At 70.3% G+C, this 57,052-nt stretch carries 52 protein-coding genes and 1 riboswitch (2 of these 53 running past the window's edge); of the genes, 28 read left to right on the top strand and 24 right to left on the bottom strand.

Translation table 11 applies throughout. The features are described 5' to 3' along the window. The 6 genes from M2283_RS40585 to M2283_RS40560 form a co-directional block, all read right to left on the bottom strand. Positions 1–105, bottom strand: partial view of a CbtB domain-containing protein gene (locus M2283_RS40585; protein ID WP_016432160.1) — the 5' portion only. It extends 117 nt beyond the left edge of the window; only the first 105 of its 222 coding nucleotides appear in the window; it begins with the start codon at positions 103–105; its stop codon lies beyond the left edge, outside the window. A 35-nt stretch (positions 106–140) separates the two neighbouring features. Further along, positions 141–285, bottom strand: a riboswitch (cobalamin riboswitch). 134 nt (positions 286–419) lie between these two features. Continuing rightward, the gene (locus tag M2283_RS40580; protein ID WP_280881564.1) at positions 420–1,346 is read right to left on the bottom strand and encodes a LacI family DNA-binding transcriptional regulator; all 927 of its coding nucleotides are present in this window, start codon (positions 1,344–1,346) and stop codon (positions 420–422) included. Between the two features lie 102 nt (positions 1,347–1,448). Further along, positions 1,449–2,033, bottom strand: coding sequence for a formyltetrahydrofolate deformylase (gene purU / locus M2283_RS40575; protein ID WP_280881563.1), 585 nt, complete (start codon positions 2,031–2,033; stop codon positions 1,449–1,451). A gap of 35 nt (positions 2,034–2,068) precedes the next feature. Beyond that, a complete protein-coding gene (locus tag M2283_RS52030) occupies positions 2,069–2,251 on the bottom strand; it encodes an ACT domain-containing protein (RefSeq protein ID WP_280881562.1) in 183 nt (60 codons plus the stop codon). Continuing rightward, positions 2,248–3,120, bottom strand: coding sequence for a methylenetetrahydrofolate reductase (locus tag M2283_RS40565; RefSeq protein WP_280881561.1), 873 nt, complete (start codon positions 3,118–3,120; stop codon positions 2,248–2,250). Before M2283_RS40565 ends, M2283_RS52030 begins: the two co-directional genes overlap by 4 nt. A gap of 29 nt (positions 3,121–3,149) precedes the next feature. Next, complete coding sequence (locus M2283_RS40560) at positions 3,150–4,493, bottom strand: aminomethyl transferase family protein (protein WP_280881560.1); 1,344 nt, start codon at positions 4,491–4,493, stop codon at positions 3,150–3,152. Between the two features lie 364 nt (positions 4,494–4,857). Here M2283_RS40560 and M2283_RS40555 point away from each other — a divergent pair, with 364 nt between their 5' ends. Beyond that, positions 4,858–5,118 carry an extracellular solute-binding protein gene (locus tag M2283_RS40555; RefSeq protein ID WP_280881559.1) on the top strand — a complete coding sequence of 87 codons (261 nt, stop codon included), beginning with the start codon at positions 4,858–4,860 and terminating at the stop codon, positions 5,116–5,118. Positions 5,119–5,323: 205 nt separating this feature from the next. Here the strand turns inward: M2283_RS40555 and M2283_RS40550 are convergent, their stop codons facing one another. Beyond that, complete coding sequence (locus M2283_RS40550; RefSeq protein ID WP_280881558.1) at positions 5,324–6,379, bottom strand: medium chain dehydrogenase/reductase family protein; 1,056 nt, start codon at positions 6,377–6,379, stop codon at positions 5,324–5,326. 121 nt (positions 6,380–6,500) lie between these two features. Between M2283_RS40550 and M2283_RS40545 the strand changes: the two genes are divergently transcribed. Beyond that, a complete protein-coding gene (locus M2283_RS40545; RefSeq protein WP_280881557.1) occupies positions 6,501–7,160 on the top strand; it encodes a TetR/AcrR family transcriptional regulator in 660 nt (219 codons plus the stop codon). 250 nt (positions 7,161–7,410) lie between these two features. On the opposite strand, the gene M2283_RS40540 is transcribed toward M2283_RS40545, so the two are convergent. The 7 genes from M2283_RS40540 to M2283_RS40510 form a co-directional block, all read right to left on the bottom strand. After that, entirely contained in the window at positions 7,411–7,863 is a 453-nt protein-coding gene (locus tag M2283_RS40540) for a MarR family winged helix-turn-helix transcriptional regulator (protein ID WP_280881556.1), read from the bottom strand. A 159-nt stretch (positions 7,864–8,022) separates the two neighbouring features. Continuing rightward, positions 8,023–10,182 (bottom strand): ThuA domain-containing protein, encoded by a 2,160-nt coding sequence (locus tag M2283_RS40535; RefSeq protein WP_280881555.1) that lies wholly within the window; start codon positions 10,180–10,182, stop codon positions 8,023–8,025. 2 nt (positions 10,183–10,184) lie between these two features. Continuing rightward, entirely contained in the window at positions 10,185–13,022 is a 2,838-nt protein-coding gene (locus M2283_RS40530; protein ID WP_280881554.1) for a carbohydrate-binding protein, read from the bottom strand. A 360-nt stretch (positions 13,023–13,382) separates the two neighbouring features. Next, positions 13,383–14,843, bottom strand: a complete 1,461-nt coding sequence (locus M2283_RS40525; protein WP_280881553.1) for a glycoside hydrolase family 76 protein — start codon at positions 14,841–14,843, stop codon at positions 13,383–13,385. Positions 14,844–14,884: 41 nt separating this feature from the next. Next, positions 14,885–16,498: a glycoside hydrolase family 27 protein gene (locus M2283_RS40520; protein WP_280881552.1), complete on the bottom strand. Its 1,614-nt coding sequence runs from the start codon at positions 16,496–16,498 to the stop codon at positions 14,885–14,887. A gap of 127 nt (positions 16,499–16,625) precedes the next feature. Continuing rightward, positions 16,626–17,657: a LacI family DNA-binding transcriptional regulator gene (locus M2283_RS40515; protein WP_280881551.1), complete on the bottom strand. Its 1,032-nt coding sequence runs from the start codon at positions 17,655–17,657 to the stop codon at positions 16,626–16,628. A 161-nt stretch (positions 17,658–17,818) separates the two neighbouring features. After that, the gene (locus M2283_RS40510; RefSeq protein WP_280881550.1) at positions 17,819–19,549 is read right to left on the bottom strand and encodes an IlvD/Edd family dehydratase; all 1,731 of its coding nucleotides are present in this window, start codon (positions 19,547–19,549) and stop codon (positions 17,819–17,821) included. A gap of 50 nt (positions 19,550–19,599) precedes the next feature. Here M2283_RS40510 and M2283_RS40505 point away from each other — a divergent pair, with 50 nt between their 5' ends. The 14 genes from M2283_RS40505 to M2283_RS40440 all read left to right on the top strand — a co-directional run bounded on the left by M2283_RS40505 (position 19,600) and on the right by M2283_RS40440 (position 31,961). Beyond that, entirely contained in the window at positions 19,600–20,424 is an 825-nt protein-coding gene (locus M2283_RS40505; RefSeq protein WP_280881549.1) for an IclR family transcriptional regulator, read from the top strand. Positions 20,425–20,456: 32 nt separating this feature from the next. Further along, positions 20,457–21,317: a fumarylacetoacetate hydrolase family protein gene (locus tag M2283_RS40500; protein ID WP_280881583.1), complete on the top strand. Its 861-nt coding sequence runs from the start codon at positions 20,457–20,459 to the stop codon at positions 21,315–21,317. Positions 21,318–21,328: 11 nt separating this feature from the next. Then, on the top strand, positions 21,329–22,345 hold the full coding sequence (locus M2283_RS40495; protein ID WP_280881582.1) for a zinc-dependent alcohol dehydrogenase: 1,017 nt from the start codon (positions 21,329–21,331) through the stop codon (positions 22,343–22,345). An 80-nt stretch (positions 22,346–22,425) separates the two neighbouring features. Next, a complete protein-coding gene (locus M2283_RS40490) occupies positions 22,426–23,409 on the top strand; it encodes an aldo/keto reductase (RefSeq protein ID WP_280881548.1) in 984 nt (327 codons plus the stop codon). 196 nt (positions 23,410–23,605) lie between these two features. After that, the gene (locus M2283_RS40485) at positions 23,606–24,733 is read left to right on the top strand and encodes a PP2C family protein-serine/threonine phosphatase (protein WP_280881547.1); all 1,128 of its coding nucleotides are present in this window, start codon (positions 23,606–23,608) and stop codon (positions 24,731–24,733) included. A gap of 159 nt (positions 24,734–24,892) precedes the next feature. Further along, the gene (locus M2283_RS40480) at positions 24,893–25,849 is read left to right on the top strand and encodes an LLM class F420-dependent oxidoreductase (RefSeq protein ID WP_280881546.1); all 957 of its coding nucleotides are present in this window, start codon (positions 24,893–24,895) and stop codon (positions 25,847–25,849) included. A gap of 72 nt (positions 25,850–25,921) precedes the next feature. Then, positions 25,922–26,458, top strand: a complete 537-nt coding sequence (locus tag M2283_RS40475; RefSeq protein ID WP_280881545.1) for an isochorismatase family cysteine hydrolase — start codon at positions 25,922–25,924, stop codon at positions 26,456–26,458. Between the two features lie 92 nt (positions 26,459–26,550). Then, positions 26,551–26,919, top strand: coding sequence for a VOC family protein (locus M2283_RS40470; protein ID WP_280881544.1), 369 nt, complete (start codon positions 26,551–26,553; stop codon positions 26,917–26,919). Between the two features lie 122 nt (positions 26,920–27,041). Continuing rightward, positions 27,042–27,515, top strand: coding sequence for a hemerythrin domain-containing protein (locus M2283_RS40465; protein WP_280881543.1), 474 nt, complete (start codon positions 27,042–27,044; stop codon positions 27,513–27,515). A 155-nt stretch (positions 27,516–27,670) separates the two neighbouring features. Further along, the gene (locus tag M2283_RS40460) at positions 27,671–28,312 is read left to right on the top strand and encodes a hypothetical protein (protein WP_280881542.1); all 642 of its coding nucleotides are present in this window, start codon (positions 27,671–27,673) and stop codon (positions 28,310–28,312) included. A gap of 66 nt (positions 28,313–28,378) precedes the next feature. Beyond that, the gene (locus M2283_RS40455) at positions 28,379–29,455 is read left to right on the top strand and encodes an AI-2E family transporter (RefSeq protein WP_432423194.1); all 1,077 of its coding nucleotides are present in this window, start codon (positions 28,379–28,381) and stop codon (positions 29,453–29,455) included. A gap of 75 nt (positions 29,456–29,530) precedes the next feature. Continuing rightward, positions 29,531–30,340 (top strand): alpha/beta fold hydrolase, encoded by an 810-nt coding sequence (locus tag M2283_RS40450; RefSeq protein WP_280881540.1) that lies wholly within the window; start codon positions 29,531–29,533, stop codon positions 30,338–30,340. Then, positions 30,340–31,605, top strand: a complete 1,266-nt coding sequence (locus M2283_RS40445; protein ID WP_280881581.1) for a PP2C family protein-serine/threonine phosphatase — start codon at positions 30,340–30,342, stop codon at positions 31,603–31,605. The genes M2283_RS40450 and M2283_RS40445 overlap by 1 nt, the downstream gene beginning before the upstream one ends. Then, complete coding sequence (locus tag M2283_RS40440) at positions 31,602–31,961, top strand: STAS domain-containing protein (RefSeq protein ID WP_280881539.1); 360 nt, start codon at positions 31,602–31,604, stop codon at positions 31,959–31,961. Before M2283_RS40445 ends, M2283_RS40440 begins: the two co-directional genes overlap by 4 nt. A gap of 42 nt (positions 31,962–32,003) precedes the next feature. On the opposite strand, the gene M2283_RS40435 is transcribed toward M2283_RS40440, so the two are convergent. From M2283_RS40435 to M2283_RS40425, 3 genes are read right to left on the bottom strand one after another with little or no spacing between them, the layout of a single operon-like run. Continuing rightward, positions 32,004–33,038: an iron-containing redox enzyme family protein gene (locus M2283_RS40435; RefSeq protein WP_280881538.1), complete on the bottom strand. Its 1,035-nt coding sequence runs from the start codon at positions 33,036–33,038 to the stop codon at positions 32,004–32,006. Continuing rightward, complete coding sequence (locus tag M2283_RS40430; protein ID WP_280881537.1) at positions 33,035–33,247, bottom strand: CDGSH iron-sulfur domain-containing protein; 213 nt, start codon at positions 33,245–33,247, stop codon at positions 33,035–33,037. Before M2283_RS40430 ends, M2283_RS40435 begins: the two co-directional genes overlap by 4 nt. Continuing rightward, the gene (locus M2283_RS40425) at positions 33,228–33,875 is read right to left on the bottom strand and encodes a HemK2/MTQ2 family protein methyltransferase (RefSeq protein ID WP_280881580.1); all 648 of its coding nucleotides are present in this window, start codon (positions 33,873–33,875) and stop codon (positions 33,228–33,230) included. The genes M2283_RS40430 and M2283_RS40425 overlap by 20 nt, the downstream gene beginning before the upstream one ends. A 203-nt stretch (positions 33,876–34,078) precedes the next feature. Here M2283_RS40425 and M2283_RS40420 point away from each other — a divergent pair, with 203 nt between their 5' ends. Then, positions 34,079–35,608, top strand: a complete 1,530-nt coding sequence (locus M2283_RS40420) for an FAD-dependent oxidoreductase (protein ID WP_280881536.1) — start codon at positions 34,079–34,081, stop codon at positions 35,606–35,608. Positions 35,609–35,807: 199 nt separating this feature from the next. On the opposite strand, the gene M2283_RS40415 is transcribed toward M2283_RS40420, so the two are convergent. Further along, a complete protein-coding gene (locus M2283_RS40415; RefSeq protein WP_280881535.1) occupies positions 35,808–36,746 on the bottom strand; it encodes a serine protein kinase RIO in 939 nt (312 codons plus the stop codon). 331 nt (positions 36,747–37,077) lie between these two features. Between M2283_RS40415 and M2283_RS40410 the strand changes: the two genes are divergently transcribed. Continuing rightward, positions 37,078–38,298: a metallophosphoesterase gene (locus tag M2283_RS40410; RefSeq protein WP_280881534.1), complete on the top strand. Its 1,221-nt coding sequence runs from the start codon at positions 37,078–37,080 to the stop codon at positions 38,296–38,298. A 615-nt stretch (positions 38,299–38,913) separates the two neighbouring features. Then, entirely contained in the window at positions 38,914–39,978 is a 1,065-nt protein-coding gene (locus tag M2283_RS40405; protein WP_280881533.1) for a LacI family DNA-binding transcriptional regulator, read from the top strand. Here the strand turns inward: M2283_RS40405 and M2283_RS40400 are convergent. The 4 genes from M2283_RS40400 to M2283_RS40385 are packed head-to-tail and all read right to left on the bottom strand — an operon-like array spanning position 39,941 to position 44,553. Continuing rightward, a complete protein-coding gene (locus M2283_RS40400; protein WP_280881532.1) occupies positions 39,941–41,332 on the bottom strand; it encodes a glycoside hydrolase family 32 protein in 1,392 nt (463 codons plus the stop codon). The genes M2283_RS40405 and M2283_RS40400 overlap by 38 nt on opposite strands. Beyond that, positions 41,329–42,183 carry a carbohydrate ABC transporter permease gene (locus M2283_RS40395; RefSeq protein WP_280881531.1) on the bottom strand — a complete coding sequence of 285 codons (855 nt, stop codon included), beginning with the start codon at positions 42,181–42,183 and terminating at the stop codon, positions 41,329–41,331. The genes M2283_RS40400 and M2283_RS40395 overlap by 4 nt, the downstream gene beginning before the upstream one ends. 13 nt (positions 42,184–42,196) lie before the next feature. Then, on the bottom strand, positions 42,197–43,147 hold the full coding sequence (locus tag M2283_RS40390) for a carbohydrate ABC transporter permease (protein WP_280881530.1): 951 nt from the start codon (positions 43,145–43,147) through the stop codon (positions 42,197–42,199). Next, complete coding sequence (locus M2283_RS40385; RefSeq protein WP_280881529.1) at positions 43,144–44,553, bottom strand: extracellular solute-binding protein; 1,410 nt, start codon at positions 44,551–44,553, stop codon at positions 43,144–43,146. Before M2283_RS40385 ends, M2283_RS40390 begins: the two co-directional genes overlap by 4 nt. Positions 44,554–44,776: 223 nt before the next feature. Here M2283_RS40385 and M2283_RS40380 point away from each other — a divergent pair, with 223 nt between their 5' ends. After that, positions 44,777–46,366, top strand: a complete 1,590-nt coding sequence (locus tag M2283_RS40380; protein ID WP_280881528.1) for a glycoside hydrolase family 32 protein — start codon at positions 44,777–44,779, stop codon at positions 46,364–46,366. Between the two features lie 142 nt (positions 46,367–46,508). Here the strand turns inward: M2283_RS40380 and M2283_RS40375 are convergent, their stop codons facing one another. Next, positions 46,509–47,849 carry an AbfB domain-containing protein gene (locus M2283_RS40375; protein ID WP_280881579.1) on the bottom strand — a complete coding sequence of 447 codons (1,341 nt, stop codon included), beginning with the start codon at positions 47,847–47,849 and terminating at the stop codon, positions 46,509–46,511. Positions 47,850–48,167: 318 nt separating this feature from the next. Here M2283_RS40375 and M2283_RS40370 point away from each other — a divergent pair, with 318 nt between their 5' ends. The 4 genes from M2283_RS40370 (at position 48,168) to M2283_RS40355 (ending at position 51,962) form a co-directional block, all read left to right on the top strand. Then, positions 48,168–49,592, top strand: coding sequence for an amidase (locus M2283_RS40370; protein WP_280881527.1), 1,425 nt, complete (start codon positions 48,168–48,170; stop codon positions 49,590–49,592). A gap of 26 nt (positions 49,593–49,618) precedes the next feature. Further along, entirely contained in the window at positions 49,619–49,837 is a 219-nt protein-coding gene (locus tag M2283_RS40365; RefSeq protein WP_280881526.1) for a hypothetical protein, read from the top strand. Positions 49,838–49,975: 138 nt separating this feature from the next. Further along, a complete protein-coding gene (locus M2283_RS40360) occupies positions 49,976–51,406 on the top strand; it encodes a flotillin family protein (RefSeq protein ID WP_432423193.1) in 1,431 nt (476 codons plus the stop codon). 109 nt (positions 51,407–51,515) lie between these two features. Continuing rightward, complete coding sequence (locus M2283_RS40355; protein WP_280881524.1) at positions 51,516–51,962, top strand: type II toxin-antitoxin system PemK/MazF family toxin; 447 nt, start codon at positions 51,516–51,518, stop codon at positions 51,960–51,962. 10 nt (positions 51,963–51,972) lie between these two features. Here the strand turns inward: M2283_RS40355 and M2283_RS40350 are convergent, their stop codons facing one another. Further along, complete coding sequence (locus tag M2283_RS40350; RefSeq protein ID WP_280881523.1) at positions 51,973–52,797, bottom strand: TIGR02452 family protein; 825 nt, start codon at positions 52,795–52,797, stop codon at positions 51,973–51,975. A gap of 292 nt (positions 52,798–53,089) precedes the next feature. On the opposite strand from M2283_RS40350, the gene egtA reads away from it, so the two are divergent. The 4 genes in view from egtA to egtD are tightly spaced (each overlapping or abutting the next) and all read left to right on the top strand, a layout consistent with a single transcriptional unit that may run on beyond the window. Then, positions 53,090–54,391 carry an ergothioneine biosynthesis glutamate--cysteine ligase EgtA gene (gene egtA, locus M2283_RS40345; protein WP_280881522.1) on the top strand — a complete coding sequence of 434 codons (1,302 nt, stop codon included), beginning with the start codon at positions 53,090–53,092 and terminating at the stop codon, positions 54,389–54,391. Further along, entirely contained in the window at positions 54,388–55,704 is a 1,317-nt protein-coding gene (egtB, locus tag M2283_RS40340; protein ID WP_280881521.1) for an ergothioneine biosynthesis protein EgtB, read from the top strand. Before egtA ends, egtB begins: the two co-directional genes overlap by 4 nt. Beyond that, on the top strand, positions 55,704–56,495 hold the full coding sequence (gene egtC / locus M2283_RS40335) for an ergothioneine biosynthesis protein EgtC (protein ID WP_280881520.1): 792 nt from the start codon (positions 55,704–55,706) through the stop codon (positions 56,493–56,495). Before egtB ends, egtC begins: the two co-directional genes overlap by 1 nt. Continuing rightward, positions 56,492–57,052 carry the 5' portion of an L-histidine N(alpha)-methyltransferase gene (gene egtD / locus M2283_RS40330; protein WP_280881519.1) on the top strand. 402 nt of this gene lie beyond the right edge of the window, so 561 of the gene's 963 nt are visible here — the first part of the coding sequence; it begins with the start codon at positions 56,492–56,494; its stop codon lies off the right edge, out of view. Before egtC ends, egtD begins: the two co-directional genes overlap by 4 nt.

Raw genomic sequence — 57,052 nt, 5'->3', positions numbered from 1 at the left:
CATCAGGATGCCGAAGAAGACCGCCCAGGGGACGATCGCGCCGATCGGCAGCTTGGCGGGGAGAGCGGGGGTGGTGGCTGTCGGCTGAGCGACATGCTGCGCCATGGCAGGGCCTCCTCTGGGAGTTCGCGTCCCATCTCGGTGGTGCACAGGACGACGGCTACGGGTCTGACTCGCCCCCCTCCTCGAAAGGGGTGGCACACAGTGGCGCGACCGTGCCGGGCTCTCACCGGCTTCCGTTTTGGCGTCGTCGATATCAGAGTGACCGTACCGTGTGTCGCGAACATGGCCAATACCGCGCCACCTGGGGTGATGTCCGTCTCGCCCGCCGAGTGACGAGGATCATCGACCTCGGTCGTCAATTCACCGCGTGGATACGCCGGTTCAGGCGCTGCCCGGCCGACGGACCCGCACGACGGTCACACCGAGTCGCGGACCACGATCCGGCCCGGCTCCGGCGCCAGCCCCTCCGTGTCGATGCCGAGGGCGTCCCGCGCGGCGAGCCGGCCCAGGACTTCCGCGTCGATGCGGACGGTGGTGAGCGCGGGCGTGGTCAGGGAGCCGTGCTCGGTCTCGTCGAAGCCGATGACGGCCATGTCCTCGGGCACCCGCAGTCCGAGGTCGTGCAGGGCGGTCAGGGTGCGCAGCGCGATGTCGTCGTCGAAGGCGGCCACGGCGGTCACGTCCGGGTGCGCCGCGCGGAACGCCTCGACGGCGACCGCGCCTGCCTCCCGGGGGCGCGGAACGACGAGGTGCTCCAGGGGCGGCAGGCCCAGGCGCCGGGCGGCCTCGCGGGCGAACCCTAGGCGGGCCTCGGTGAGCGGGAAGTCGTGGTCGGGCATGGCCACGGTGATCCGGCTGTGTCCCCGTTCGGCGAGATGGCCGACCTGCACCGCGGCGTTGGCGGCGAACCCGTTCTCCCAGTCCTCCTCGATGGGACCGTGCCCGCGCATGTAGACCTCGCCGAGCCGGAGCACGGCCCGCGGCACGATGGCGTCGAGGATCTTCTGGGTGGCCTCGGGCGCCGTGTGCCCGTGCCGCACGAGAAGAACGTGGTCGTGGTCGGCCAACTCCTCGTCCAGGCCCCGGACATAGCTCCGCGAGAAGTTGCCCTCCAGGCCCTCGTCGACATTGAGGACGACGATGCGCGACGACCCCTCGCGCAGCGCCCGGGCGATGCCGTGCGGCACGTACCCCAACTCGTGCGCGGCGGCCAGCACCCGCTCCCGGGTCGCCCCGGAGATCGTCTGCCGGGGGTCGTCGTTCAGTACGAAGCTCACGGTCGCCCGCGACACCCCGGACGCCTTGGCCACGTCGTTCAACGTCACCCGGCCGGAACCGCCCATGCCGGCACACTCCCGTCTGCAGAACGACCGAACGCCGGGGGCCAGCGTAGGCGACTGGGCTCGCCCCCGGCCGTGCCGTGCATCGCGAACGATCCTGTGCCGTCAGGCGAAGACGATGGTGTGGTTGCCGTCGCGGACGACCCGGTCCTCGGCGTGCCACAGCACCGCGCGGGAGAGGACCGCTCGTTCCACGTCGGCGCCCCGGCGGGTGAGGTCGCCGGCGGTGTGGGCGTGGGTGACGCGGACGACGTCCTGCTCGATGATCGGGCCCTCGTCGAGGTCTTCGGTGACGTAGTGGGCGGTGGCGCCGACCAGCTTCACCCCGCGCTCCTTGGCCTTGGCGTAGGGCCCGGCACCGATGAAGGCGGGCAGGAAGGAGTGGTGGATGTTGATGATCGGCACGCTGAGCTTCTCGATGAAGTCGCCGGAGAGGATCTGCATGTAGCGGGCCAGGACGACGAAGTCGACGTTGCCCTTGAGCAGCCGCAGGTGTTCCGTCTCGGCGGTGGACTTGTCCGGCCCCTGGGAGGGCACGTGGAAGAACGGGATGCCGAACGCGCGTACCTCCTCGGCCACATCGGGGTGGTTGGAGATCACCATCGAGACGGTGACGGGCAGTTGACCCTGCCGGCGGCGCCAGAGCAGGTCGAGCAGGCAGTGGTCGGACTTGGACGCGAAGATCGCCACCCTCTTGGGGACGGACAGGTCGCGCAGCGTGTACGTCAGCCCTGCGGATTGTCGGAGTACTGGTCGAGAGAGACGATGTTGGCGCCGTGGCCGCTGAGGACCGACGTCACGGCCGCGACGATGCCGGTGGCGTCGGCGCCCTGCACGATGAGCGACGCCTGCGGCGCGGGGGTCTCGCCGGTGGCGGCGCGGGGCGGGACAACTGCCGTGAGGGTCATGCCGAGTTGTCCTTCCGGAAGCGGGCGGCCCAGTCGGAGGTGGCCTTAAGCCCGCCGAACGTATAGAGGTGGATCTTCAAGTCGCCGTGCCGGATGGGGTCGTGGGCCGCGGCGAGTTCGCGCAGGAAGCGGTCCGGTCCGGCGGTGCCCATGAGGTTCGTCAGGGAGAACCCGTACTTCTTGACGACGGAGGCGCTGGTGCCCACACCGAATCGGGCCGCGTAGGACATGAGCCGGCGCGCTCCGGCGAGTCCGGGGACGCCGATCCTGATCGGGAGGCCGATGCCACGGCGGCGGACCTCCTCCACCCAGGCGAGCACCGGGTCGACGTCGAAGCCGAACTGGGTGATGATCTCGCCCTCGAAGGGGTGGGTGGCAAGGGCCGCGTGCTTGTTGCTCAGAGCGGACCACAGCGTCAGGTCGTCGATCGACGGATGGCCTTCCGGGTATCCGGTGATGCCGACGTGCCGTACGCCGTACTCGCGCAGCAGCCCTGTGTCGATCAGCGACAGCGAGTCCTCGTACGGGCCCTCGGGGTGGGCCGGGTCGCCGCCGACGAGGAACACGTTGTCGGACGTGCCGTCGGCGCGCAGGCCGGCGAGGAACCGCTCGAACTCGTCGCGGGATCCGAGTCGGCGGGCGGATATGTGCGGTACGGGTACGAAGCCGAGCCGTTTTACCGCGCGGGCCGCGTCCAGGCGCATCCGCAGGTCCTCGTTGCCGAGGAAGGTGACGTTGATCCGGGTGCCCTGAGGGATGCTGTCGCGGGCGTCTTCCAGGTTGGGGACGTCCTTGCCGGTCATCTCCAGGGAGAAGTCCTCAAGGAGTGCGGTGCCGACCGTTGTGCGTGCGGTGCTCGCGGGGTTCATCGTCTTGCGTCTCGCTCTCTCGGCCGGCGTCAGCGGTCGCGTCGGTAGAGGGTGCGCGCGTGCTCGTTGAACGGCGATGGCCGCACGGTGGCGCGGATACAGGGGAATCCGAGGTCGGCCTCGGGGTCGGTGCCGGGACCGGGGTGTTCGCCCCAGACCACGCGCACCTCGGTGCCGGGCACGGCGTACTCGGCGTCGATCAGGGTCTGGGCGAGGACCGCGCCCACCGGGTCGATCGAGGCGCTCTGCATCGTGACGCCGACGAGACCGGCGGCGGTCTCCACCCGGTGCCGGGCGTACGAGAGCACGAAGCCGGGGTCCTGGCCGTCGCCGATCACCGTGCGCACGTCGGCGGGGTCGAGGACGAGGGTGACCTTGGTGCGGCGCACCTCGTCCCTGGCCTTCTCCAGGGCGTCCCGGCCCACGAAGTCGTGGCTGAAGGAGATCATCTTGCCGTAGCCGAGTTCGTACGGCGATACGTAGTAGTCCTCGATGTCCTCCGAGAAGAAGCTGCCGTTCAGCGGGCGCTTGCCCTCGATACCGAACAGCGGCAGGTGCCTGCGGTATTCCAGCAGTTCGGGGTCGGTGTAGACGGCGGGCACCGGGGAGGGGATCCAGCCGCTCTCGACGCTGGGTGTGGTGTACGCGAGGGCGCCGACCTGGATCAGGCCGAGCGGTTCGCCGACCGTCAGGAACTTCTCGTGGACGTGACCGGCGTGCTCCCAGGGGCCGATGAACTCGAAGCCGGCCTGGCCCGCCATGCCGTGGCGCAGGGCGCGCAGGGGGCGTCCGTCGAGGACGACCGGGCTTGAGTGGAAGAACTTCGTCTCCGGCATCGGGCCGCCGAACGCCCGCTCCACCAGATCCACGGCCAGCGGGCCCTGGATCTGGTAGCGGAACAGCTTCGGGTCGGCGCCGCCGGGCCGGAAGGCGGAGGAGGGGTCGGTGACGAAACCGACGTCGTAGCCGCCCTTCTCCGCGTGGTACTGCACCCAGTGCTGAGCCGCGGGGATGCCGCTGAGCAGGTACCTGTTCTCGGCCTCGCGGGCGAGGATGCCGTCGGTGACGATGTGGCCGTCGCGGGTGACCGGCACGTACTGCTTGGCCTGGCCGATCGCGAACCTCGCGAAGTTGTTGACGCCGTGGTCGGCCAGGACGCGCGTGGCGTCCGGGCCCTCGATCCACATGTCGTACATGTGGTGCGAGAGGTTGAGCAGGGCCACGCCCTCGTGCCACGCGGTCTGTTCCTGCCGCCAGCCCGCGTACTCGCGCTCGACCACCTCCGGGGTCCACGGCTCGGCGCCCGGCCGCCACAGCAGCTTCATCGGTGAACCGGCCCTGTCGATGCCGTCCTGGAGGGAGGGGGTTGCCATGGCGGGTCCTTTTCGTCGCGGTCCGTCCGGGAGAGCTAAATCGATCTAGTGGAAGGTAGCGAACCGGCCCCGCCGTGCGCGAGTCTCCGGCCGCGCAACCTTTACGTGCGCTCGGCGCACTCGACAGCCCGGCCCTGCCGTGAACGCTTTCCCATCGCTCGCGAAAGTCTTTCGCGCCGCTTTTCGAATCTGCCTTGCGCACCACATGGCATTGCGAGAGAAAGAGGCGGAGCATGCACGGGAATTCGAGAACGAGAACTCGGCGCATAGTCGTATCCCTCACCACCGTGTCGGCCGCCCTGGCCATTGCCTCCTGCGGGACGTCCGGGCCGTCCACGACGTCGTCGTCGAAGGGCCTGACGATGTGGGCGCTGAAAACGACCAGACGATCCTCAAGGAGTCGGTCGACGCCTACAACAAGGAGCACCCGGACGGGAAGATCACGCTGTGGCTGTTCGCCAACGACGACTACAAGCAGAAGCTGCGCGTGGCGTTCGGCGCGAACCAGGAGGCGGACATCTTCTTCAGCCGGGCGGCGGCGCCCTGGACGACTACGTCAAGGCCGGCAAGGTCGACGCCCTGTCCGCGTCCCAGGTCGGGACGGACCGGTTCACGCCCAGCGTGATGCGGAGCGCCACCTGCCCTGAGCTGTCACCCGATTCCTGCCCCACCGCACTCGCCGACGCCGATGCGCTGCGGGCACAACGCCCGGGGCTCGCCCGCAAGCCCCTCCCGTGGCAGCGCTCCTGATCATCCAGCGCCTCCACCGGAGCTGGCAAGACATCGGACACGCGCCCGTGCGCGAGAGGAGCACCTCGGACGATGCGGCCCTACGGGGTCAGTACGACCTTGCCGGCGACGGTCCCCGACTCGGCGAGCCGCATGGCCTCGGCGGTGCGGGCGAGCGGGAGTTGGGCGGCGATCCGGGCGGTGACCTCGCCGCGGCTCAGGGCCGCGAAGACCTGGGTGAGGTCGGCGCGCAGCCGGGTGCGGAACGCGTTCTTGGCCAGGGCCCGGCCGGCCCAGACGTTGTAGAAGTAGGCGCGGCGGCCGTTGGGCAGGGTGTTCCACAGCCACACGCGGCCGAGCAGCTTGAGCACGGGCAACTGCTTGGAACCCTCGTCGTCCCTGGTGGCGGCGCTGCCGTAGGAGACGAGCGTGCCTCCGGGGGCGAGCAGGCGCCAGGAGTCGACGATGCCGTGGCCGCCGATGTGGTCGAAAACGGCGTCCACCCCGCCGGGTGCGAGTGCGCGGATGTGCGCGGCGACGTCACCGGCGCGGTAGTCGACGGGGATCACTCCCTGCTCGCGCAGGGCGTCGTGGTGGCGTACGGACGCGGTGCCGATGACCTTCACCCCGGCGGCGCGGGCGAGTTGGACCAGGACGGAGCCGACGCCTCCGTTGGCGCCGAGCACCACGACGGTCTGCCCCGCACGCACGCGTGCCTTGCGGTGGAGCATCTGCCAGGCGGTGATGCCGTTGACGACCATCGTCTCGGCCTCCGCCGCGCCGACCCCGGCGGGGACCTCGACGGTGTCCGCCGCGTCGACGACCACGTGGCTGGCCCAGCCGCCGACCTTGAGGAGCGCGGCCACCCGGGTGCCGATCAGTTCGGGGCCGACGCCCTCGCCGGCCACCACCACCGTGCCGACCAGGTCGTAGCCCGGGACGAAGGGGAACGCGGGCTGGTCGTAGTACCGGCCGCGGCGCATCTGCTGCTCGGCGAAGGAGACGCCGGTCGCCTGCATGCGGATGACGACCTGGCCGGGTCCCGCGGTCGGGACGGCTCCACCGGAGCGGACCTCCAGCCCCTCCGGCTCGACCTTGCCCGGCAGGACGACCTCGACGAGTCCTTCGAGTCCTTCGGTGTTCATGGTGACCTCCATGTCGCTAGCTCCTGTCGCTTGAGTTAGAAGCTATAACTTTCGCTAGGGAGAGTCAATAGCCAACGTGATAACCTCTAACTAAACGCGCGCGGTGCCCTCAGGGGCACGGATGGAGGCGGCTGTGGCGAGCACGAAGACCGAGACCCCGCGCGAGCGCTATCGCGCCCAGATCCGGGCGGAGGTCAAGGACCACGCATGGGAGCAGATCGCGACGGCGGGAGCCTCCGGCCTCTCGCTCAACGCGATCGCCAAGCGGATGGGGATGAGCGGCCCGGCGCTCTACCGGTACTTCGCCAACCGCGACGAGCTGATCACCGAGCTCATCAAGGACGGATACCGCAGCCTCGCCGACACCCTGCACACCGCCGCCGACTCCGGCGCCGACCTGACCGGCCTTGCCCACGCCATGCGCCGCTGGGCCCTGGCGGACCCGCACCGGTACTTCCTGCTCTACGGCACCCCCATCCCGGGCTACCACGCCCCGGACACCACCACCGCGATCAGCGCGGAGATCATGTCGGTTCTGCTCGACGCCTGCGTCGAGATCCCCGTACAGCCGTCCCCCGAGAGCGCCGGAAAGCGGTTCGCCGAGCACCTCCAGGACCACCGGCACTGGGCGCACGGCCATCCCGCGACGCCCGAGGCCCTGCACTGGGCGCTGACCATCTGGACCCGGCTGCACGGTCTGCTCTCGCTCGAACTCGCCGGCCATTTCAACGGCATGGGCTTCGATCCTGAGCGGCTGTTCGACAGCGAGCTGGAGATCCTGAACGCGCCGTAGCGACCGCGGCCCCGGCGGACCTCTCTCAGCCCGAGCCTCTGCCGCGCCCATGCGCGGGCCCGACTGCGTGTGGGCGACGCCTCGATCCTGCCCGGGGTGTCGTCGACCGCGACCAACGCGATCACCGTCATGACCGTGCAGATCGTGGTGCAGCGTGCCATTGAGACGGGCGATCCACACCAGCGCGAAGACCACGGCCAAGCGGAGCGGTACCCCGGATGCGGAAGGCCCGGGGTGCAGACGTGGGGGCTCAGTCGAGCTTCTCGACCAGTGCCTCGAACTGCCTCACCATGGCCGGCAGCGAGCGACCGTCGAGATGGTCCATGACCCGCTTGCGGGCGCTCGCCAGGTGGATCGGATACGCCGCCTGAAGTCGCTTCAGCCCCTCCGGGGTGATCGTCGCGACGTTCCCCCGGGCGTCCCCCTCGTAGCGCCGCTTCACGACCTGGCCGCGGCTTTGCAGCGCGTCCACGACGCGGGTGATCCGGCTCGCCGACAGCGCGGTCGCCGAGGCGAGATCCGTCATGCGCAGTTCCTGATTCTCGGCCTCGGACAGGCTCATCAACACGACGTACTCGGTGAGTGTCAGCCCTGTCGCCCGCAGGAGATCGTCGTCCAGGGAGCGCGGCAGCGCGACGATGACGCGCATCAGCGCACGCCAGAAGCGCTCTTCCTGGGGGGTCAGAGGATCTTCGGCGGTCATCCTCGGAGGTTAGCGTGCTCAAGCAAAGAGCCTCAAGCCTGGCTCCGAGCCAACGCGCAGGGCGTCAGCCCTGCTTGAGTCCCCGACTCCCCCGAGGTCACGGCCTCGCAGCCGCGGGGCGATGCAGTGCAACGGCCCGCGGCTGCGGTGCGTGAATGGTCAGTTGCGCGCGTTCAGGAACCGGTCCGCCCAGTAGGCGGTGCGGTCCAGGTAGGACGTCTCGGCCGCCGGTCCGGTCAGTCCGTAGGCTCCGTCGTACGTCTGGTAGTTGTGGCCGGCGGGCGGGGTGGCGTCGGCCGGTTCGATCGAACTGCCTTCGTGCCATTCGTTGAAGGACGTCACCGACACCCATGTCGGCGGGCCGCCGGTCTCAGGTGCGAGGGCGTTGCCCCACTGCCGGTCGTAGGCCGCACCGTCGGCGCGGTCCACGGTGGGGGTCGTGTTGCCGGGTACCGCTCGGTCGTCGATGTAGCCGGGTGCGACCGACGGGGACCAGATGAGGTTGTTGGCGCGGGCGTAGTCCCCGGCCTGCTTCCAGCCAGGGGCGGTGGCACCGGCGATGCCGTCGTAGGTGTACAGCCCGGAGAAGTGCTGGATCTTGCTGGTGTCGGTGGTCTGGGCGAGCACGATGCTGTTGCCGGTGACCTGGTCGAGGGCCGTCCAGTCGGTGACGTCGAGACTGCTGAAGACGTAGAAGGCGCCCTTGTCACCGTGGTCGGCGGAGCGGTAGAAGGCGGGATGGTCGCCATACGTGGTGTTGATGTACCGGATGTCGTCGGCGGTCGAGGCGCCGGTGCGGCCGGCGTACGGCTCCAGATGCCAGGCCACCTTGATGCCCTCCTTCTGCGCGGCGTCGAGGACGCCCCGGGCGATCCGGTCCTCGTTACTGCCCTGTCCCCACCAGCTGTAGACGAGGACGCCGGCGCCGGAACGGGCGATCCACTTCATGTGCTGTGCCACGGCGCCGGTGTAGTCGGCGGAGTCGTACGGGCCGAGCGCCGGGTACAGGTCGGCGCCGATGTCGTCGGGCGGGGTGTGGCCTCCTTGTTGCCAGTGCCGCCAGTCTCCGTTCACCACCGGGCTGCCGTACCAGGGGTAGTAGAAGAGGTGCACGTTCTGGTTGAGCGCCTTGGTGGCCGGGGTGGTGCCCAGCGTGAAGGTGTCGATGTCGAACAACGAGCCGCTGCCGCCGGTGAATCTCAGGAAGAGAGGACCTGACGCGGAGGACGTCAGCGCCGTCGACACCGTGGTGAAGGTGTCCCAACTCCCGGTCACCGGTACCCGCACCGACCCGAGCAGCGTGCCGGTGGCCGAGCCGGAACGCACCTCGACGGTGCCACCCGCTCCCGCCGACGACACCTTGGCGGTGAAGGTCGACGCCCCGGCGGTGGAAACACTCGCGTAGCCGGCCCAGTCGCCGTTCTCGACGTAGCCGAGGGTCTGCCCGCCGCTCGCTCCCGCGTGGGTGGCGGCCTGGACACCGGAACCGGAGGTGAACGCCTCTCCCTCGACGGAATGGGGACCCGACGGCGCCGAGCAGTTCGCCGGAGCCGCTCCCGCCGTGTACCGCACCGCGCCGAGCAGCAGACTCCTGAAGGCGGCGTCGTTGTAGGACTCGATGGTGTGGCCGAGTCCCGTGTAGAAGGAGCGGCCCTTGCCCTGCGGGTGGCACCAGGTGATGGGGTGGTCGGCGCCCATCTCGCCGCCGCTGTAGGTGCTTTCGTCGAGGGTCTGGAGGACGTGTACGGCGGAGCGTGGATTGGTGCGGTAGTTGTACAACTCGTCGGTGCGCGTCCAGGTCGGGGCCAGATGCGCGGTGGCCGGGTGGGTGCGGTCCTCGTTCTTCACCGTGGCCTGCTGGATGGCCGGATGGCTCTTGAAGTAGGCGCCCACCAGCTGGTTGTAGTACGGCCAGTCGTACTCGGTGTCGGCCGCCGCGTGCACACCCAGGTACCCGCCGCCGTTGTCGACGTAGGACTGCAGGGCGTTCTGCTGGGTGTCGTCGAGGACGTCGCCGGTGGTGCTGAGGAAGACGACCGCCTCGTACGAGGCCAGGTTCGCGGGGGTGAAGGCGCCCGCGTCCTCGGTCGCCGTGACGGAGAAGTCGTTCTGCGTGCCGAGTGTGCGCAGGGCCTCGGTGCCGGCGGGGATGGCGTCGTGCCGGAATCCGGCGGTCTTCGAGAAGACCAGGATGTCGAAGGCCGCGTCCGCCTTGGCGGGGCCCGCGTGTGCCGTCACCGCCGGCAGGGACAGGGTGCAGGCCGTGGCCAGGGCGAGAGCCGCGAGCCGCCGGGCGGTGCGCCAGGTGCGTCTGTTCATGGTCAACTCCCCTTTCGTGCCGAAGCGGTCAGGGTGAAGGTGTCGATGTCGAAGAGCGATCCGCTGCCGCCGGTGAAGGACAGGAAGAGCGGGCCCGATCCGCCGGAGCTGAGCGAGGTGCTGACGGTGGTGAAGGTCTCCCAGTCGCCGGTCACCGGAACGGCGACCGAGCCGAGCAGGGCTCCGGTCGCCGAGCCGGAGCGGATCTGTACGGTGCCGCCGGCCCCGGCCGAGGAGACCTTGGCGGAGAAGCCCGAGGCTCCGGCGGTGCTGACGCTCGCGTAGCCCGCCCAGTCGCCGTTGTCGATGTAGCCGAGGGTCTGTCCGCCGCTCGCTGCCGCGTGAGCCGCGGCCTGGACGCCGGATCCGGAGGTGAACGCCTCCGCCTCCCGCGCGATGTCGGTGGCGGCGGTACCGAACGTGAACGCGTCCAGGTCGAAGAGGTTGCCCTGGCCGGTCGGTCCGCGGAAGACCAGGAAGAGTTCGGTGCTGCCGGCGGGGACGTCGGACAGCGCCGTGGAAACGTCGGTGAAGGTCTCCCAACTCCCGGTCACCGGCACCGTGGTGGTGCCCAGCAGGGTGCCGGTGGCGGATCCCGCGCGGATCTCTATGGTGCCTCCGGCGCCGGCCGAGGAGACCCGGGCGGTGAACCGGTTCGTGCCGGTGAGGGCGTACGGCTTGAAGGAGATCCAGTCGCCGTTGTCGGTGAACCCGACGGTTCTGCCTCCCTCGGCGGAACCGTGCGTGGCGGCTTCGATGCCGGACTGGGCGGTGAAGTGCTCCGCCTGCCGGTGGCGGGGTTGCAGTGTGCGCACCGAGTGCCCGGTGAGGCCGCCGTTGTCGGTGTACTCGGCGTCGAAGACCCCGTAGAGGTTGGCGGCGCTGTCGTGCTCGCCGTCCTGGGGCACGTTGATCGTGCCGGAGCAGCCGTTCGCGGACGTGATGGAGTGGGTGTGGCTGTCGTGGCCCAGGAGGTAGGTGACCTTGACCTTGGCGCAGTCGATGCTGCCGTCCTCGGGGTCGGTGGCCTGTACGCGGAAGGGCACGCTGTCACCGAAGGAGAACAGCTGGCCGTCGGCCGGGGTCTGCAGCGTGACGGTCGGCGCGGTGTTGCCGCCGGTGATGACAAGACTGGCCGTGCCGGCGAGACCCTGTGGGTCCTTCACCGTGAGAGTGGGACGGAAGGTCCCGCTGGTGGTGTAGGTGTGACTCGGATTCGCCTGTGCGGAGGTGGCTCCGTCGCCGAAGTCCCACGAGTAGGTCAGGGCCCCGCCCTCGGGGTCGCTGCTGCCCTGGGAGGAGAACTGCACCGTCAGCGGCAGGGCTCCGGAGGTCTTGTCCGCGGCCGCCTTGGCCACCGGATTGCGGTTGCTGCCCCCGACGTACTCGATCCGGTACAGGGCCTGGTTGTTACTGCCGGTGCCGTAGTCCAGGACGTACAGCGCGCCGTCGGGCCCGAAGTCCGTGTCGATCACCTGGGTGCCGTTCCAGGGGAAGTCCTCGATGGTCCCGTAGGAGCCGTCGCTCCTGACCTCGATCGACTTGATCCACTGCCGTCCGTACTCGGCGGCGAGGAAGCGCCCGTCCAGGGACTGGGGGAACTTGACGGAGGAGTTGAGGTTCGGGTCGAACCGGTAGACCTCACCGCCCATCGGGGACTCCGAGCCGCCGCCGAACTCGGGCGGTGATCCGTCCCCGCCGTACCTGATCCAACTCGCTTTGGCAGGTGGCAGTTTCGTCTGTCCCGTGTTGCGGGCGGAGTTGTTCGTCGGACCGCCCGCGCAGTCGTACTTGGCGCCGGAGGGTCCGCTGGGGAAGGTGTACTCGTTGTAGGTCTCGGCGGTGGTGTTGGTGCCCGTGCAGTAGGGCCAGTCGTAGTTTCCCGGCGCGGTGATGCGGTCGAACTCGACCTGGCCGCCGGGACCGCGGTCGGGGTCGGTGCCGCCCGCGTCGGGACCGTAGTCGCCGAGGTAGACGATTCCGGTGGCCCGGTCCACGGACATGCGGAACGGGTTGCGGAAGCCCATGGCGTAGATCTCGGGCCGGGTGCCCGCGGTGCCGGGTGCGAAGAGGTTGTCGGCCGGGACGGTGTAGCCGCCGGCGGCGGTGGGCTTGATCCGGAGTACCTTGCCGCGCAGGTCGTTGGTGTTGCCGGAGCTGCGCTGGGCGTCGAACTGCGGGTTGCGGTCCGCGCGTTCGTCGATGGGCGTGTACCCGGCGGAGTCGAACGGGTTGGTGTCGTCGCCGGTGGTCAGGTAGAGGTTGCCGGCCGCGTCGAAGTCGATGTCTCCGCCGACGTGGCAGCACTGGCCCCGGTCGTTGGCGACCTCGAGCACGACCTTCTCGCTCGCCAGGTCCAGGGTGCCGTCGCTCCTCATGACGAAGCGCGAGAGGTTCAGGTGGCCTTTCCACGGCTCGAAGTCCGCGGCGCTTCCGGTGGCCGGGGCGTCTCCGGCCGGGGTGTTGAGCTTCGGCGAGTAGTACGCGTAGACGTACCGGTTGGTCGTGAAGGCGGGGTCGACGGCGATGCCCTGGAGGCCCTCTTCGTCATGGGTGTAGACGTCGAGATTGGCGGCCACCTTGGTGTTGCCGACCGCGTCGGTGAGGCGGACCGTGCCGTCCCGCGCGGTGTGCAGGGTCGAACGGTCGGGCAGGACGGCCAGGGACATGGGCTCTCCCAGTTCGGCTGCACCACTGGCGAGTTGTACCTGCTGATAGTCGCCGGGCGGGATGTCCTGGGGCGCCGCGACCGCACCCGAGGGCGACACCGCGGCGACTGCTGGGAGGATCAGTGCGAGGGCTGTGAGCCATCTGAGCCCCGAGCGGGGGCGCTGGGACATGACAGAGCTTCCTTCCTGACGGTGGGTCGTCAGGCAAGGCGCGCGCCGGCCGCGCTTGCCGCGTGCATCAGCGGTGCTCTTCTGCAAAGTAATTGCGTGATCTGGTCGTCAGATTTCTTACTTCTGCAGGTGACTTGCATGCTGGCGATCCGTCAGGGGTTTGTCAACTCCCTGGACAAACTTGCCGGTTCAGAGCGGCAGGTCGAGATCGGTCCGGCACCTCGAGACGAGCGGCTCGGCCACCGCTTGCAGCTCCTCCGCCGGCCCGTGGACCAGGGCAGGATCGAGCCCGCCCAGGACGCGTCGGCGGGAGTCGCCAGCCGTCAGGCTGCCGACTCCCGCCTCTGGAGTGCGAGTTGGTCAGTTCGCCGCGTTCATCAGATCGAGTGCGCTCTGCTGTCGGGCGGCGTCCGTGGAGTCGAACGGACCGGCCCAGTGCAGTCCGTACGCGTCGAGGGCGTTGCGGTCGTTGGCGTAGGCGGAGTTTGCCTGGCGCGCCAGGTACGACGTGTAAGGGCGGTCGGACAGCTGGGAGTTGAAGGCGCTCAGACCGCGGACGTAGGCGCCCTTGAAGGTGGGTCCGTCGGCCCCGCAGCCGCTCGTCTCGCACGGCTCGCGCAGGATGCCGCCGGAGTTCAGCGCGGTGGAGGTGGTCGAGGCGTCACCGATCTGCCGGCCGGTGGTCAGCAGGGCCGAGTCGCCCGTCGCGCGGTACAACTCGGCCAGTCCGCCGAGGAGTACGCCCTGGTTGTACGACCATGCCGTGGACCCGTTGTTGCGGCAGGTCGACAGGTCGATGCCGTCGTTGACCAGATGCGAACCGTTGATCATGCCGGTGCCCTTGAACCACGCCCAGTCGGCGTTGGCCCGGCCGAGATAGACCGTGTCACCGCCGATGCGGTTGTGCAGGGCCGCGTTCAGCTCCAGGTAGAGGGAGTTGGCGATGGCGTTCTTGTACGTCCGCGCCGTGCTCCACCACACTCCGCCGCCGCATGTCGAGTCCCAGTACTGCGCCATGTAATCGGCGTCGGCCCGTGCGGTGTTGAGGTAGCGACTGTCACCGGTCAGGTCGTACGCGGCGACCCAGGCCAGCCCCCACCAGCCGGTGTCGTCGATGTAGTCGTTGCGGAACTGGCCGCCCTGGGCGCCCAGTTGGCGGTCGTAGGTGTTCGCGATGGCGTACTTGTAGCTGGGCATGCCGGTGACCCGGATGTTGTTGATGATCGCGGTCAGGGCGTTGGCGGAGTTCCACCAGCCGGTGGTGTCGAACAGGCCGGTGGAGTTGTTGTACGACTGCATCAGCGCGGTGGCCGCCGCGGTGGGGCGGCTGTACGCGTTCCAGGTGGTGCGGGCCCACGCGGTGCAGGCGATCTCGGGCCGGTCCCCCGCCTTGCCGCAGGCCCGCAGCGCGCCGACGCCGTTGTTGTTCCAGTCGTCGACGTTGTACATCAGGGTGCGCCAACCTCGTTGTCCCGCAGGGACGGTGGTGTCGCCGAGCTTGCTGCCCGAGCTCCAGGTGCGACCGCCGTCGAAGGAGCGGTCGAGCCATGTCTCGTCCCCGGGGCCGCCGTTGGAGATGGAGGCCCAGCCCATCGCGTCGGTGTCGTCGAAGTGCAGGGCGAGGGTGCGGGAGTAGATGGTCGCGGTGACCGGCTGGCGGTCCCCCGGGGACTGGGCCGGGTCGCGTGCGTCGCAGTACTTGTTGCAGATCGTCGCCTCGGGGGCGGCGCTCGCGACGCCGTTGGTGACCGGGACGATGAGGGCCAGGGCGGCGATCAGGCCGGTCCCGATCCTACGGATACGTCTTACCGTCGAGTTCATGGCAGCTCCATGCTCCATGGGCGTGGGGGGATTGGGGGCCATCAGCCCAGGCGCCACTGCTGGTTGGCGCCGGCGTTGCAGGTCCACAGCTCGATCTGGGTGCCGTTGACGTTCCCGGCGGGCTTGTCGCCTCCGGTGACGTCGAGGCAGAGCCCGGACTGGGTACCTGTGATGGTGCCGTTGGGGTTGAGGCTCCACTTCTGGTTGGCGCCGCCGTTGCAGGTGTAGAGCTGCACCTTGGTGCCGGGGGCGGTCTGGTTGTTGTACGCGTCCAGGCACTGGGTGCCGCCGAAGAGGCGCAGTTCACCGGCCGCGGTGGGGGTGACGGCCTGGTTGGAGCCGCCGCCGCAGTCCCAGATCTCGATCTTGGTGCCGGGTGCGGTCTGGCCGTCGTAGACGTCGAGGCAGCGGTTGGAGGAGGCGCCGATCAGCGGGTGCGTCGTCCCGACGCTGGTGCCGCTGCCGACGGACACCCGGTACATGACCGAGCCGTGCCCCGGGACGCCGGCCGCGATGCTGCCGGTCGTGCTGCTGATCTGGTGGGTCCAGAGGTTGTTCAGCCGGTACGACGAGGCGGCCGGGAGGCCCGCCGCGGAGGCCGAGGTGGTGATCGTGGCCGCGCTCGAGTTCTCGTTGAACAGGACCACCGACACATCGCCGCCCGCGAGAGGCTTGGTCAGGACGTGCAGGCCGCCCGACGAGGAGATCTCGGTGCCCTGCTTGCCCAGGGAGTCCTGGTCGACGGCGATGACGTCCTTGTTGCCGTAGAGCGAGAGGGTGGCCGCCGAGGCGCTGCGCATGTCGTTCCCGGCGATCAGCGGCGCGGCCATCCCGGCCCACAGGCTGAAGTGGGAGCGGTCCTCGGTGAACGACATGCCGTTGCCGACCTCCAGCATGTCCGGGTCGTTCCAGGCACCGGGCTTGGCGTACGCGGCGAGCTTGACGTTGGCCTTGTAGATCGACACCACCGTGGAGAAGTTGACGTTGATGTCGTCGGTGGTGCGCCAGCTGTTGCCGACCCCCGCACCCCAGGTCCACACGCTCGCCAGGCCCCAGTTGCAGAGGCTGTAGACGATCGGGCGCCCGGTGTTGGCGAGGGCGTCGCGCATGGCGGTGTAGCGCTGCTGGTCGGGCACGTTCTGGTGATTGCAGTTGTCGTACTTCAGGTAGTCGACACCCCAGGAGGCGAAGCTGTTGGCGTCCGTCTGCTCGTGGCCGAGGCTGCCGGGGTAGCCGGCGCAGGTCGCGGTGCCGGCGCTCTCGTAGATGCCGAGCTTGAGGCCCTTGCCGTGCACGTAGGCGGCGGTGCCGCTGATGCCGTCGGGGAACTTGACCGGATCGGGGACGAGTTGACCGGCGGAGTTCCGCGCCGAGGTCATCCAGCAGTCGTCGATGTTGACGTACTGGTACCCCGCGTCCTTGAGCCCCGAGGAGACGAGATAGTCGGCGGTCTGCTTGACCAGTTGCTCCGTGACGTTGCAGCCGAAGGCGTTCCAGTCGTTCCAGCCCATCGGGGGCGTCCGGGCCAGACCGTTCTCAAGCGAGTGGGCTTCCGGGGCCGCCTTCATCAGGAGCAGGGGCGGGGCGAGCACGAGGAACAGCACCATGGCGAGCGCCGCTCTGAGGGATCTCAGCCGGATCAGGGGGACGGTCATGTCTGTGTCTCCTGCTTCGCTGTGGGGCGGACAGGCCCATGCGTCCGGAGCTATGGAAACGTATCCATGATGAAGGTCGCAGCTCTCTGACGGAAGGTCAATGGTCTGTACCAGGCAGGCTGTTGAGCTAGCGCGGAGCCGTCTCTCCCGTGCCGCGGGCTATCAACTGCGAGGGCAGCACGATCCGTTGGAAGGGCGCGGTCCCGCCGTCGATCCGGTCGAGCAGCAAGTGTGCGGCGCGGCGGCCGAGTTCCTCGGTGTCCGAGGTGACCACCGTGACCGGAGTCGGGAGCATGTCGGCCAGTTTGAAGTCGTCGAACCCCACCACGGCGACCTGGGCGCCCAGTTGGCGGCTCGCGCGCAGCACGCCCTCGGTGAGGAAGCTCGTGGTCGAGAAGATCGCCGTCGGCGGGTTCGGCGAGGTGAGCAGGGCGTGGGTGGCGGCGGAGGCCTCCTCCGTGGTGCCGCGCGGGAGGGCGACCACCAGGGCCTCGTCGACATCGATGCCGCTGTGCCGCAGGGCTTTGCGGTATCCGCGCAGTCTGCGGCCGGTGGTGTAGTACGAGGGGGCGACGAGGATCGCGATCCTGCGGTGGCCGTGGTCGACGAGGTGCTGTGTCGCGGTGCGTCCGCCGCCCTCGTTGTCGACGAGGACGACATCGGCCTCGGCTCCGGTGGCGGGCCGGTCCACGAAGACGACGGGCACCTGGTCGTGACCGTTGACCTCCCGCAGAAAGGCGTGGTCACCCTGGTCGGGCACGATGATGAGCCCGGCCACGCGTCGCCCGATCAGCTCGCCCACGGCCCGGCGTTCGACCTCCGGGTCCTCGTCGGCGGTGCTGAGCAGCACGGCGTAACCGGCGTCGGCCATCACCTCGACCGCCGCCTTCGCGAGGGAGGCGTAGAACGGATTGGTCAGGTCGCCCAGCAGCAGGCCGATGGTCAGCGAGTTCTGCCCGGGCCGCAGGGAACGCGCGATCTCGTTGCGCTGGTACCCGATCTCGCTGATCGCCGCGTGCACCCGGTCGGCCGTCTCCTCGCGCACCGCCCCGATGCCGTTGACGACGCGGGACACGGTGACCAGCGCGACTCCGGCCCGCTCGGCGACATCACGCATCGTCGGCCTGGTGGACCGGCCCTGCGGGCGACGACTGCTCACGTGGGGCCAGAACCACCTTTCGGCACGGGTCGCGACCCCCTGAACCGGGGGTGCGCGGGCAGGACTTGGTGAACGCGGTCAGCATACGGTCCCGGCCTCGTCGCACGCCCCACATCTGCGCTCACCTGAACTGCGCTGTCGTACCCGCGAGTTGTCGCCGGTCAGTGGGACTCCCGGCTCACCTCGGAACCGCTGGACCCGACGAGGAAGTCGAGGTCGGCTCCGGTGTCTGCCTGGAGCACGTGGTCGACGTAGAGGCGTTCCCAGCCGCGTCGTGGGGTGGCGAAGCCGTCGACGGTGTTCTTGTCGGGGGTTCTGCGGGCGAGTTCGTCGTCCGTTACGTCGATGTCGATGCGGCGGGCCTGTACGTCGAGGGTGATGACGTCCCCGGTGCGCACGAGGGCGAGCGGGCCGCCGGCCGCGGCCTCCGGGGCGACGTGCAGGACGACGGTGCCGTAGGCCGTGCCGCTCATGCGGCCGTCGCAGACGCGGACCATGTCGCGGACGCCCTGTTCGAGGAGCTTCTTCGGCAGCGGCATGTTCGACACCTCCGGCATGCCGGGATAGCCCTTGGGGCCACAACCACGCAGCACGAGAACGGAGTCGGCGTCGACGTCGAGGTCCGGGTCGTCGATACGGGCGTGGAAGTCCTCGATGCTGTCGAACACGACGGCCCTGCCGCGGTGTTGGAGGAGGTCCGGGGAGGCCGCCGCGGGCTTGATGAGTGCCCCGTCGGGTGCGAGGTTGCCGCGCAGGACGGCGATGCCGCCCTCGGCGACGAGCGGCTCGGCCCGGGTGCGGATGACCTGGGCGTCCCAGATCGGGGCGTCGTCGAGGTGGTCGACGAGCGGCTTGCCGGTGACGGTCAGGGCATCGGGGTCGAGCAGGTCGCGTACTTCGCGCAGGACGGCGAGGAGGCCGCCGGCGCGGTGGAGGTCCTCCATGAGGAAGCGGCCGGCCGGCTGGAGGTCCACGAGGACCGGCACGCGGGAGCCGATGCGGTCGAAGTCGTCGAGCGTCAGGTCGACACCGAGACGGCCGGCGATCGCCAGCAGGTGGACGACCGCGTTGGTCGACCCGCCGACGGCGGCCAGCGCCACGATCGCGTTGTGGAAGGACGCCTTGGTCAGGAAGGTGCCCGGGCGCCGGTCCGCGGCCACCATGTCCACCACCAGCCGACCGGTGCCGTGCGCGGCCTCCAGCAGGCGGCTGTCGGGGGCGGGGGTGCCGGCGACGCCGGGCACGACCGTGCCCAGGGCCTCGGCCACCACCGCCATGGTCGAGGCGGTGCCCATCGTGTTGCAGTGCCCGCGGCTGCGGATCATCGACGACTCGGAGCGGGTGAACTGCTCCTGGGAGAGCGTGCCGGCCCGGACCTCCTCCGACAGCCGCCACACGTCGGTGCCGCAGCCCAACGGAGTGCCGCGGAAGGTCCCGTTGAGCATGGGCCCGCCGGGCACGACCACAGCGGGCAGGTCCACCGACGCGGCGGCCATCAGCAGCGACGGGATCGTCTTGTCGCAGCCGCCCAACAGGACGACGCCGTCGATGGGGTTGGCCCGCAGCATCTCCTCGGTGGCCATCGCCGCCATGTTCCGCCAGAGCATGGCGGTGGGCCGTACCTGGGTCTCGCCGAGCGACACCACGGGCAGGTCCAGCGGGATGCCGCCCGCCTCGTACACGCCGTTGCGCACCGAGGCGGCCACCTCGTTCAGATGGGCGTTGCAAGGGGTCAGGTCCGAGGCGGTGTTGGCGATGGCGATCTGCGGACGGCCGGTGAAGGCGTCTTTCGGTACGCCGCGTCGCATCCAGGCCCGGTGGATGTACGCGTTGCGGTCCTGTCCCGCGTACCACTGCGCGCTGCGGAGCGTCGTCACACTGCGGCTCTTCATCGAGCGGCTCCTTCCAATAATCGACACGATGGTCTAATTTTTGGAACGCCATGGAGCATACGCAGACGCTCGACGGATCGACAGCTCCTGACGAGGACGGCTCAACGGGCGTCGACAGCGGTCGACTTGTGGGTTCGGACCGGGTCCTCGCCGTCCTCAAGGAACTCGCCCGGTATCCCGGCGGGGTGGGCCTCGAAGAGCTGACCCGGACGGTCGGCAGCCCCAAGCCGACCGTGCACCGGGCGCTGAGTGCCCTGCGTCGGGCGGGACTCGCCGACCAGGACGGCCGCGGCCACTATCTGCTCGGCGACGAGTTCCTCCGGATGGCCTTCGCCCATCACGAGGCCCGTCCCGAGCACGTCCGCGTCCGTCCGCTGCTCGAAGAACTGGCCGCGCGGTTCGGCGAGACCGCGCACTACGCGGTCCTGGACGGCCGTGAGGTCGTCTACCGCGCCAAGATCGACCCGCCCGACGGTGCCGTCCGGCTGACCTCGACGGTGGGCGGCCGCAACCCCGCGCACGCCACCGCCGTCGGAAAGCTGCTGCTCGCCCACCAGTTGGCCACGGTCGAGGAGGTCGCGGCGTGGATCGGCGACACTCCCCTGGAACGACGTACCCCACAAACCCTGTGCGCGGCGGATGAGTTGCACCGTGCGCTGCGGGCCGTCCGTGCCCAGGGCCACGCACTCGACGACCAGGAGAACGAGACCGGGGTCAACTGCCTTGCTCTGCCCGTGTACGCGACCTCACCGACGACACCCTCCGGTGCCGTGAGCATCAGCGCACTTGCCTATCGAACGCCCCTGCCCACGCTGGTCGAAGCACTCGACGAGATCCGTGCCGTGCTCGGATCCCTCGGTGAGCCGCACCCATGACGACCCGCCGACCCACTCTGGAGACTGACCTCTTGTACCTCATGCGCATCGGCGCTCCTGGCGCCGAGAAGCCCGTCGCCCGTATCGACGACGAGACGTACGTCGATCTCTCCGACACCGTCACCGACTTCGACGAGGCGTTCTTCGGCTCGGGCGGCCTCGACGGCATACGCCCCGTCGTGGCTGAACGGGCGACCGCGGGCCGCGTGTCCCGTTTCGCCGGGGAACGCGTCGGCGCCCCGATCGCGCGCCCGCATCAGATCCTGTGCATCGGGCTCAACTACCGTGATCACGCGGCCGAGAGCGGGATGCCCGTACCCGACGAGCCGATCCTGTTCACCAAGTCGCCGAACACTCTCGTCGGTCCCTACGACGACGTCCGCATCCCGCGCGGCTCGACCAAGCCGGACTGGGAGGTGGAGCTGGGCATCGTGATCGGCGGGCGCACCAGCTATCTGGACTCGGTGGCGGAGGCGCGCGAGGCCATCGCCGGGTATGTGGTCGTCAACGATGTCAGTGAGCGTGCCTTCCAGTTGGAGCGCGGTGGGCAGTGGTCCAAGGGCAAGTCCGCCGAGACGTTCAACCCGGCCGGGCCCTGGCTCGTGACCGCCGACGAGATCGACGACGTCCTCGGGCTGGACATGTGGCTGGAGGTCAACGGTGAGCGGCGGCAGACGGGCAACACCAAGACGATGGTCTTCGACCCGTACTTCCTCGTGCACCACCTCAGCCAGTTCCTGGTCCTGGAGCCCGGCGACCTGATCAACACCGGTACTCCGCCGGGCGTGGGCATGGGGTTCAACCCGCCGGTGTGGCTGCGGCCCGACGACGTGATGGAGCTGGGTATCGAGGGGCTCGGCGCGCAGCGCCAGCGCGTCGTCGGGCCGCGGTGAGCGGCCACCCGATGCGGGCGTTCGTGCTGACGGCCCCCGGGGAGTACGCGGTTGAGGAGGTCCCGGCGCCGGTGGCGGCGCCCGGCGAGGCCGTCGTCGACGTCGAGCGGGTCGGCGTGTGCGGTACGGACGTCGAGTTCTTCACCGGCGCGATGGCCTACCTGCACCAAGGGCACTGCGCCTATCCGTTGCGGCTGGGTCACGAGTGGGCCGGCCGGGTCGCGGCGGTCGGCGCCGGGGTCGACCCGGTGTGGGCGGGCCGGCGGGTCATGGGAGACACCATGCTCGGGTGCGGTGCGTGCCGTCGCTGCCGACGGGGCCACCAGCACGTGTGCGAGAAGCGGCAGGAGGTCGGCATACGCGGGGCACGGGACGGCGCCCTGGCGGAGCAACTCACCGTTCCCGTCTCCTCGTTGCACGTCCTGCCGGACTCCGTCGACGCCGAACTGGGCGCGCTGGTCGAGCCGGGCGGCAACGCCCTGCGCGCGGCACGGGCCGCCGCACCACGCCCCGGTGACCGGACGCTGGTCCTGGGCCCGGGAACCATAGGGCTGTTGGTCGCGATGTTCCTCCGGGCCGCCGGTGCGGAGGTGCACCTGATGGGCCACACCGAGGACTCCATGGCCTTCACCCGCGCTCTGGGCTTTGAGCAGGTCTGGACTGAGCACTCGGTCCCGGACCTGCCGTTCGACGCGGTCGTCGACGCCTCGAACGCCGTCCAACTACCCGCCTTGGCCCTGGAGTTGGTCGAGCCGGCCGGCCGTGTCGTGTACGTCGGACTGGCCGGTGAGCCCAGCAGGATCGACACCCGCACACTCGCCCTCAAGGACGTGACCGCGACGGGCGTCCTGTCCGGCTCCCCCGGCCTCGACGACACCATCCGCGCCTACGCCGACGGATCCGTCGACCCGCGGCCCCTCGTCGCCGCGACCGTCGGCCTGGAACAGGTCGGGCCCGTCCTCGCCGGCGAGCGGCCGGTCGGCGCCGGACCGGGGCCGAAGGTCCACGTCGATCCGCGACTGAACTGACGTAGGAAATCCCCTTGGAGGGGTGGTGCGGGCCACGGCAGGATGAGCGCGTCACCAGGCAGTCGAGGGGAACGGTGTGCATGAGGCGAAACCGGCTCGGGCAGAGCAAGGTGCAGGTCACGGAGCTGGGCTTCGGTGGCGGACCACTCGGGGGGCTCTTCGCACCGCTGGACGACCAGACGGCCGCGGGCGCCCTCGACGCGGCCTGGGACAGCGGGATCCGCTACTTCGACACCTCTCCGCACTACGGCATCGGGCACTCCGAGCGCCGCACCGGTGACCTGTTGCGCGGCAAGCCGCGTGCCGAGGTGACGCTGTCGACGAAGGTCGGCCGGCTGCTGATCCCGCAGGCCCCGGCGGGCCGGATGGACGAGAGTTTCGCGGTGCCCGCCACCCACCGTCGCGTCTGGGACTTCACGCGGGACGGTGTGCTGCGCAGCGTGGAGGACTCGCTCCGGCGGATGGGCGTCGACCGTATCGACGTGCTGTTCCTGCACGACGCGGAGAAGCACTTCGAGGACGCGTTGCGCGACGGCTTGCCGGCGCTCACCGAGCTGCGTGCGCAGGGGGTGGTGGGCGCGATCGGGGCGGGGATGTACCACCCCGGCCAGTTGACCCGGCTCATCGAGGAGTCGGACGTCGACGTGGTCATGCTCTCCGGCCGCTACACGCTGCTGGACCAGAGCGCCCTCGACGAACTCCTGCCCACCTGCACGGCACGCGAGGTCTCGGTCATCGCGGCGTCGGTCTTCAACTCCGGGCTGCTCGCCACGGCCCGGCCTCCCGAGGGTGCCACCTTCGACTACGCGCCCGCCGCGCCGCGCATGCTGGAGCGGGCGCATCGCATCGCCGACGTCTGCGAGACACACGGCGTGACGCTTCCGGAGCTGGCGATGGCCTTTCCGCTCCGGCACCCGGCCGTCGCGGGCATCGCGGTCGGCATGCGCAGCGCCGACGAAGTACGCCGCAATGTGGCGGCGTTCGGGGCGGAGATCCCGGGTCAGGTCTGGGACGACCTGCGCGGCGAGGGCTTGTTGGACGAGCGGGCGCCGGTGCGGGCCTGACGATCAGCTGTCGGTCACCGGTGCACGTCCCCGACGCTCGCCCGAACGATGATCTGCGGGCCGAAGCCTGCGCCGGTCTGCCGGGTCGACGCCCCGCCGGACGGGCGACACGAACATGCCGGGCCGCCCCGTGACCCGTACACCATCCGCGGCCTGTAGAACGTAGGGAGAGATCACCACCTGCCCGGGAGCAGCCATGACCGGATTCCGCCGAAGCCGAAAGAGATCCGCCGGCACCCTCGACGCCACCGAAGCCCCGGACAACGTCGAGATGCTCGTCGCCGTGGTGACGGTGACGCTGCTGGTGGAGTTCCTCGGTGTGGTGTCCGGATCCCCGGTCTGGCATCTCGGTCTGCTGATCTTCCTGCCGGGGACGGCGTCGGCGCTGTGCACCGTCGCGCAGACGAAGTTCGTGGCCGCGTGGACCACGCTCGTCATCACCCTCACCACAGTGGTGCGGCACGAGGAAGGGGGCCGGTGGCTGGACGGGATCCTGCTGGTGCTGTTCACCATCGCGCTGGGAGCGACCTCCATCTACGCCTGTCACCGGCGCATCAAGCGCGAGCACGAGATGCTCCGCCTGCGTTCCACCGCCGCGGCGATGCAGCGGCACATCCTGCACCCCCTCCCCCTCGTCACCGACGAGGTCCTGGTCAACGGCGTCTACGAACCCGTACAGGAGGACCGGCTCGTCGGCGGTGACATCTATGACGTGGTCGCCTCGCCGTGGGGCACGCGGGTGCTGATCGGGGACGTGCAGGGCAAGGGACTGGCCGCCGTGGGCGCCGCGTTCGCCGTGATCGGGGCCTTCCGTGAGGCGGCCTACCGCGAGCCGACACTCACCGCGCTCGTCGACGCCCTGGACGCGGCGGTCGTCCGCCACAACACGTACGCCGAACAGACCGGCGACGACGAACGGTTCGTGACCGCGCTCATCATCGGCGTCGACGCGGAGACCGAGGCGCAGGTCGTCAACTGCGGCCACGTTCCTCCCTGGTTGGTGCACGACGGCATCGTCACCACACCGCCGACGGACCCCGGCGTCCCGCTCGGTCTCGCGGAGCTGTCCGCCGAACCGACCACCGTGCACTGGTTCGACTTCCCGGCCGGCTCGACCCTGCTGCTGACCACCGACGGCCTCACCGAGACCCGCGCCGAGGACGGCACGTTCTACCCGGCCGACGAGCGAGTCACGAGCCGCCTCGCCCTCTCCCCCACCGAACTGCCCCAGGCCCTCTACGAAGACGCCCGCGCGTTCACCGGCGACGCGGCGCAGCACGACGACTTCGCGGTACTCAGCGTGCGGCGGGCTCCGCGTCAGTGAACGACCGGTGTGGCCATGTCGCCCGACGAGGACTGAGGGTCTCGAATCCCCCGTCCCACTCCCTCGCCGAGCTCTCGCGCCCGGCGTAGGACTGACGTTTCCCGGCGCGCTCCAACGCCACCCGGAGGGCGGACGACCCACACCCGTGAGGAGAGCGCCATGACGGAGTTCGGCTACTTCCTGTCCTGTGAGGAACACGGTCCCGCCGAGTTGGTGGAGCAGGCCAGGATGGCGGAACAGGCCGGATTCACGTCTTTGTGGATCTCGGACCACTACCACCCCTGGAACGACGACCAGGGACAGAGCCCCTTCGTCTGGTCGGTGATCGGCGCGCTCTCGCAAGCCGTCTCGCTGCCCGTGCAGACCGCAGTGACCTGCCCCCTCATCCGTATGCACCCGGCCGTCGTCGCCCAGGCGGCGGCCACCGGCGCCGTACAGCTGGACGGCCACTTCCGGCTCGGCATCGGCAGCGGCGAGGCGCTCAACGAGCACATCCTCGGTGACGCCTGGCCCGAGGCCGATGTGCGCCTGGAGATGCTGGAGGAAGCGGTGCATGTGATGCGGGAGCTGTTCACCGGGGAGCAGATCAGCCACCGGGGCAAGCACTACACGGTGGAGAACGCCCGCCTGTACACGGTGCCCGACGAGCCGGTGCCCATCGATGTCTCCGCGTTCGGCCCGCACGCCGCCGAGGTCGCCGGCCGCATCGGAGACGGATTCATCACCATGGCGCCGGACGCCCCCGCCATCGAACGGTTCCGACGCAGCGGCGGCGGAACCAAGCCCGTCTCCGCGGGACTCAAGGTCTGCTGGGCAATCGACAGGGACGAAGCCGTCCGTACGGCGCACCGGCTCTGGGCCAATGAACAGCTCCCCGGCGAACTCGCCCAACTCCTGCCCACCCCACGCCACTTCGAGCAGGCCTCGCAGCTCGTCGGCCCCGATCGCGTCGAGGCCGCACTCACCTGCGGCGATGATCCGGACGCCCACGTGGAGGCGGTCAAGGAATACGTCGACGCCGGGTTCGACACCGTCTACATCAACCAGATCGGGCCGGACCAACAGGGCTTCTTCGACTTCTACCGCACCAAGGTGCTGCCCCGACTCGCAGACTGACGTCCGCGACGGCAACCGGCACCGCCTCTGCACAGGACGCGGGGAAGCCGCCGCCGGTGCAGGGTGGAAGGCATGGCAAAGAGCGCACTCATCGTCATTGACATGATCAACACGTACGACCATGACGACGCCGTCCTCTTGATCCCGTCGGTGAAGGCGTCCCTGCCCGCCGTGACACGGCTGCTGCACCGAGCGCGCCGGCTCGACGTGCCGGTCATCTACGTCAATGACAACTTCGGGCAGTGGCGGTCCCATCACGGCGAACTCGTGGAGACCGCCCTGAAGGGGCCGCACGCCGACCTCGTACGGCCCGTCGCACCCGACGACGCGTCGCTCTTCGTCGTCAAGGCGCGGCACTCCGCCTTCTACGAGACCCCGCTCGGCTATCTGTTGACCGAGCAGGGGGTAGAACACGTCGTACTGTGCGGGCAGGTCACCGAGCAGTGTGTGCTGTACTCGGCCCTCGACGCGCATATCCGGCATCTGCGAGTGACGGTGGCCCGCGACGCGGTGGCCCATATCCACCCGGACCTGGCCGAGGCCGCCCTGCGGATGATGGAACGCAACATGGGAGCGCGCATCTCGACCGCGGACGACGTCCGGTTCTGAACAGCGACGCGTCCGCAGGACCGCGGGACGACCGGCCTCTCGGCGGCGAAACCGGGCAGCAGCAGTGCATGAAGTCCCCACCGCGCTTCACGTTGGCCGCGATCACTCTTGACGCACCGAACGCCCATGAGTTGGCGCGCTTCTACCAAAGCCTGCTCGGGTGGCCGATACAGAAGGAAGAACCGGGCTGGGTCGAGATCGCGCCGCCCGACGGCAGTGCCGGCCTGTCGTTCCAGACAGAACCGCTCTTCACCCCTCCGCAGTGGCCTTCTAGCCTGTCCGAGCAACAGATGATGATGCATCTGGACATCAAGGTGGACGATCTGTCATCGGCCGTCGGTCATGCCCTTGCCCTGGGAGCGACCCTGGCCGACTTCCAGCCTCAGGCCGAGGTACGCATCCTGTGCGACCCGGCGGGCCACCCGTTCTGCCTGTTCGTCCGCTCCGGACCGAGCGACTGACGCGGAGCGCGGGCTCCAAGGCCGCCGCTGGAACCCGGCAAAGGTGCCTTTCAGGTGGGTCGGACGCGATGCCGGGGGTAGCCGGAACGTGAGAGGCGACCGGACTACACGAAGGCGGGCCCATGGACGCGATTGTGTTGCTCAAGGACGACCACCAGACCGTCGAGAAGCTGTTCAAGGAGTTCGAGCGGGCCGGTGACCGCGCCTACAAGACCAAGCGGAAGATCGCCGACAAGGTGATCGAGGAGCTGACGGTCCACGCCTGGATCGAGGAGAGGATCTTCTACCCCGCCGCACGCGCCGCCGTGCCGGACACCACCGATCACGTGCTGGAGAGCGTCGAGGAGCACCACGTCGTGCTGTGGATGCTGTCCGAGCTGGCCGGCCTGGACCCCCAGGACGAACGCTTCGACGCCAAGATGACCGTTCTCATCGAGAACGTACGGCACCACGTCGAGGAGGAGGAGAAGGAGTGGTTCCCCCAGGTCCGCTCCGCTCTTGGCCGCAACCGGCTGGGCGAACTGGGCGAGCAGCTCAGCGCCGCCAAGCCCGACGCTCCCCACGACCCCCTCCGGGTGCCCAGCGCGCACGCATGACATGACCGCAGTGGCCCCGGGTCTCTGCGGGCCGATGCGTCGATTCTCATGGCCAAGGTGAGCCCAGGCGAGGACGAGTCATGCCGCGAGCCCGTGAAGAAGCCCGTTTCAGACATCCGCGGCACGAGCGCCGAGGAGAGGCTCGGCTGCCAGGTGTGGCAGCGACACTCGTCGCCATCGCGCTGTACCTTCTCCTGCCCCAGCGGCTCCTGATCGCGCCCCGCTATGTACTGCCCGCCCTGGAGTGTGTGCTGCTGGTACCTCTCATAGCGATCAACCCACGCCGGCTGACTCGGCAGACGCGGGCGTTCCGTGTCCTGTCGCTGACGCTCGTGGCCGTGATCGGGGCGAGCAACCTCGTCGCGCTGGGCACCCTGATCCATGAGTTGGTGTCCGCCGAAGTGAAGGACGGCCGGGCGCTGTTGGTGGCCTCGTTGCAGATCTGGCTCACCAACGTCATCGTCTTCGGTCTGGCCTATTGGGAGCTGGACCGCGGCGGCCCGGTCAGCCGGACCCAAGTGCCCCGTGAGGCCCTGCCGTTGGCGGACTTCCGATTCTCGCAGGACGAGAACGACGACGCCGTCCAGGAAGTGTCCGACGGCTCCAGCAAGACATCCGACTGGGTGCCCACGCTGATGGACTACCTCTACGTGTCGGTGACCAACTCCACGGCCTTCAGCCCCACGGACACCATGCCGCTCTCCTCACGCGCCAAGTTCCTGATGAGCGTGGAGAGCGTCGCCGCTCTCCTGACCTCGCTCCTCGTGATCGCCCGCGCGGTCAGCATTCTGCACTGACGGCGCCGCAGCCCCAGGTCCCGCGGTCGGCGGCCGTGCCAATAAGGTGCCACCGTGACTGCCACCCTGAGTTCCACGAAGGCACGTGCCGCGCTTCGCACATCGGCGCGTCTTTCCGCGGAGTTGCTGCTGATATTCGCGATGCTCGCGGTCGCTCTGTGGCTTCTGGGCCGGATGTGGTCGGTGGTGTGGCCGCTCGTCGTCGGCCTGCTGCTGACCACGCTGACCTGGCCCGTGGCTCGTTTCCTGCGTCGTCGCGGGTGGCCGCCCGCCCTCGCCGCGTCGGCCGTGACCGTGCTCTTCCTCCTGGTCGCGGTCGGCGTCGTGGCACTGATCGCCGTACCGGTGGCGTCCCAGTCCGGTGAGCTGACCGACGGCGTGGTCGACGGCATCCAGAAACTGCGTGAGTGGGCCGCCGGGCCGCCGTTGAACATCGGCGACGACCAGATCACCAAGGCCATGGACAGCGCGGTCGCCCGCGCCCAGGACGGCCTCGGCAGCACGGTCTCCACGGTGATCACGGGCGTGAGCACCGTCGTCAACGGCCTGGTCACCGCCGTACTGGCGCTCTTTTTGATGTTCTTCTTCCTCAAGGACGGCCCGCGCTTCCTGCCGTGGCTCGCCCGTCAGCTGCCCGGCCGGCTCGCCACCGACATCCCCACCGTGGCCACGCGCGGCTGGACCACCCTGGGCTCCTTCGTACGTTCCCAGGCGGCCGTCGGCCTGCTCGACGCCGTGCTGATCGGCCTGGGCCTGTGGATCGTGGGGGTGCCGCTGGTTCTCCCGTTGGCGGTGCTCACCTTCGTCTCCGCCTTCGTGCCGATCATCGGCGCCCTGTTCGCGGGTTTCGTCGCGGTCCTCATCGCGTTGGTCTCCAACGGTCTGACGGACGCGCTGATCGTGCTGGCCATCATCGTCGTGGTGCAGCAACTCGAGGGGAACGTGTTCCAGCCCATGATCCAGAGTCGTGGGCTCGGCCTCCACGCGGCCGTGATCCTGCTGGCCGTGACACTGGGAGGCAGTCTGGCCGGCATCGTGGGCAGTCTGCTCGCCGTACCGATCGCGGCACTCATCGCGGTGGTGTGGAACTACGTGCGCGAGGAGCTCAGCGAGCCGTCACCGGAGCCGACGGCCGAGAGCTGAGCCGCCGGTGAGCCCGGCCGAGCGGCGACGTGGTCACGCGGATCATCGGGAAAGCCGTCTGCGAGGATGTGCCGTATGGACGTGCGCAGCAGGAACCATGTGACGGTGACTGGGCCGGCCGGCGGCCCGGTGGTGATGCTGGCGCACGGGTTCGGATGCGACCAGAACATGTGGCGTCTGGTGGTACCGGCGCTGGAGAAGGACTTCACCGTGGTCCTCTTCGACCACGTGGGATCCGGGAAGTCGGACCCGTCGGCGTGGACGCGGGAGCGCTATTCGTCGCTCGACGGGTACGCGGACGACGTGCTGGAGCTGTGCCGGGAACTGGCCCTCGGCCCGGTCACGTTCGTGGGGCACTCGGTGAGCGCGATGATGGGGGTGCTGGCTGCCGCGCGGGAGCCCGAGGCGTTCGCCGGGCTGGTGCTCCTGGCTCCCTCACCGTGTTTCGTCGACGACCCGGACGCCGGTTACCGGGGCGGGTTCAGCGCCGAGGACATCGACGAGCTGCTGGAGTCGCTGGACGCCAACTATCTGGGCTGGTCGGGCGCCATGGCACCGGTGATCATGGGGAACCCGGAGCGGCCGGAGCTGGGTGAGGAGCTCACCAACAGCTTCTGCCGCGCCGACCCGGAGATCGCGCGGGTCTTCGCCCGGGTGACGTTCCTGTCCGACAACCGCCAGGACCTGGCCCGGGTGAGCGTGCCCACGCTGGTCGCCCAGTGCTCCCGCGATGCGATCGCCCCGCCCGAGGTGGGCGCGTTCGTGCACGCGCAGATTCCGGGAAGCCGGCTGGTCACGCTGAACGCGACGGGCCACTGCCCCCAGCTCGCCGCCCCGGAGGAGACCGCCGCGGCGATCGCCGCGTTCGCCAGAGCGGGCGGATGATGTGCGAGACCGGCGACGCGGAAGAGGGCGGCCGGCACGGCCACCGCGGACCGGAGGATGAGCAGGCACAGTTCTCCGCATTGCTGGAGGACAGCGCCGAGGACCTGTACGAGCACGCACCCTGCGGCTATCTGTCCACGCTGCTGGACGGCCGGATCGCAAAGGTCAACGTCACGCTGCTGGACTGGCTTGGCTACGGGCGCGACGACCTGGTGGGCCGCAAGCACTTCTCCGATCTGCTGACCGTCGGCGGCCGGCTCTACCACGAGACCCACTACGCCCCGCTGCTCATGATGCAGGGCGAGGTCAGCGGCATCGCCCTGGAACTCAAGGCCGCCGACGGCTCGCGGCTGCCGGTCCTGGTCACCTCGACGGTGAAGACGGGCAGCGACGGGCAGCCGCTCCTGATCCGCACCACCCTCTTCGACGCCCGCGAGCGCCGCGCCTACGAGACAGAACTGCTGCGCGCCCGCAAGGACGCCGACCTGGAACGCGACCGCCTGAAGCGCCTGAACGCCACCCTGCAGAGGACCCTGCTGCCGCCCACGCTGGCAAGCGTTCCGGGCCTAGACGTGACCGCGTACTACCACATCGCATCCGTCGACGAGGTGGGCGGCGACTTCTACGACCTCTTCCCCCTCGTCGACGGCACCTGGGGCCTCTTCCTGGGTGACGTGTGCGGCAAGGGCGCCGCCGCCGCGGCCCTCACCTCCCTGGCCCGCTACACCCTGCGGGCCGCCGCGGTCTACGATCCCGACCCGGCCACCGTCCTGGCCAACCTCAACACGGTCCTGAACCACGAGTACAACGGGAACGACCCACGCTTCTGCACCGTCGTCTTCGGCCTGCTCACCCCTGACACCGACCGGGACGGTTTCCGCGTCACGCTGGCCAGCGGCGGGCATCCTCCGGCCCTGCTGATGCGCGCGGACGGTACAGCCGACTATCTGCCCACCCCCGGTGGACAGCTCATCGGCGTCCTGCCCGACGCCCACATCGCCACCACCACCGTGCACCTCGCCCCCGGCGACACCCTGCTGCTGCACACCGACGGACTGACCGAGGCCCACACCGTCTCCGGCGACGAGGACCGGTACGGCGACGACGCGCTCCTCGACTTCTGCCGAACGCTTGCGCCCACCAATGCATCGGACACCACCGACGCGGTCCGCGGCCTGCTCGACACCTTCGGCACCGGCGTGGAGGACGACACCGCCGTCCTTGCCGTCCACGTGCCCCGGCCCACCCGTCAGAAGGAACAGTGACCGAGCGCCTGACCCTCCTCACCCGCACCACCACCGCCGGAGCGGTCATCGAACTGACCGGGGGCCTGGACCATCACACCGCGCCCGAGGTCCGCGCCGCGCTGGCCGGGCTCGACCTGCGTCCTGGCCAACAGCTCGTCCTCGACCTCGCAGGCATCACGTTCTGCGACTCCACCGGCATCACCGTACTGATCGCCGCCCGCAACCACGCCCTGGCCGCCGACGCGACCATCGCACTGGCCGCGGTACCCGAACGCGTCGACCGGATCTTCCGCATCGTCGGCCTGGAACAGGTCTTCTCCACCCACCCCACCGCCCAGGCCGCCGAAACCGCGTGGCGGCCCCCCGCGACCTGACCGCTGAGGGAGAGGCGGGCGCTGTGGCCGAGGCCGTGCTCACTACGACGAAACGGCGGGGCGCAGCGGTGTGCGCAGTGAGGTACGGCCGTCTCGCCAGGAGGTGAGGAGGTGGTTGCCGAGCCTGTTCTCCGTCCATTCGGTGGCGTCGATACCGAAGGCGATGTCCGCGTCCAGGGAGGGCTCCGCTTCGAGGAGGCCGCCCACGACATCCCGGCGGACGATCTGCTCGTGGACCGCGTCGGCCTCTACGTGCTCGGCGTAGAAGTGGACGGCGGCAGGGCCCGCGCCGACCCGTCGCAGGCCTTGGGCGAGGCGCCGTGAGCCGGGCGACGAGGTGGTCTCCACGGCCGCGAAGTGGCCCACCAGTGCTCCGCGCAGCGCGCGGTGGAGTCCGAACAGCGACATGAGGTTGACGCTCGTCAGCATCTGCGCACCGGCCGTGTCGACGTAGCGTCCGTACGCGGTGTCCAGATCGAGGTCCGCCATCAGATCGGCGAACAGCCGGGCGTGGACGCGCTCGGCCCGTCCGGCGCCGAACTCGTCGTACTCCACGGCGACCATCGCGGCCTTCGCCCGGCCCGTCAGCCGTGGGATGACCCAGGCGTGCGGATCGGCTTCCTTCAGGTGGTAGAGGGAGCGTTGGGCCGCGTACTCGCGGAACTGCCACAACTCTCCTCGTTCGGTGAGGAAGTGGGAGGGTCCGTCGCCGTCGACGGGTTCCACCAGAAGGTCCGCCAGCGCCTCTTCCGCCTTTCTCGGCGGGCCGACGTCGGCGCGCAGCGCGGACAGGAAGCGCTCTTCCAGCTCCGCCCGCAGTCGCAGCAGACCGGGCTCCCACTCCCACTCGGGGTCGACGCCGGCGAAGCCTCGGTAGTGCAGTTCGTAGCAGAGGTAGAGCGCCAGTTGCAGATCGTCCCCGTAGGGGTCCGCGTGCGCCGCCGTCACCCGTCGCGGCAACGGCGTACCGGCCGGACGGGTCAGAGCCTGGCGGACCGTCCGGGAGAGCTCGCCCCTGCTCCGCGGCAGCACGGGGCCGGCGGCGCGGTCACGGGCGGCCGGCGCGGTGGCGGTCATGCGGTGCGCCTCTTGTGTCGGGAGCGGTGGCTGGTGTCGCACCAGGGGTAGGAGCGGCTGCGCCGGCAGACGCAGAGCGCGACGGTGAACCGGTCCGAGCGTGCGGTGCTTCCGTCGTCGAGTACGACCTCGACCGGTCCTTCGAGGAGGATCGGCCCGTCGTCCGTCAACGTGACGCGGTGCGCTTGTTCAGTGGGTTCGTTCGGCACGGATGACCACCAGCTCTTCCTTCTCCTCGTCGGCGTCGAGCAGTCCCCGCTCCCGCAGCCACGCGCCGCGTGAGCGCAGCACCGGACCGAAGGGCACGAAACACCGGTCGGTCACCCGGACTTCGAGCCCCGACCGTTCCAGCCCGGCCAGGGTCGGTGCGATGCCGGACAGGGCGGAGTGCACGAGCAGCAGCACACCGCCGGGACGCAGCGACGAATGTGCGCTACGGCAGATCCGGTCCAGCAGCAGGCGTCCGTCGACACCCGCGTCCCACGCCACCGCGGCACGATGGCGGCGGGGGGCGGCCCCGGGCGCCGGGACGTAGGGCGGATTGCTCACGACGAGGTCGAACCGGCGGCCGGCGACCGGGCCGAACAGATCACCCTGGAGGACTTCGACGGGCAGGCGGGCGAGCCGGGCGTTGAGCCGCGTGGCGAGGACCGCCCGGTAGGTCCTGTCGACGGCGGTGACGTGGGCGCCCCGCCGGGCCGCGGCCAGGGCGAGGGTACCCGCGCCGGTTCCCATGTCCAGGACAGCGGCGCCCGTGGGCACGGGTTCCCGGTGCAGGGCCCGGGTCAACAACTCGGTGTCGTGCTGTGGGGCGTACACCCGCCAGGTGACCGGCATCGTGCCGCCCTCGCTGTCGTTCCGCGCCGTCGTTCCTGGCACCCGCAACCTCTCAGCCCGCGCCCCGACCCTGTCAGCGCTCCGGGTGCCCGGCAAAACGGACCTCACACGGCACAGCGGACACTTCACGTCCCGTGGAAGGCGGTCCCGCGGCTCCCGGCGCGGCTTCGCGTAGCCCGGCGCCGGGTGGGAACCCGGCGGCCATGAACGCCGAGACAGGAATCAACGGGTCGTACTGGCTGGAGACCGCACCCCCCGGCGAGCCGTCCGCTCCGCCGCCGTCGCGTGACCTCTCCGTCGACGTCGCGGTGGTCGGCGGCGGCATCGCGGGGCTCAGTACGGCCTGGGAGCTGGTGAGGCAGGGACGCGAGGTGGCCGTCCTGGAGGCCGGACGGCTGGCCGCCGGCGTCACCGCTCGCACGACGGCCAAGCTGACCGCCCTGCACACGCTGGTCTACGACCATCTCCGCCGCACCCGCGGCCCCGAGGGCGCACGGCTGTACGCGCACTCGCAGTCCGCCGCGATCCGGCACGCCGCCGAGATCGTCGAGGAGTTGGACATCGACTGCGAGTGGGAGGAGGCGGCGGCCTTCACGTACGCCGAGGACCCTGGGGGCGTGGCGAAGCTGCGGGCCGAGGCGCAGGCGGCACGCGAGGCGGGTCTGCCGGCCGACTTCGTCACGGAGACCGACCTGCCCTTCCCGGTGGCCGGCGCGGTCCGGGTCACGGGCCAGGCCCAGTTCCACCCCCGGAAGTACCTGCTGGCGCTCGCGGACGACCTGCGCCGGCGCGGCGGCGCCGTCTACGAGGACACCCGGATCGTGGGGCTCAGCGAGGGCGAACCCTGCGTGCTGTCGACCGACGCCGGAGTGTCGGTGCGTGCCCGCGAGGTCGTGGTCGCCACGCACTACCCCCTGTTCGACCGGGCCCTGCTCTTCACCAGGCTGTCCCCGAGGCGGGAGCTGGTGGTGGCCGGGACCGTCGACGAGGCACTGGCCCCGCGCGGCATGTACATCACACCCGAGCGGGCCACGCGGTCGGTCCGCAGCGCACCGTACGGCGACGGCAAACGCCTGCTGATCGTCACCGGGGAGCACTTCACCCCCGGTGCCACCGACGTCGAGGAACGCTTCGCCCGGCTGTCCGCCTGGGCCGAGGACCACTTCCCGGGCCTCACGCCCACGCATCGCTGGGCCACGCAGGACAACGACTCCACCGACTCCGTGCCTCTCGTCGGACCGCTCCACGCCCGCAGCCGGCACACCTACGTGGCCACCGGCTTCGGCGGCTGGGGGCTGAGCGGCGGCATCATGGCGGGTGGTCTGCTCAGCGATCTCGTCCGCGGACGCGAGTGCGAGTGGAGCGGCCTCTACGATCCGCGCCGCCTGGCCTCCGTGGTCCGCGAGGGCGGATCGTTCCTGAAGCACCAGGCCCACGTGGCCCGGCACTTCGTCGGCGACCGGTTGCCGGTGCCGACGGGCCCGGCACCGCAGGACATCCCGCGCGGCGAAGGTGCCGTAGTACGGACGGGCGGCCGGCAATACGCCGTTCACCGCGACGAGAACGGCCGGCTCCACGCGGTCTCGGCCCGCTGCACCCACCTCGGCTGCATCGTGGCCTTCAATCGTGCGGAACAGGCATGGGAATGCCCGTGCCACGGCTCCCGCTTCGCACCGGACGGACAGATCCTGCAGGGTCCCGCCGTACGGCCGTTGGAGAGGCGCGACATCTGAACGGCGCGGTCGTGAAGGGGCGCAGGTCAGGCCCAGGCGGTCACCGGCACGAACGGCCTGTCTTGCCTGGAGTGTCCAGCTCCTCAAGTGGCCCCTTCCTGACCTGCGCGGACACTCAGTCAGACGGTGCCCGTTGCACATCCCTTGCACATTTTCGGCGGTCGAGTGCAGCACCACGGCCGCAACAACCGGCCCCGGTTCAGAAGGCGTGCGCCATCAACTCCGCGAACAGCGCGTGCTCGTCGACCTCAAGACCTCGTGAGCGGAACCAGCCGCAGATGTTGGCGCAGTCACGCTGGAGGAAGCTCATCCCGTTGAGGTTGCCGACCAGGTCGACGATCTGTGGCAGGTCGATGACGACCAGCCGCTCGCCCGCCGCCAGGATGTTGTACGCCGAGAGGTCGCCGTGCACGAGGCCGTTCTGCACCATCGTCGCGAGCGCATCGGTGAGCTGCTCGAAGTACGCCGCCAGCAGCTCGGGCGAGGGTCGGGTCTGGGCGAGCCGGGGTGCGGTCCCGACGGCGCCGTCCTCGCCGACGACGGTGATCCACTCCATCAGGATCTCGGTGCCGTCGATCTGGACCGGGTAGGGAACCGGCAGTCCGAGGTTCCAGAGCCGCACCAGCGCGGCCCACTCGGACACCGCCCACTCGCCGGCCGCGACCTGCCGGCCGAAGGTGCTCTTCCGTTTGACGGCCCGCTCGTCACGTGAGCGCTTCATCGAGCGGCCCTCGGTGTAGGACGCGGCGCGGTGGAAGGACCGGTGCTCGGGAGAGCGGTACCGCTTGGCCGCCATGACCACGCCGGCGTCGGGGTCGAGCGGGTCGGCGCGCTCGACGAGGTGGACGTCGGCCTCCTTGCCGGTCTTGAGGACGCCGAGCTCGGTGTCGATCGCGCCCTGCGAGGTCACCACCCAGTCCGGGAGCGGCTCGGGGCCTCGGCTGAGGGGTTCGACGCTGAGCCAGGTCGACCAGCGCTGGCCGTCCTCAAGGTCGTCGTAGGCACGGAAGTCGAAGACGAACCGGTCGTCGACGTCGCCCAGATCGTCCGAAGGCGGAACGCGGCGGTGGGGGTCGGTGACGAAGTCGTCAGGAAATGCCGGGTGCTGAGGGTGCTGCGGGAGATCGTCGCGAGACATCGCTGGAGGTGCTCCATGAGGTGAGAGAGAGGTGGTCTGCGGGCAGGCCGAGGACAGTCGTGGTCACGGTCGTGCCTCCTCTCGTGGAGCACCGGGCAGCTCCCGGTGGCTCGCCCATGGTGAGGGACGGACACCAGGAGCAGCAACCGAATAAAGTCGACCCGCGTCGAGCGGCCCCATCGGTACCGAAGGTTTCCGGCGTGTGCCCCTCCGTACCGGGCTCGTCCCGGTCCGGCTTGGGCTCGCGTTGGCCGGGTCGTTGCCTGCCGGACCGGCTTGAGGACGACCGGATACAGTGCGCGAGACGGCAGCCTGGTCAGAGAGGGGAAGCGTGACCGACACCAGCGACACCCGACCCGCCGACAGCGAAGTGCAAGCTCCGCGGCCGAGCCGACTGCACCGCCTGATGCGCTACATCCCCCTGATCGCCCCCGTCCTGCTGTGGGCCGTGCCCTGTTGGGTGCTCCTGTACACCGGCCAGCGCTGGCCCCTGCCCGTCGCGCTGGTCGGCACCGCTCTGTTCGTCCTCGGCCTCGTGGGTATGCCGCTCGCGATGGGGCGCGGCCACGGCCGGCGTCAGCAGGACTGGGCGGCGATCGTCGGTGACACCCTGCTGGGCGCCAGCTGGGTCCTGTTCACCTGGTCCGTTCTGCTCGGCGTCCTGTTGCGGCTCGCCCTGACCGTGGCAGGCGTCGGCGAGAGCCAGGACCGGGCCCGAATCGTCACGTGGGTCGTCCTCGGCACAACCGCCGTACTGCTCGCGTGGGGGTACGCCGAGGCCCGCCGCGTGCCAGGCGTGCGCCGACTCGACGTGCAACTCCCGCGGCTGGGCGCCGGGTTGGACGGCACCCGCGTCGTCCTCATCACCGACACCCACTACGGCCCGCTCGACCGCGCCCGCTGGTCGGCGCGGGTGTGCGAGACGGTGAACGCGCTGGAAGCCGACGTGGTCTGCCACACCGGCGACATCGCGGACGGCACGGCCGAACGCCGCCGCGCCCAGGCCGTCCCACTCGGTACCGTGCGGGCCACCCAGGCCCGGGTGTACGTCACCGGCAACCACGAGTACTACAGCGAGGCCCAGGGCTGGGTCGACCTGATGGGCGAACTGGGCTGGGAGCCGCTGCGCAACCGCCATCTGCTGCTCGAACGCGGAGGCGACACCCTCGTGGTCGCCGGCGTGGACGACGTCACCGCAGAGTCATCCGGCCTGCCAGGCCACCGCGCCCACCTCGCCGGAGCCCTGAACGGCGCCGACCCCGACCTGCCCGTCCTACTCCTGGCACACCAGCCCAAGTTCGTCGACCGGGCGGCAGCCGCCGGCATCGACCTGCAACTCTCCGGCCACACCCACGGCGGCCAGATCTGGCCCTTCCACCACCTGGTCCGCATCGACCAGCCCGCCCTCGCCGGCCTCAGCCACCACGGCACCCGCACCCTCCTCTACACCAGCCGCGGCACCGGCTTCTGGGGCCCGCCGTTCCGCGTCTTCGCCCCCAGCGAGATCACCCTGCTCGTACTCCGCTCCCCGCACCCGCCCACCTCGCCGTAGCTCGGGGCTGGCCAGGTCAGGCCCAGCCAGTGACCGGCACGAACGAACTGTCCTGCCTGGAGTGTCCAGCTCGTCAATCGACCCCTTCCTGACCTGCGCAGACACCCGGCCTACCGGCACCCGTTGCACATTTTCGGCGGTCGACTGCAACACATTGTTTGCGTGCACGACAGCTCCGGACATTGCCTCTACCTCCTTCCCTTCTGTCCTGTATCCGCAGAGCCCGAGTCCCGCTTGCGTGGCCGAGTCCGCTTTGTCCCCGTGCCGTCTGTGCATCGCCTCAGCCGCTCCGAACGCGGCACCAAAGCTGTCGCAGGCAATCCACGAGGCGCGGGGATGCCGAACAGCTCCTCGAAGGAGGCTGGTGCGTTCTCCCAGTCCACTTCCAGAGCGAAGCCGTACGTGTCCAGCGTCAAGCCGAGCGTGCCATGCCTCATCCGAGCCTGAACGGTCCGGGGCGGCACTCCGGCTGCGATCAGAACAGCGTCCATTCCGGTGATCACGCCGGACGCCCACGTCGCGGCGCCCTGAGGATCTCCTGTGTGCCGTGGCGCTCCCCGCGGATAGGGTGGACGGTGATCGACAGAGACGGGCTGGGCGAGGGCGGCGGACGGCGTGGGCGGTGCCGAGGAGAGCAGGAGCACGGGCACCGGGCGCCCGACGTCACGGGACGTCGCCCGGCTCGCCGGCGTGTCGCACACCGCGGTGTCCTTCGTGTTCAACGGCCGCGCCGAGGGCAACCTCTCGCCCGCCACCCAGGAACGCATCCGGCAGGTCGCGGCCCAGCTGGGTTACCGCCCCGACCCGGTGGCCCGCGGTCTGCGCAGTCGCCGTACGGCCGTGATCGGGCTGGTCACCGACGAGATCGCGTCCTCACCGTTCGCCGGTCGGCTGCTGCGCGGCGCCATGGAGACCGCGTGGGACAACGACCATCTCGTCCTCACCGTCGACTCCGGCGGTGACCCGGCCAAGGAGGACGCGGCCGTCGCGGAACTGCTCAACCGGCGCGTGGACGGCATCATCTACGCGGCCATGTCACTGCGCCGGGTCCGCGTCCCCGAGGGCCTGCACCGCACCCACTCCGTGCTGGCCAACTGCCTGCCCGAGGACGACTCCCTGCCCGCCGTGGTTCCCGCCGAGCGCGCCGGTGGCCGTACCGCCGCCCGGCTGCTGCTCGCTGCGGGCCACCGCCGGCTCGCCGTGATCGGCGGTCTGGACGACATCGCCTCGGTGGAACGTACCCGCGGCTTCCGGGACGCGCTGCGCGCCGAGGGCGTCACCGTGCCCAAGGAGTGGATCGTGCGCGGCGGCGGGGAGATCTCCGCGGGCTACGCGGGGGCGCTGCGCCTGCTCGACGGGGTCGAGCCGGGCCGTCGCCCCACTGGCGTCCTGTGCTACAACGACCGGGTCGCGGCGGGCGTCCTGCACGCCGCGACCCGGCTCGGGATCGACGTGCCCGCCGATCTGTCGGTGGTCGGTTACGACGACCAGGAGCACATGGCCGCGTTCCTCACCCCGCCGCTCACCTCCATCGCGCTGCCGCACCGGGCAATGGGCGAGGCGGCGGCCCGGCTGCTCCTGGACGCCATCGAAGCCGGCCCTACGCCGCCCGCGACCGTCCGGCGCCTGGCCTGCCCTGTGGTCAGCCGCGCCTCCGTGGGTCCGGTGCCCACCCGTTGACCCGGGCACCCGGCCCGTCGACGACCAGCTCGGCGATGTCGCCGGGGCGCCGGTAGACGCGCTCGGTGATCATGGCCCGTTCCGCGACGAAGAGTTCGAGGAGCGAGCCGTCGACGAGCAGCCGGAGAGCGAGTTCCGGCGCCTTCGGCACGTGCACGGTGATCGGGGCGGAGCCTTCCCTGCCGGTCCGGGGCCAGGCGCTGCGGTCGAGGACGACGGTCCCTGAGGCAGGGTCCGCCCGGACGGTCAGCTCCCGGCCCGACGCGTCCCGGAGCAGGCTCACCGTGGTCGGTTCGCGTGCGGTGACCGTCAGGTCGTACGTGTGGGGAAGCGGAGCCCGGCCCGGCGCGGTGACGAACGGCTCGGCCGGGCGCAGCAGTTCGAGCTCCGGGGCCGGGCTCAACCGCAGCGAACCGTCGGGGTGGACGTCGACCACCCGTGGCGCGGTGAGTACGCCTGCCCATCCGGCCCGGCGCACCTCCTCTTGCGGGCGGGCCTCCCACGACCAGCCCCACAGCAGTGCGCGGTCCGGCTCCTGGAGCACGGCGGGAGCGTAGAAGTCCCGCCCCTGGTCGAGCCGGCCGCCGGCTCGCGGCACGAACCCCAACCCGCCCTGGCCGTCGGCCTGCAGACGGCCCGTCAGGTATCCGGTGGAGCAGGGGTCTCCGTCCCACAGGGACACCAGAAGTACGTGGTCGCCGCCTGCTGTCCGGGACAGGTGCGGGCACTCCCAGCCCACGGACTTGTCGCCGAACGCGCCCGCGGCCACCGGGTCCTTGCCGTCCAGCAGCACACCGGCGAACCGCCAGTCGGTCAGGTCGTCGCAGTCGTAGAGCAGGACCGACGGCGTGCCGTCGGCGTGCCCGGCCCCGACGAGGGCCCAGCGTCTGTCCGCGTGGCGGAAGACGAACGGGTCGCGGAACATCACCACGTCCAGTCCCGACGGCGGCCCTGCCACCACCGGCGTCGGCAGCGGCTTCCACTCGGTCAGCAGCTCGTCGTCCGGGTCCGCCGCCCGGGCCAGGCAGATGGTGCCGAGTCCGGTGTGGGAATGGTCAACTCCCGTGTACACGGCGGTCGGTGTGCCGGCGTCGTCGGTCACGCAGCCCGACCAGCAGCCGGCCTCGTCGGGGCCGCCGGGCGTCGGGGTGAGTGCGATCGGGTGGTGCTCCCAGTGCACGAGGTCGGCGCTGGAGGCATGACCCCAGTGGACGTTGGCGTGCACCGGTGCGTCGGGGTTGTGTTGGTAGAAGAGGTGGTAGCGGTCCCGCCAACGGAACGGCCCATTGGGGTCGTTGATCCAGCCGACGGGCGGACGGACCCTGAAACGCGGCACGTTGGGGTCAGTGCTCAACGGTTGACTCCTGCGGACGTGATGCCCTCGCGCAGAGGGCGCTGGCCGACGGCGAACACGGCGACGGCGGGGAGCATCGAGAGCACGACCCCGGCCAGGACCACCGAGATGGACCCGGTGCCGAGGTTGCCCTGCAGGGAGACCAGACCCAGCGGAAGCGTGTAGTTCTGGCTGGAGGTCTCCAGGATCAGCGGGCGGAAGAACTCGTTCCAGTGGTAGTTGAAGGCCAGCACGCCGACGATCGCCAGGCCGGGTGTGGCCAGCGGCGCGTACACCGAGCGGAAGATCCGCCAGGTCCCCGCGCCGTCCAGCATGGCCGCCTCGCCCAGGTCCTTCGGCATACCGAGGAAGTACTGGCGCATCAGGAAGGTGCCGAAGGCCGTCGGGAAGGCCGGGATGATCAGGCCGAGAAGCGTGTCGGTGAGGCCCATCGACTTCAGCACCAGGAACACCGGCACGATGGTGACCTGCAACGGCACCATCATGGTCGCCAGGACCAGGCCGAAGAGCGGCTTCTTGAAACGGAACTCCAGGCGTGCGAAGGCGTATCCGGCCAGGCCCGCCGTGATCATCTGGCCGACGGCGATCAGCGCCGTCACCAGCGCGGAGTTCAGGGCGAGCAGCCACACGTCGATCTGCTGGAAGACCCCGCGGTAGGCCGCGGTCGTCGGATGCGTCGGGATGATCTGCGGGGGCAGGTCGAAGGACTGGGCCGGAGTGCGCAGTGAGGTGGCGACGGTCCAGATGACCGGGCCCAGTGTCAGCAGGGCGCACACGGTCAGTGCGGCGATCCGGGCCCAGGGGGTGAGTGAGTGGCGTACGCGGCTCAGGGTCGGGGTTGCTTGGCTCATGCGGCTCACCGGCTCACTGGTAGTGGACGAAACGCCGGCTGAGCCGGAACTGGAGGGCGGTGACCGCCATGATCAGCACGAAGAGCAGCACGCCCACCGCGGACGCCTCGCCGAAGTCGAGCTGCTCGAAGGCCCTCTCATAGATCACCATCACCACGGTGCGGGTGGCGTCGCCGGGTCCGCCGTCGGTGAGGACGTAGGGCTGTTCGAAGACCTGCAGGGCGTTGATGATGCCGACCACCGACGCGACGAGCAGCGTCGGCGACAGCAGCGGCAGCGTGATGCCGAGGTGCTTGCGCAGGCCGGTCGCGCCGTCGAGAGCGGCGGCCTCGTGGATCTCCTTGGGGATGTTGTTCAGACCGCCGATGAACAGCAGGAACGAGAAACCGAACTGCTGCCAGACGTAGACCAGGATCACGGTGGCCATCGCCGCGTGCTCCGAGGTCAGCCAGGGCACGGGCGCGACGCCGACCAGGCCGATCAGCCAGTTCACCACCCCGAAGTCCTGGTTGAACAGGTACTTCATCACCACCGAGATCGACGCGGCGGACAGCACCAGCGGGAAGAAGAACGCCGAACGGAACGCCGACCGCAGCCACACCGGCATCCGCCCGTTCAGGGCGAGCGCCAGCGACAGCGCGATCAGCAGTTGCAGCGCGACCGCGAGGACCATGAAGAGGAGCGTGTTGCGGAAGGAGACCAGGACGGTCGAGTCCGTGAAGGTCGTGCGGTAGTTGGCGCCGCCGGCGAAACGGGGCGGGTCGATCACGTTCCAGTGGAACAGACTCAGCACGATGGACCCGATGATCGGCACGGCCGTGAAGACGACGATGCCGACGACCGTGGGCGCCAGGAACAGCGCGGCCAGCAGCCGGGCGCCGCGGTCGCGGACGGACGGCCGCACGGCGGCGGCGGGTGGCATGGCGGGCCGTGGGCGTACAGCCGGGATCTGGGTGTTCGTCATACCTCACGCTCCATGGCCTGCTCCAGGTCGCCCTGCATCCGGCGCAGCGCGGGACCCACCGCACGCGGCGAGGCCAGCGCCGTGCCGGTGTACTTGAGCAGGACGTCGGTCACCTCGGCGACCTGCGGCGGCGCGGGGATCGGGCCGGTGTCGGGGAACCGGTCGAGGGTGTCGTAGAAGACCCGCCAGTGCGCCGGGCCGCTCGCTGCGTAGCGGGCGGCGTTCAGCATCGAACGCCGGGCCGGGGTGGTCTGGTTGCTCTGGAACAGCCGGGTCATGGTGTCCTTGCGGGCCGCGTATTTGATGAACTCCCAGGCGGCTTCCTGCTTCTTCGAGGTGCGCAGCAGCGCGTAGCCCGCCGCGCCGAACTGGTGGCGCTGGGTACGCCAGCGCGGGAAGTACTGCACGTCGTAGTCGTCGGCCCGCATGCCGGCCAGTTGCAGGCCTCCCGCCCAGAAGCCGCCCGCCGGTGTGACGCCGACGCGGCCGGTGGAGAACACGCCGACCAGGTTGCTGCCGTTGCCGCCCTCGGGCCGGCTGCACAGGTTCTCCTGGACGAGGGAGGCGAGATAGTCGTACGCCTCCTCGACCCGGTCGGCGGTGGCCTGCGGGGTCGTCCAGCGGAAGCCCCCGCCGCGCCCCCGCCGGTCGGCGGCCGGGTAGAAGGTGTCCCACAGCCAGGAGCCGCCGGGCGCCTTCGACTCCTTCAGCAGGTTCGTGCCGTTCGCGAAGAGCCAGGGCACCACGCCGCCCCACAGCCGGTTGGTCCAGAAGTACGGCGTGAAGTGCGCGCCGCCGGAACGCTTCAACTCCCGCAGCAGCGCGGTGAAGTCGTCGCGGCTCCAGTCGGCCGCCGGGAACCCCGCGCCCGCCCGCTTCAGCACCTGCTTGTTGAGGTACATGTCGGCGGCGTTGAACTCCATGGGCAGCTGGTAGAGGTTGCCCTCGTACATCATCGACTCGACCAGCGAGGGGTGGACGTCGGCGAAGTACTCACGCAGCTGTGCCGCGTCCCGCCGCACCCAGCGGTCCAGGGGCACGCCGAGCCGTTGGGCGAACAACTGCACGCCCTCGGTGGCCACATACACCAGGTCGGGGGCGGTGCCGGCGGCGATCTGGGTGAGGATCTTCGCGAAGAAGTCCGACCAGTCGACGGCCTGCACCGCGTTCACCCGCAGCGGGATGTCGGGGTGGAGCCGGTGGAAGCCCTTGGTGAGGGCGTCGACGGTGGCCGGGTCGAAGGCGGAGCCGAGGGTGGCGACGACGAGGGAGCCGTCGTCACGGCCGGGGATGTCGGCTCCCGTGAGCCGGTCCCAGCTCGCGGCGGTACCGGCCAGAGCGGCTGCTCCGGCCCCGTACGCGCCGTACCGCAGCAGCGTGCGGCGGGGGAGGTGCGAGTCAGTCATCTAACGGGCCTAACTCGTGTTAGTTCAGGGGTGATGCCCCAGATGATGGGAACCGGGCAGCAGGCCTGTCAAGGGTCGGGAACGCTTGACCTTTAACGAGTTAGGTCTACAGTCCTCGTTCACACGAGCCGATTTTTCACGCCCTCCGCACTGTGAGCCGCACTCGCGTGTGTGACGAGCCGCCACGGGTCCTCATGGGCCGCCACGAGAGGAACGATGCGTCATGCCCGGAACATCGGGGCTTTCCAGGAGATCACTGTTCGCGGGATCGGCGGCGGGCACCGCCGCCGCGCTGCTGCCCACCGGAACCGCCACGGCCGCCCCGAAGCCCAAGCCCGGCGCCGCGGCCAAGAACACGGCCAACTCCGCGACGAGCGGGGCGAGTTACCGCGCCGCGTACCACTTCACGGTCCCCGACCAGTGGAAGAACGACCCGCAGCGGCCCGTCTGGATCGACGGCGAGTACCACTACTACTACCTCTACAACGCCGACTACTTCACCGGCGACGTCGGCACCGCGTGGCGCCTGGCCACCACCAAGGACCTGGTCTCCTTCACCGACCGCGGGGTCGCCGTGCCCAAGGACACCACGCCCAACGGCGATCTCTGGTCGGGGTCGGCGGTGGTCGACACCGGAAACACGGCCGGATTCGGCGCGGGCGCGGTCGTCGTCATCGTCACCATGTCCCCCGGCGGCGGCACCGACCACCAGGAGCAGTTCCTGTACTACTCGACCGACGGCGGTCTCACCTTCGACAACTACGGGACCGACCCCGTCCTGCCCAACCCCGGCGTCGCCGACTTCCGCGACCCCAAGGTGATCCGCGACGAGGACCGGGGCCGCTGGGTGATGGCCCTCGCCGAGAACGACAAGATCGGCTTCTACCACTCCGACGACCTCAAGTCCTGGACGTACGTGAACGGTTTCGTCCACGACGGCATCGGCGTCCTGGAGTGCCCCGACCTGTTCCGCATCACCGCCGGCGACGGCACCGTGAAATGGATCCTCGGCGTGAGTGCCAACGGAAAGAGCTCGGGGCTGCCCAACACGTACGCCTACTGGACGGGTTCCTTCGACGGCAGCGCGTTCACGGCCGATGCGAGTGACCCGCAGTGGCTCGACCACGGCTGGGACTGGTACGGCGCCGTCACCTTCGAGAAGCGGGACGCGAGCGGTGCGGTGGACGCGGCCGCCCGGTACGCGATCGGATGGGTGAACAACTGGGACTACGCCGACACCACTCCCACCATCGACTGCGACGGCTTCAACGGCACCGACTCCATCGTCCGCGAGATCACCCTGAAGAAGGCATCCAACGGCACCTACTACCTCGCCTCCCAGCCCGTCGCCGGCCTCGACTCGCATGTCTCCCGCACCGTGAACCTGGGCGACGTGACCGTGGACGGCACGAAGGTGCTCGACTACACCGGTATCTCCTACGAGGTGACGACCGAGCTCACCTGGTCCCAACTCACCGGCGCCGGGCTCCAGTTGAGACGCTCACCTAGCGGCGGTCGGCACATCGACGCCGGCATCTACGGCGACTACGCCTTCCTCAACCGGCGCAACACGGTGAACGCCGACACGTCCGGCAAGTGGCAGGAGAGCCACACCCCGTTCGACCCGTCCGCCGGCACGGTGAAGCTGCGCATCCTGGTGGACCGCACGTCGGTGGAGATGTTCGTCGACGACGGCCGCTACGTGCACACCAGCCAGGTGTTCCCGTACCTGCTGGACACCCGGCTCGCACTGTTCACGATCGGCGGCAGTGCGGTGTTCCGCAACACGGTGATACGCGAGTTCTCGGTGTGAGGCCGGCCAGAGGCCGCGGGTACACACCGCACGCGTGAACCCGATCGGCAACACCGGAACGGGCCACCCCGTCAATCCAGGGAAGTGGAGGGAAATACTCCGCAGTCGCCACCGCTCCGCCCCAGGTCAACAGGGGTGCAGGTCAGGCCCAGGAGGTCACGGGCACGAACGAACTGTCCTGCCTGAACAGGTCTGTCCCATCGGTCAGTTCCACGCGCAGTTGGTAGTTGTAGTGCCGCAGGTAGTACCCGGGGTAGTTGTACGACTCGAAGCGGACGGCGGTCGACGACGTGCCCGTGCGGGCGATGAACGTGGCGTCCTTGGCGAACGTCGACGTGCCGTTGTTGGTGTCGAAGCGGCCGCGGAAGTCGTAGTGGCGGAGGTAGTTGCCGGCGGTGTCGCGGAAGGAGAAGGCGTTGGCGTCCGCGAGGCCGGGGACCACCGTGAAGGTGGACGCCTGCTTCTCGGCGCTGGTGCCGGCGCTGGTGACGACGGGGAGGTTGAGCAGGGCGGACTGCTCCTGCCAGTAGCGAGTGGTGTAGTTCGCGGACCGAAGGGAGCGGGAGACGTTCGTCGCGAGGGCCGGGCCGCCCGAGACCGCCTCCTTGATGACCGTGAAGTGGCGGGCCGTGCCGGAGACGGACGGCAGGGCCTTGGGGACGGACCAGGTGGCGAAGGTGTCGTAGCTGTCGCTGTAGTAGTAGGTGCCGTCGCCATAGCCGTCGAAGAAGATGCGCCAGCCGCCGTTGTCGAGCTGGATCACGGACGGGCCCTCGCGGTAGCTGCCCCAGCCGGCCCAGTCGCCGGTCTTCGAGATCGTGTAGGGACCGGTGAGGCCGGCGGCCGTGCCGTACTCGATGTACTTCGCCGTCTCGTTCTTGGTGAAGGCGTGGTACGTCGAGCCGACCTTCACGATGTACGTGTCGATATGGTTCGAGCCGATGCCGGACAGCGCGACCGGCGAACTCCACGCCGTGAGAGCGGAGCTGGTCGCCCTGAGCCGGTACGGCGTGAAGATCCACTCGTCGCTGGTGAGCGAGCAGGACACGATGACGTTCACGCTGCCGTCGCTGTCGACGAACCACTCGGGCGCCCACGCCCGGGACAGGCCGGTGATCGGGACCGTGTAGTCGTACAGGAAGGTCCAGTTGGCCCGGTCGGCGCTGCGCGCGAAGCCGATGGTGGTGGAGACGTCCTGCCAGGTGTGCGTGGTGTAGGTGACGTAGTAGTAGCCGTCGGTGTGCTTGAAGACGCTGGCGTCGCGGATCCTGTTGCTGGGCGGCGTGTAGGCGGAGGCCTTCAGGAGCCGGAAGTCGGTGGCGTCGTCGGACTGGTAGACGTTCACCGTGCCGTCGTCGCCGTTGAGGAACGGCACGATGGTGTAGTGCGTCGCGGAGCCGCTCGCCGGGGCGGCGGCGAGCGCCGTGCCGAGCGGGCCGGGGGCCTCGCCCAGGATCAACGCCGAGGCGGGCAGGGCGGCCATCGCGCGCAGCAGGGTGCGGCGGGAGGGGGCGGGACGAGGGGTCACGTGCGGCTCCTTGATCAACCGAATGCGCCAACGTCCGTTATTTCGAACACAGTTCGGCAAGTCGGTCAGAAAGTAGGCGTGGGGCAGGTGCACGTCAATGGATTGAGCACGGCTGGATGACCTCTGTGTGAATCCTGTGTTTCGCCTTCAACTCCGCCCACTGCAAGGGACGTTCGACATCCCGTACCGCACCCTGTACCGCGTCTCGCACCGCTCCACCCCGCCGGACGTTACTGTTCGGTAGACCGTGCCGCGCTTCCGGAGGTGTCCCCCATGACGCTCGACCGTTCCGCAGGCCTCGCCGAGTCCGCCCGCGCGTTGGCCGCAGGGGAAGTGACCGCCCGGACGCTGGTCGAGCAGGCACTTGCCCGCATCGAGGCCTCGCAGACGTCCCTCAACGCCTTCCGCATCGTGCGGAGTCGGGCCGCCCTCGCCGAAGCCGACACCGCCGACGAGGAGTTGGCCGCCGGGGTGCGCAAACCGCTGCTCGGTGTGCCCGTGGCCGTCAAGGACGACACGGACGTGGCCGGCGAGCCGACCGCGTTCGGCTGCGAGGGCGAGTTCCCGCCGATCGCCCAAGACGGCGAAGCCGTACGGCGGTTGCGCGCGGCCGGCGCCATCGTCATCGGCAAGACCAACACCTGCGAGTTCGGGCAGTGGCCCTTCACCGAGGGCCCCGCGTTCGGCGCCACCCGCAACCCCTGGCACCCGGAGCACTCCCCCGGCGGCTCCTCCGGCGGGGCGGCCGCGGCCGTCGCCGCCGGTCTCGTACCCGCCGCGCTCGGCTCGGACGGCGCCGGATCGGTACGGATCCCGGCCTCCTGGACCCACCTCGTCGGCATCAAGCCGCAGCGCGGCCGCATCTCCACCTGGCCGCGCGGCGAGTCCTTCCAGGGCATCACCGTCAACGGCACACTGGCCCGCACGGTCGCGGACGCGGCCCTCCTCCTCGACGCGGCGAGCGGCAACCACGCGCACGACCCGCACCGACCCGAGACCATCAACGCCTCCGAGGCCGCGGGACGCGAACCCGGGCGGCTGCGCATCGCACTCTCCCTCAAGCCGCCCTTCACCGCCCTGCCCGCCCGCCTCCAACCGGAGGTACGCGCCCGGATCCTCCAACTCGCCGAGCGGATCAGCGCGTTGGGGCATGTCGTCGAGGAGGCCGATCCCCCGTACGGACAGATCGGGCTCGCCTTCATCCCGCGCGCCACCGTCGGCCTCGCCGAACGCGCCCGCGAGGCGCCGCACCCCGCGCTCCTGGACCGCCGCACCCGCGACGCCGCCCGCCTTGGCCGACTGCTCGGCGGGGCACCCCTGCGAGCGGCCCGGCGCGCGGAGACGGTCCAGCACCGCCGTATCGGTGGGTTCTTCGGGTCGTACGACGTGATCCTCGCGCCGACCACGGCCGCTCCCCCGCCGCGCGTCGGCGCGATGCTGCCGCTGAGCGGCTTCGCCACGGACCGCGCGATGATCGCCGCCTGTCCGTACGCCTGGCCGTGGAACGTGCTGGGCTGGCCCGGTGTCAATGTCCCCGCCGGGTTCGTCGCCGATGGGCTGCCCGTCGGGGCGCAGTTGCTCGGCCCGGCCGGCTCCGAGCCGCTGCTGATCTCGCTCGCCGCGCAGTTGGAGGCGGAGCTGCGCTGGCAGGAGGCGTGGCCGCCGCAGCAGGCGCACACGGATTCCCCGGCGGCGTAGCCGAGTTCGCCCCGTACCCTGTGACCATGGACGATGCGTCGATGGTCGGGCTCATGGGGCGGGTCACCGGGACGGTCGGGCCCGGGCTCGTAGGCGAGGTGATCGTCCGAGTGCGCGGCGGGGCCGAGCACTTCCTCGCGTACGCCGCCACGGGGACCGATCGGATCGAGCAGGGCACGGTCGTCATGGTCGTCGAGCACCTGCCGCCCAGGACGGTCTACGTAACAGCCGCGTACGACAGTTGAGCATGCTCCGCCCCAGGTGAGAGCCTTACGCGTCAAGATGGCTACAAGCAGAGGCCAACGCCTTCACCCCTGAGCCGTACAGGCGCACACTCCCTTCGTTCGGTGCTTCAAGGGCACCATCAAAAGGGGGCGTTGCCGATGGTTGTCGGCGTCGTAGCGGGGGTGGCGGTTGTCGCCGCTCTCGTACTTATCGGTCTGTTCAAGTCGATGTGGCGGGTCGCGGAGCCGAACGAGGCACTCATCATCTCGGGCTCCAAACACCGTACCGAAGGCCTTGAGCCGGGCATGGGATTCCGTATCGTCACGGGGCGCGGCACGCTGGTGCTGCCCGGCGTGCAGGCGGTGCGCAAGCTCTCCCTCGACCTGAACGAGACAGAACTGCACGTGGACTGCGTGACCACCCAGGGCATTCCGCTCAAGGTGCGGGGCGTGGTCATCTTCAAGGTCGGCGACGACTTCGTGTCGATCGCCAACGCGGGCCGGCGTTTCCTCGATCAGCAGAAGTTGATGGCGGAGCGGGTGCACAACGTCTTCGCCGGTCATGTCCGGTCCATCGTGGGCGGGTTGACGGTCGAGGACATGATCCGCGACCGGGACAAGCTCACGGGGCAGACCCGGGCCGCCTGCGGCACGGAGATGGAGAAGCTGGGTCTGATCGTGGACTCGCTGCAGATCCATGAGATCGAGGACCCGACGGGGTACATCAAGAACCTGGCCATGCCGCATGCGGCGGCCGTGCAGCGGGACGCGCGGATCGCGCAGGCAGAGGCGAACCGGCTCGCCACGGAGGCGGAACAGGCCTCGTTCGCGCGGATGGCGGAGGCCACCCGGGACAGCGAGATCCTCCAGGCCGGCTACCAGGCCGAGCGGGACAAGGCGGCGGCGCAGGCGCAGCAGGCCGGTCCGCTCGCCGATGCGGCGGCCCGGCAGGAGGTCGTGGTCCAGGAGACCCGGGTCGCCGAACTGGAGGCGCAGCGGCGGGAACAGCAGCTCCAGGTGGACGTCCGCAAGCCGGCGGACGCCAAGGCCTACGAGAAGCGCACGCTCGCCGAGGGCGAGCGCGACGCCCGCATCTCGGGGGCACAGGCCAAGGCGAGGGAGACAGAACTGGCGGCCGCCGCCGAGGCGACCAGGGTCAGGGCGACCGGTGAGGCCGAGGCCGCCGCCGTGCAGGCGAAGGGTCTCGCGGCGGCCGAGGCCACCAAGGCCCAGGGTCTGGCCGAGGCGGAGGCCATCAAGGCGAGGGCCGCGGCCCTCGCCGAGAACCAGGAGGCCGTGGTCGCGCAGCAACTCGCCGAGAACTGGCCGGAGATCGTGCGGGCGGGCGCGTCCGCCTTCGGCAACGTCGACAACATGGTCGTCCTCAACGGGGCGGACGGCATGGCCGACATGCTCGCCAAGGCACTCACCATGGGCGGTACCGGCCTTGGACTCGCCCGGCAGCTGCTCGCCTCGATGAACCAGAACGGACAGGCCCCGAACGGGACTTCGGCCCCGAACGGGACTTCGGCCCTGAACGGCGTCACGACACCGCCGGCGCAGAAGGTGCCGGTGGACAAGGAGGAATAGGGGAACAGGGGCAGGGGCGCGGCGGGACCGCGATCCCGACAGCCCGCCCTTGATCCCGACAGGCGTGCCCGGGGGCCCTCTTCATGGAGGGCCCCTCTACGCTGCCTCCGTGACTGCGCATACCGATGAGAACGTCCCCGGCCGTTTCGGCCCTACCGCCACCACCGAGGCCGACGCCCGCAACGTGGGCCGCGTCCGCACCGAGTACTCCCCCGCGCACGACGGCGACCCCGACCCCGGGGAGATCGTCTGGACGTGGGTGCCGTTCGAAGAGAACGACGGCCGTGGCAAGGACCGTCCCGTGCTCGTGGTCGCCCGTGAGGCGGCCGGCACCCTGCTCGCCGTACAGCTGTCCAGCAAGCGGCACGACGGCGACCGCGAGTGGGTGCCGATCGGCAGCGGGCCGTGGGACCGGTCCGGGCGGGAGTCCTGGGTCGACGTCGACCGGGTGCTGCGGCTGCACGAGCAGGGCATGCGCCGCGAGGCCTGTGCGCTGGACCGCGGCCGGTTCAACCTGGTGGGCAACCGGCTGGCGGAGCGCTACGGCTGGAGCTGACGCCCAAGGGTCACGGCTGGAGCTGACGCTCCGGGAACGCCCGTACGAAGGCGGCTCGGACCGCATGCCCCGGCGTGCGGTCCAGGATCCCGAACACCACGTGCTCGAAGGTCCCCGCGAACCGGCCGTCGGCGCCGAGCAGCGCTCTGAACGCGCCCGCCACCTGTGCCGGATCGTTCTGGAAGACCCCGCAGCCCCAGGCCCCGAGGACCAGGCGCCGACAGCCCTGTGCGGCGGCCGTCTCCAACACGCGCTCGGCCCGTCTCGCGAGGGAGGCCGGCAGTTCGGCGGTCCGCTCCGGTGTCCGTCGGCGGATGACGCCCGCGTTCGGTGCGGCGGCGGTCAGGAAGCCCGTGGTGTACGGCTCGTCGAGCAAACCTCCGCGGTCGTCGCGGAAGACGGGGACGGCCGGTGAGTGGATGACGCGGTCCGTGTAGAACGGGTCGCGGTCGGCGCGGTGATGGTCGTAGAACTCCCGGGCCTGAAGCAGGCACGTGTACAGCGCGGAGGCGCGGCACAGGGCCTCCTCCTGCGCCTGCGCGCCGTTCAGGAAACCGCCGCCCGGATTGCGGGCCGAGGCGAAGTTCAGGACGGCCGCCTCGCCGCCGAGCCTGCGGGCGGCCTCCAGGCTGCTCTCGCCCGTTACCTCGAAGAAGGTGTCGACCGGAGCGCTCCGGGGCACCTGCACAGGCCCCGGCCCGTACATCCGCGTGCCGGCCCGTGCCGTCTCGATCGCTGCGGCCAGGGACACCTCGCGCCCCTCGGAGGTCCGGTACGACCCGGCGGTCACGATCTGCTCGGTCTGCTGCGCGAGACCGCGCAGGCGCGCGCTCATGGCGCCACCCCCGTGGGCGCCATCCTCGCGTGCCGTGCGCGTTCCCCCGTCGTGCTCATGGAGGAATCGTGGGCGATGGAGGGGGTGCGCCGCAACGGAGTTTTCCCGTTCCCGCAAACGCCCAGGAAAGCACCGGCAAACAGCCGGAAGGAAAAGATTGCCGAGCCGGAACGTGCCGGTACGCACCCTTGTGCGATTCGGCACGAGGGTTTTGGGTAGGACGAGCGCTGCCGCCCGGAGGGCCGCCCGGCCGGGGCGGTGGCATGGTGGAATCTCCAGGAGGGATCCTGATATGTCCGATTCGGTGAGTGACTGTACGGAGCCTCGCTCCGCGGTCACCGAGGCCGAGGTGGAGGCCCTGGTCCGGGGCATCTGCTTCAAGACCGGCCCACCCCGCACGCTCGGGGTCGAAGTGGAATGGCTCGTCCACGAGCTGCGCATCCCGCAGCTCCCCGTGACACCCGAACGGCTCGAAGCGGCCTACGCCGCTCTGCGGACCGTTCCCCTGAAGTCGGCGCTCACCGTCGAGCCCGGCGGCCAGCTGGAACTCAGCTCGCCGCCCGCCGGCTCGCTGACGGAGTGCATCGCCACCGTCTCCGCCGACCTCGACGCCGTCCGCTCGGCTCTCGCCGGGCACGATCTCGGCCTCGTCGGCGTCGGCCAGGACCCATGGCACTCTCCGCGCCGGTTCCTGCACGAGCCGCGCTACGACGCCATGGAGGCCTGCCTGGACCGTACGGGCCCGGCCGGCCGCGCCATGATGTGCACCTCGGCCTCCGTGCAGGTCTGCCTGGACGCCGGGTACGAGGAGCCGGGACCGCTCGGTCTCGGGCGGCGCTGGTGGCTGGCGCACCAGCTGGGCGCGGTCCTGGTGGCCGCCTTCGCCAACTCCCCGCTCGCCACCCGCCGGCCCACCGGCTGGCGCTCCACCCGGCAGCTGCTGTGGACGGAGATCGGCGCGGGCCGCGCGGGCGCGCCCGCGCTGGAGGGCGAACCGCGCGAATCCTGGGCCCGGCACGTCCTGGACGCGCCGGTGATGTGCGTACGACGGGACAGCGGGCCGTGGGACGTACCGGAGGGGCTGACCTTCCGGGAGTGGACCAGGTCGGGGTCGCCGAGGCCGCCGACCAGGGAGGACCTCGACTACCACATCTCGACGCTGTTCCCGCCGGTCAGGCCGCGCGGCCATCTGGAGCTGCGGATGATCGACGCGCAGCCCGGCGACGACGGCTGGATCGTGCCGCTCGCCGTGACGACGGCACTCTTCGACGACCCGCAGGCCGCCGAGACCGCCTACCGCACGGTGAAGCCGCTGGCCGAGCGTGCCGTGGGGCGGCCCGCGCCGCACAATCCGCTGTGGGTGGACGCGGCCCGCTACGGCCTGGCCGACCCGGAGCTGCGGGAGGCGGCCGTGACCTGTTTCGTGGCGGCTCTGGAGGCCCTGCCCCGGCTGGGCGCCGACGCCACGGTCACGGACGCGGTGGCCGCGTATCTCAACCGCTATGTCGTCCAGGGCCGTTGCCCCGCCGACGACCTGCTCGACCGCCTGCGCGGCACGGACAGCCGCGCCCTCGGGAAGGACCTCCGCACATGACCGACCCCGCCCCCGACGCCGAGTCGCTCCGGGAACGGGCACTCACCACCCTGACCACCGCCCGGGAGCGCACCACGCTGCTGACCAGCTGCGTGGAGGACCCCGACCTGACCGCCCAGCACTCGCCGCTGATGTCGCCCCTGGTGTGGGACCTCGCGCACATCGGCAATCAGGAGGAGCTGTGGCTGCTGCGGGCCGTCGCCGGGCGCGAGGCGATGCGTCCCGAGATCGACGGCCTGTACGACGCCTTCGAGCACCCGCGTTCCGAACGTCCCTCGCTGCCGCTGCTGCCGCCCGCCGAGGCCCGTGGCTACGCGGCCGAGGTGCGCGGGCGGGTGATGGACGTGCTGGAGAGCGCGGACTTCCACGGCACGCGGCTCACCGAGGCGGGTTTCGCCTTCGGGATGGTCGCGCAGCACGAACAGCAGCACGACGAGACGATGCTGATCACCCATCAGCTCCGGACGGGCCCGCAGGCCCTGACCGCCCCGGACCCGGACCCGGTACCGCTGTTCACCGGTCCGGCCGAAGTCCTGGTCCCCGGCGGCCCGTTCACCATGGGCACCTCCGACGAGCCCTGGGCGCTGGACAACGAACGCCCCGCGCACCGGCGCGAGGTGGAGCCCTTCTACATCGACACGACCCCCGTCACGAACGGCGCCTACCAGGCGTTCATCGAGGACGGCGGCTACGACACCGAGCACTGGTGGACGCCCGAGGGCTGGGCGCACATCCGCCGTACCTCCGTGCGCGCCCCGCTGTTCTGGCGCCGCGACGGCAAGCAGTGGCTGCGCCGTCGCTTCGGGGTCACCGAGGTGGTGCCGCCGAACGAGCCGGTGCTGCACGTGAGTTGGTACGAGGCCGACGCGTACGCCCGCTGGGCCGGGCGCCGGCTGCCCACCGAGGCCGAGTGGGAGAAGGCGGCCCGCTACGACCCGGCGGGCGAGCGCACCATGCGCTATCCGTGGGGCGACGCGGACCCGGCGCCCGAGCACGCCAACCTGGGCCAGCGGCATCTGCGCCCTGCCCCGGCCGGCAGCTACCCGGCGGGGGAGTCGCCGCTCGGGGTACGGCAGTTGATCGGCGACGTCTGGGAGTGGACGTCGAGCGATCTGACCCCCTATCCGGGGTTCGTGGCGTTCCCGTACAAGGAGTACTCGGAGGTGTTCTTCGGGCCGGAGTACAAGGTGCTGCGCGGCGGTTCGTTCGCCGTGGACGAGGTCGCCTGCCGGGGCACGTTCCGCAACTGGGACTACCCGATCCGGCGGCAGATCTTCTCCGGGTTCCGCACAGCTCGTACAGGAGACGTCTGATGTGCCGTCATCTTGCGTACGTGGGGCCGCCGGAGCCGCTCGGCCGGCTGCTGGTGGAGCCGGCGCACAGCCTGTACCGGCAGTCGTGGGAGCCGCGTCGGCAGCGGTACGGAACGGTCAACGCCGATGGTTTCGGGGTCGGTTGGTACGCCGACGGGGATCCGATGCCGGCCCGGTACCGGCGGGCCGGGCCCGTGTGGGCCGACCTGTCCTTCGCCGATCTGACCCGGGTGGTCAGGTCGGGGGCGGTGCTCGCCGCCGTGCGGGACGCGACCGTGCCGAGTGCGGACGGGGAGGCCGCGGCGGCGCCGTTCGCCGCGGGACCCTGGCTGTTCAGCCACAACGGCGCCGTCAAGGGCTGGCCGGGCTCGCTCGCGCCCCTGGCCCAGAACCTGCCCGCGGTCGACCTGCTGTCGCTGGAGGCCCGCAACGACTCCGCCCTCGTGTGGGAGTTGGTCCTGGCCCGGCTGCGCGGCGGCGATTCCATGGGCCAGGCGCTGGCCGACGCGGTCCCGGAGATCGCCGCGGCGGCTCCGGAGTCCCGGCTGAACCTGCTGCTCACCGACGGCGTGACCATCGCCGCGACCGCCTGGGGCGACACCCTCTGGTATCTCGCGCGGCCCGGCCACAGCGTCGTCGTGGCGTCCGAGCCCTACGACGACGACTCCCGGTGGCAGGAGGTCCCCGACCGCACCCTGCTGTCGGCCGGCCGCACCGACGTGCTGCTCACCCCCCTCAAGGAGCCGAACGACACTCCGGCTCCCGCACCATCGAAGGAGCCCCGTTCGTGAGTCCCTTCCTCCTCACCCGCACCCTGCCCGAGGACGCCACCGAGGCCGCGCTGCGCGCCGACGTCCTGCGCGGCCTCACCGGCACACCCAAGACGCTGCCGCCGAAGTGGTTCTACGACGCGCACGGCAGCGACCTGTTCGAGCAGATCACCGAGCTGCCCGAGTACTACCCGACGCGCGCCGAGCGGGAGATCCTGATCGCCCGCTCCGGGGAGATCGCCGAGGCGACCGGGGCGCGTACCCTCGTCGAACTCGGCTCCGGTTCCTCGGAGAAGACGCGCTACCTGCTCGACGCGCTGACCGGGCTGGACACGTACATCCCGGTCGACGTCAGCGAGAGCGCGCTCACCCAGGCCGGGCAGGCGCTGATCGCCGAGCGCCCGGGCCTCCAAGTGCACGCGCTGATCGCCGACTTCACCGCCTCGCTGACGCTGCCGGACGCGCCCGGCCCGCGGCTGGTGGCGTTCCTCGGCGGCACGATCGGCAATCTGCTGCCGGCCGAGCGGGCCGTGTTCCTCGCCGCGATCCGCTCGCTGCTGTCCCCCGGTGACGCGCTG

Origin of the sequence: Streptomyces pseudovenezuelae, from assembly GCF_029892565.1 — a bacterium.
Taxonomy (GTDB): domain Bacteria; phylum Actinomycetota; class Actinomycetes; order Streptomycetales; family Streptomycetaceae; genus Streptomyces; species Streptomyces pseudovenezuelae_A.
Note: the sequence above shows the minus strand (reverse complement) of the source record. Positions and strands in the feature narration are given on the sequence as shown.

Bases quoted from the DNA above. Each gene is read 5' to 3' on its own strand.
- egtC (WP_280881520.1), top strand. From the start codon at position 55,704: ATGTGCCGTCATCTTGCGTACGTGGGGCCGCCGGAGCCGCTCGGCCGG.
- M2283_RS40425 (WP_280881580.1), bottom strand. From the start codon at position 33,875: ATGCCGGTCACCTGGCGGGTGTACGCCCCACAGCACGACACCGAGTTG.
- egtA (WP_280881522.1), top strand. From the start codon at position 53,090: ATGTCCGATTCGGTGAGTGACTGTACGGAGCCTCGCTCCGCGGTCACC.
- M2283_RS40450 (WP_280881540.1), top strand. From the start codon at position 29,531: ATGGACGTGCGCAGCAGGAACCATGTGACGGTGACTGGGCCGGCCGGC.
- M2283_RS40510 (WP_280881550.1), bottom strand. From the start codon at position 19,549: ATGAAGAGCCGCAGTGTGACGACGCTCCGCAGCGCGCAGTGGTACGCG.
- M2283_RS40530 (WP_280881554.1), bottom strand. From the start codon at position 13,022: ATGTCCCAGCGCCCCCGCTCGGGGCTCAGATGGCTCACAGCCCTCGCA.
- M2283_RS40540 (WP_280881556.1), bottom strand. From the start codon at position 7,863: ATGACCGCCGAAGATCCTCTGACCCCCCAGGAAGAGCGCTTCTGGCGT.
- M2283_RS52030 (WP_280881562.1), bottom strand. From the start codon at position 2,251: ATGACCCTCACGGCAGTTGTCCCGCCCCGCGCCGCCACCGGCGAGACC.
- M2283_RS40395 (WP_280881531.1), bottom strand. From the start codon at position 42,183: ATGAGCCAAGCAACCCCGACCCTGAGCCGCGTACGCCACTCACTCACC.
- M2283_RS40475 (WP_280881545.1), top strand. From the start codon at position 25,922: ATGGCAAAGAGCGCACTCATCGTCATTGACATGATCAACACGTACGAC.
- M2283_RS40505 (WP_280881549.1), top strand. From the start codon at position 19,600: ATGGAGCATACGCAGACGCTCGACGGATCGACAGCTCCTGACGAGGAC.
- M2283_RS40350 (WP_280881523.1), bottom strand. From the start codon at position 52,797: ATGAGCGCGCGCCTGCGCGGTCTCGCGCAGCAGACCGAGCAGATCGTG.
- M2283_RS40560 (WP_280881560.1), bottom strand. From the start codon at position 4,493: ATGGCAACCCCCTCCCTCCAGGACGGCATCGACAGGGCCGGTTCACCG.
- M2283_RS40370 (WP_280881527.1), top strand. From the start codon at position 48,168: ATGACGCTCGACCGTTCCGCAGGCCTCGCCGAGTCCGCCCGCGCGTTG.
- M2283_RS40550 (WP_280881558.1), bottom strand. From the start codon at position 6,379: ATGGAGGTCACCATGAACACCGAAGGACTCGAAGGACTCGTCGAGGTC.
- M2283_RS40380 (WP_280881528.1), top strand. From the start codon at position 44,777: ATGCCCGGAACATCGGGGCTTTCCAGGAGATCACTGTTCGCGGGATCG.
- M2283_RS40465 (WP_280881543.1), top strand. From the start codon at position 27,042: ATGGACGCGATTGTGTTGCTCAAGGACGACCACCAGACCGTCGAGAAG.
- M2283_RS40415 (WP_280881535.1), bottom strand. From the start codon at position 36,746: ATGTCTCGCGACGATCTCCCGCAGCACCCTCAGCACCCGGCATTTCCT.
- M2283_RS40360 (WP_432423193.1), top strand. From the start codon at position 49,976: ATGGTTGTCGGCGTCGTAGCGGGGGTGGCGGTTGTCGCCGCTCTCGTA.
- M2283_RS40565 (WP_280881561.1), bottom strand. From the start codon at position 3,120: ATGAACCCCGCGAGCACCGCACGCACAACGGTCGGCACCGCACTCCTT.
- M2283_RS40435 (WP_280881538.1), bottom strand. From the start codon at position 33,038: ATGACCGCCACCGCGCCGGCCGCCCGTGACCGCGCCGCCGGCCCCGTG.
- M2283_RS40490 (WP_280881548.1), top strand. From the start codon at position 22,426: ATGAGGCGAAACCGGCTCGGGCAGAGCAAGGTGCAGGTCACGGAGCTG.
- M2283_RS40535 (WP_280881555.1), bottom strand. From the start codon at position 10,182: ATGAACAGACGCACCTGGCGCACCGCCCGGCGGCTCGCGGCTCTCGCC.
- M2283_RS40385 (WP_280881529.1), bottom strand. From the start codon at position 44,553: ATGACTGACTCGCACCTCCCCCGCCGCACGCTGCTGCGGTACGGCGCG.
- egtB (WP_280881521.1), top strand. From the start codon at position 54,388: ATGACCGACCCCGCCCCCGACGCCGAGTCGCTCCGGGAACGGGCACTC.
- M2283_RS40495 (WP_280881582.1), top strand. From the start codon at position 21,329: ATGCGGGCGTTCGTGCTGACGGCCCCCGGGGAGTACGCGGTTGAGGAG.
- M2283_RS40520 (WP_280881552.1), bottom strand. From the start codon at position 16,498: ATGACCGTCCCCCTGATCCGGCTGAGATCCCTCAGAGCGGCGCTCGCC.
- M2283_RS40485 (WP_280881547.1), top strand. From the start codon at position 23,606: ATGACCGGATTCCGCCGAAGCCGAAAGAGATCCGCCGGCACCCTCGAC.
- M2283_RS40375 (WP_280881579.1), bottom strand. From the start codon at position 47,849: ATGGCCGCCCTGCCCGCCTCGGCGTTGATCCTGGGCGAGGCCCCCGGC.
- M2283_RS40525 (WP_280881553.1), bottom strand. From the start codon at position 14,843: ATGAACTCGACGGTAAGACGTATCCGTAGGATCGGGACCGGCCTGATC.
- M2283_RS40365 (WP_280881526.1), top strand. From the start codon at position 49,619: ATGGACGATGCGTCGATGGTCGGGCTCATGGGGCGGGTCACCGGGACG.
- M2283_RS40420 (WP_280881536.1), top strand. From the start codon at position 34,079: ATGAACGCCGAGACAGGAATCAACGGGTCGTACTGGCTGGAGACCGCA.
- M2283_RS40390 (WP_280881530.1), bottom strand. From the start codon at position 43,147: ATGACGAACACCCAGATCCCGGCTGTACGCCCACGGCCCGCCATGCCA.
- M2283_RS40445 (WP_280881581.1), top strand. From the start codon at position 30,340: ATGTGCGAGACCGGCGACGCGGAAGAGGGCGGCCGGCACGGCCACCGC.
- M2283_RS40480 (WP_280881546.1), top strand. From the start codon at position 24,893: ATGACGGAGTTCGGCTACTTCCTGTCCTGTGAGGAACACGGTCCCGCC.
- M2283_RS40580 (WP_280881564.1), bottom strand. From the start codon at position 1,346: ATGGGCGGTTCCGGCCGGGTGACGTTGAACGACGTGGCCAAGGCGTCC.